Raw genomic sequence first — 54,713 nt, forward strand, 5'->3', positions numbered from 1 at the left:
GAGATACGCGCAATGTGCCTTATCCATCAGCTCACAGAATAGAGCGCTTTACAGGCGTTTTCCAGCTACAGCTAGAACCTGGGCAATACTTGGTAGCCACCATGCTCACCGAGGCACCACAAGGCCGCTACAGCTACACAACAGTAGCAGTAGAAGCAGGCCAGCAAACCACAGTAACCAAAGTGTTTACCGGAGTTGAAGATTACAGCTATGAAAACTGGTAACCTCGAAGTAGATAAAGACATGTTCCAGGAACTTTTTGACCACATGCATGATGAACATGGATTAACTCTATTATCCTCGGAACTGATGGCAATTGTAAGAATTGTTCAAGATACCCCTCAGCCTTCGGCAGCCTGCCTACCGGACAGGCAGGCTCCCCTCAAGGGGAGCACAGACAACTCCAACGGCAGCATGTCCCCCGCTGGCGGGGTTAAGGGGGTGGAGGTTCCTATATGCCATTGTGTACTACCGGGCCATTATGGTAGAAACGATCTATGTCACATTTGCCATCTCAGAGAACAAATTACCGATGAGGAAGAAATACCCAACCTCATCCCCAACAAAATACTATTCGGGTTAGCTGGCTTAGTGGTTGGCTTACTTATCATTCTGGCTATTCAAATTCTATAGTTATGAGCGAAGCGCAAGACAGAATACCGCTTTCTTATGCCAGAGGTTTGGCAGAGAAGATAAAGCAAGAGCTGGCATCACATTGCGAGCGCATTGAGATTGCCGGAAGCATTCGCAGGCAAAAGCCAATGGTGAAAGACATAGAGATAGTAGCCATCCCTAAACCTTTCGATACAGGCATCTTTAGCACAGGCATAGCCACCGTAGTGAACCAATGGAGATGCATTAAGGGAGAACTTACCCCTAATAGCAAGTACACCCAGCGCATGCTGCCGGAAGCCGTAAGGCTCGATCTGTTTTTATGCACCCCTCAGAACTGGGGTTGGATTTTCGCCCTGCGCACTGGCAGCGATGACTTTAACCAGTTTATTCTTCTTAGAAAGATTAGAGAGGCGGGCTACACTGCCGAAGACGGCTACATCTGCATGAACGGCAGCCCAATATGGGTGAAGGAAGAAACCGACTTCTTTGAGCGCATTAAAATGGACTTTGTGCCACCAGAACAACGGAACTACACTCACCCCTACAGATAATGGACAAATACGCCTCATGGGCAAACTCTTGCCTTCGCAAAAAGAAGCTCACAGTGCAGCAGTGCGAGGGCATCATTAAAAAAGCCAAGGGCTATTTGAGAATGTATTACTGCCGTCACTGTGGCAGCTACCACCTCACCAGTAAGCCAATAAAACCCCAAAAACCAATGACAGATATAATACAAGACCTAGACCCTAAGCAAGTAATAACCACTCAGTGGTTAGCCAATATTGCCATGAATGACTATGAAACACTAGAGGCACTATTAGAGCTTACGGGTACAATAATGCCATCAGATATTCTAGTAGAGCACGAAGGTAAAACCATAGGCCAGCTACTAGAAGACTTTAACGATAACACTTTTTGAGATGACCTTACTAGATATAAAGTTGAAGTTGGAAGATCTGAATTCCATAGCTAAAGAAATACATAAGATTGAAGCAGCTGCTGAGGCACTGGCAGAAGGAAACGGCAAAGTAAAACTTGCCATGACTTTCACAAATACGATTAAACCAGAACCAACTGATAAGCCAAATTCCTCTAATGATTACACAGATGCATTGGATGCTGCATTCCATGCTTTATGGACACAATTTCCACCACGAAAAGCAGAATTTACAGGTATTGGGTTTGGACTTGACCCTGCTTATCCAGGAAGAGAACAGAAGTTTGAGGCTAAGTCAAGCACCAATTCATTCTCATCGAAAGTGAGCGATGTAATAGCGCTGGAAGTATTAGGCCACATAATCAGAGAAAAGCGAGAAGAAGCCAAAGCAATAATCAAGCAGCTCGAAGCTATTGGGCTGAAACCTGAACTTATCAATTCACTAATGACTAATTCACCATCATGCAAAGAGACCTGAAGAAACTGATAAAAGACCTGCGCAAAACATTCGAGAAGCACGGCATTGAAGAGCCTGCTTTTGTGATTGCCTTCACCGAGAAAGGCACAGGACATAAAAAGGCCTTTTGGGCTTCTAACATTAACCGGATGGATTCAATCAAAATCACCGGAATGGTTCATGAAAGACTTAAAAGAGAACTTAACTAATCCACCAATGACCATGAAGCAGCATATAATGATAGACATTGAAACGCTTGGCGATCAGTCTAACTCAGTAATCACCAGCATTGCAGCAGTGCCATTCAAGCCCAATGAAGAAGGCTTTCCAGCTGCGAGGTTCTACCAGAAAGTAAGCATTCAAAGCTGTTTAGACCTCGGCCTTCGCGTTAGCGGAGATACACTTGTCTGGTGGCTTAACCAAGACCAAAAGGCTGTTATGGAGATGCTAGAAAATGCCAGACCATTGCAACAGGTAATGCTAGAGCTGTGGGCTTTTATAATGCAGATGAGCAAGCCCGATGTTATTGTATGGTGCAAAGGTGCCCGCTTCGACTTTGGCTTACTCAGAGATGCCTTTAAGGCCTGCTCTCTGGAGGTACCCTGGAAGTTCTGGAACGAGCGCGACCTGCGCACACTGCTAAGTCTTTACCCAGAAGTAAAAAAGCTCGATAGAAGCAACAACTTAGCCCACTCCGCACATCACGATTGCCTGCACCAAATCAAGCAACTGCAATCAATCGCCAAAGAACTTAAGAAAGTAGGATTAGAGATATGAAGCGGCCAGTAAGTTGCGTAGACAATACCTGTGACAGAAGACACGAATGCGGAAGATTTCTAGCAAAAGGACCAGTCAAAAATATATGGCATGCCCAGATTAATAACTACCACGTTTGCAACTACTTCATCACAACCACACAGCATACTCAGATCACATCGGCCCTTAACGGTAAAGGAGTTTACCCAATTGAAGAAATAGATAAATAAGATGTCAGAAATAAGAAATAAGAAGTCAGAGGCTTATAGTTCAGTTTATGATTGGGACAATGTGAAGGAGACTAAACAAGACTGGCAATTTACCAAGTATTGCAGTAAGGAAAGGAAGTGGCTTATGAGGCCTGTTTTTTCAGTGAAATTCAAATGGTCTAATAGGTTTGAAAGAATATCAATAACTGAAGCAATGGAGAATATTTTCTGCGCTGAACATCCAATATTCTCAGTAAGTGATGACCTAAGAAAGTGGATAGCTACTAGTAAGAGGTTCAGCCATTATCTCAATACTTAATACCCAATACTCAATACCCATAACATGAACCACAAACAATTCTTCGCAGTAATAAAGCAGCACGGTATAGACAAGGCCGATATAGTGGAGTTCTATACCGAAGGCCGAACCTCCAGCATCAGGGAAATGAAACCAGCTGAGCAAGCGGCCATGATGGAGCACATTAAAAGCCTGAACGGTACCCAACCCGACTATTGGAAACCGGGACCCGGAGACAAGCAGCGCAAGGCCCTTATGGGTATGGCTTACAAAATGCGATGGGCAAAGCCCGGAGATCACAAAGCTTGTATTGCAGCTATCGATACATGGGCACTTCAGCAGAAATATAAGAAAGCACTCGCAGAGCACACAGAAGACGAGCTTAACACCCTCGTAACCATTATGAGACATAAAGTACTGCCAAGCTTTTTGGCCGGATTGAATAAGTAAGCCCTCCCCTTTAGGGGTCGGGGGGTAATCAGTAATCAGAAAACAGTAAGAAGATGTCAGAAGTCAGATGATTAAAGTTAATAGCTACTTTTCAGGCGCTGGCCTTCTCGATATAGGTTTATGTCAGGCTGGCTTAGAAATTCAAGGGTCTTATGAGATTGATTCACATTGTTGCTCTGTTCAGAGAGCTAACCTTAATCATAAAGTTTATCAATTAGATATTAGTCAAAAGTTGGTTAATGATGAACAGGATTGTGATGTAATGGCTTTCACTTACCCCTGCACCAAGTATAGCACTATTGCTGATATTCATGGTGCCAGAACAGGAGATGAACTCTACTTACATGCCTTTCGCCACATGGCCATTAAAAGGCCTGAAATATACATTGCTGAGAATGTACCAGGTATGAGAGCTTTCCCTATAGTAATGGAAGCCATGACACAATTGCCCGACTATTGGGTAACTACCTTTTGCCCTGTGAAATCTGAAACATGGCTACCTCAGAGAAGACACAGGTTAATTATAATAGGCAGTAGAAAGCCATTCAATTGGAGGGAACCCGTGGCTAAGAAAAGAACTGAGCTTAAGGATATTTTGGAAGAAAACCCACAGGTAAAGATCACTCAGGCCATCATTAATAGAATGAATGGTAAATACAGAGACCTTCCGATTATATCAGACCCTTCTAAAAACGATTTAGCCCCGACCTGTGTAGCTCATTATGCCAAAGACAAAAGCACTAGGTTAGTGAAAGACAAGCGCTTTACTATGGGAGTTAGACCCTATTCAGTGCGTGAGTATGCCCGTTTGCAGGGAGTGCCAGATTGGTACCAGTTCAATTGCAGCGAAACAGCTGCCTATAGAATGATAGGTAATGGTGTTTCCGTTCATGTTGGTGAGTGGCTTGGTAGAGAGATAAAAAGATACTTTAAATAATCAACCTTTTTGATTCACCCATTTAGCTGGGGTTAGGGTTTCTTCAAAAGTGGGGATCGGTTTGCACTTGTAGCTTTTCAGAAAGGTAATTTTAAGAAATTTCTCATTCTTTCCCTGCTCAATTTCCATAGCCAAAGCAGGCGTACCATAAAGCCCAGCTAACCAATACAGATAGTCAGCTAAATGCTCTCTCTTAATTTCCTGGGTTTCGCCTTCTATAATGTCATTCATAATTAGGAGATTCCCGCGCAGGCGGGAATGACATACAAACTTAGTGGTTATTTAACCACCCTTACTCTTTTGTCTTGTAGATCGTTTATTACCGCTTGCACAACGTTAGGGCTTTCAAAGTTATCGGTTTCGCTAAGGGCTTTGCGCAATGTGGTGTAGCTGTGTTTAAAGTCTGGGCGGCTATCAATGTAGAATTTAAGAGTGCTGCGGTGGCCAGCGCTAAACTGCTCAATGGCTTGCACGGCCATAACTCTAGCCTCATCGTACTTCATAATCACAGGTCTGTTTCTTCTTCTGTAAAGTAGGTAAATACCTCCACATAAAAGCACCGCGGCAAAGGGAATAAGTGCCACTAGCCTCCCTTTTCTTTCCTGTTTCTTTCTTACCAGCATTTTCTGGCGTTCCACATCGGCCTCAAACAGCCTGAGCTTCTCTTCGTTCATAATTTCGGTTTGGGCTTTGGTGTAGGCCTGCATCAGGCTATCGTAAGTATCGCCCCAGGCGCGATAGTTGGGGTGGTCTAGCTCATCGCCTGCCTTTTCCATCCACCGGTAAATTGCAAAGAGCTGTTCATCTTGCTCAATGTCGTTAAAGTAGCTCAGGGCACTTTCAAAGCTGGCCAGAGCCAGTTTAGGCTGCTTCATTAGGTACTGGCATTCGCCCATAGCCAGCAGGTCATCAAACAAATACCGGTTTCGCTTTAACTCCGTGTTCATGGCAATGGCCTTTTGGTAGTTCTCCAGTGCGGTTGTGTATTTGCCAAGTTTCATGTAGCAGACGCCAATATTGTGATGGGCCGTGGCATACTTTTTTTCAGGCAAGTTTGGCAGGTCTATAATGCGCTCAAAGTGTGCCTTTGCCTCATTGTATTGGTTAAACTCAAGGTAAGTCATGCCCAGCTCGTGGTGAGCATCTGAATATACCGCCCAGTTTTTCTCAATGGTTTTGTCTAGCAGTTTAGAGAGAATAAGATGAGACTCTTTTGTTTGCCCTGCCTTTCTCAAATATCTAGCCTGAAAAAGGTCTATTTTATCGAGCTGTTCAAAATCGTTATTCTCTGCGGCTCTCTCTGGAAATTCTTCTAAATACTTCTGAAAATAGATTCTCGCAGAATCCATATGCGTTACAGCATCCTTAAAGGCATTCATCCTATTCAGTAATAGACCTAAATTTCTGTGAGCACTGTATTGGTTCCAATAGTCGGCAGTATCTGCCTCCGCAAACAAAGATAATGCCTCAATGTTATGGACATAAGCGCTGGCATTTTTTCGCTGGGTGCTGTATATATGAGCGGCAATCTTTTTGCTTATGGCCATGCTATAAATATCGTTCTCTGCTTTGGCCAGAGCAAAGGCCTTGTCTAGCAAAATGAACGCGGAATCTGGATTAGTTTCTGTGAGTTGATTGGCGTAGTAGTTGAACCATTCTATTGACTGACCTTGAAGTGTGCTGCTTACTAAAAGGAATACAGCAATCAGCCTGACCGATATTGTGCGATTACCCATAGTTGTTTTTCTTAGACCAATACAAAATAGCATAAAAAAAGGCATAGTGAAAAATATCACATGCCTTTTTTAGTTTAAGCGGTTTTTAACGCCTATCAGGTGCCTGCCGGAGGCGTTGGTGGTGGTGGTGGCACGTTTGTGCCCTGCTCTTCATCTTCTTCTTCAGAGCCATCGCCACTATCTGAGCGAACGTTATCTTTAAGCTCTACCGATGGTTCAAGTACCTCCATTGGAGTTATATCGACATCTTCTGAGCAGCCAGTGTTAAACAAAGTAGCCCAGGCAAAGAGTGCTACGGCAAAAAGGGTCTTTAAGTACTTTTTCATTGTTGAAATTTTATAATGATTAATTGAGTAGCAATATACTCAAAAAAACTCACCTAATGAATAAGCGGTATTAAAGCGGTAATCTGCGTTTAAGCATCGTTTAGCCGATATTTTAGAGGTAGTAAAACGGTACAAAAAATTACTTGAAAAAGCCTTTTGAAAGGTCGTTTATAGGTGACATCTTCACCCTAGAGAGACGTCATAGGAGATTAACTTTCAGACTTGTGTTTTACTCAAGCGTGCAAGATTAGAGGGTATTTCACAATTAAAAATCAGCTTTTATGACAACTACAGATCAAACGGGTTTGGTGATAAAAATTCCGTGCGGTAAAGGGGCAGAGCAGTACAGACAGCGAATGGTTATTAGTCTGATCGAGCTGCTGAAGCTGCAAAGCCCTGATACCCTACAGGAAGCCAAGGAGCACAACGACAATGTTTTAGAACTTATTCAGCACCTTACAAGGGCAGAATAAGGGATAAAAAACACATATGTTGAAAGGATTGGACTAAAAATATCCCTTACACCTAGGAAATAACCGCTAAATGCGGTTATTTTTGTTTGTGGCTTATACCAGGGACAATCACTTAAAACGGGTAGCGCACATAATTTCGGTCTATAAGGAGGTTAAGGAAGATGATATACCGGATAGCCGAATAGTGCGGCATATCTTTCCCCAGTACAAAATATTCATCAGTTACAGGCAATGGATGAATATAAAAAACATGCGCCCTTCAGAGTACAAGAACCAGCTTCAACTTTTTTGACAAATAGGTGAAAATAATTCCCTATTTATTTCGTCATTATGACGAATTTATTTATCTTTATATCATAATCAATTAACCAAATCTGGAACAGCCAACCAGCATAAAAAAGAGGCGACAAACACAATGACTAAATTAATAATCGATGTTCAGAAAGTAGAAAAAATCGCTTTCGACAATCCACTAGGTTTCACTATCAATCTTGTAGACCTATCACCCCTCAAAACCGGTATAGTTAGCGCATACGCTGCCACTCAAAATGCTTTTGGCAAGGCTGGCCTTATGAGGGCTTTAAGCCACGCCTACCACCACGAACGAATACTTGGCGGCTGGATGGATAAGAAAAGCGGACATTACTTCTACGATAGCTGCAAGGTGTTCGAGAGTCTGGAAGAGGCTCTAAAGTTCGGAAGAGAGCAGCGGCAAATAGCCATCTACGATCTGGACAATGACAAAGTGATCTTCTGCTAAGGTACGGGGCGAAAGCCCCACCTCTTTGGTTAATTGGTTTAGGTATGAATGTTTAATGATAAATTTTGAATGATGAATAAGATTGAAAAGTTACGAGGCCAGTTGTGGTTTCATACTAAAATGGGTAATACAGGAATGGTGGCCATAGTTAAGGCTAGGTTAGAAAAAGCAATGTTGAATTTTAAAGGTTGAATGATGAATAGGATTAGAAGAAAGGAGTTAGCGGAAATCTGCGCAGCTCTCACTGAATTGGCCGAACGCTTACAGGTAGTCAGAGATGAGGAAGAAGAGGCTTTTGATAATATGCCAGAATCTATGCAATACACCGATAGAGGTGAGCGCATGCAGGAAAATGTAAGTACTATTGATGAATCTATTTCTGAGATAGAAGATAAGGTGTCTGAATTACAGGAACTATAAAGGAGGTAATATGAAAAACTTAGATAAAATACTGCCACATCTTCCTGCGGAGGGAGTGGCCAAACTAGAGGCTGCTGTGCAGCAATACAGCCGCCATGCGAGCATATCTTTTAAAGTGCTAACTATAGTTGGTGTGGAGACAAATGAGCCAGCGGCCACTATACGCGTAACGCAAGAGCGTAATGCCCGCGGCAAGTACCTGACGGCCGATGAGCTGCGCGACAGGGCTAAAGACCTTTTTGCAGAGCTGCTGCCGGGCTGGACCATTCACACCCGCCCGATCATCTATACCCCCTCACCCGCTGAGGCGGTAACGGTAGAATGGATTGAAAAGCAGATTAAGAAGCACCAAATTAACCTAAAGATACTGAGCCAGGAGCTGGGGGTAAACTACAAAAGTCTGAGTAAGCTATTGAATGGCTATGACGGTCGGCAACTTACTGAGTTTCAGAAAGCGGCTTTTTATTTTTATTTTGAGTGTCGGAAAAACAAATAAACATGGAACAACAAACATACGACCTCATTTTGGTTGGCGGAGCTGTGGTGCAGCTAATCGCCCTTATTGTATTCTTCGTAATGGCTTATAATGTGTCAAAAATTGCAAAGAGTAAAGCCTCTAGCGAAGAAGGTTGGAAAAATATATACAGGAAAGAAATTACTCTTGGAAGAAATGATAAAGCTTTGAATGCGCTGCACGAAGCTTTATGGATAAGGTATAAGGAGTTTGTTAGTGGAATGGGAAATCACCAAATAAGAGTAGAGAATGTTAAGAGCATGAGAGATGAGTACGAGCCCAAACTTAAAGAGCTTGGAGCAGAATGGCCAGAGAGGTTGGTTTGATGGCTGGCAGATTTTAGAAGTGTACTATGACCACCCCTAACCCCTCCTTAACAAGGAGGGGAATAGGCGTAAAATGATTAAATTAGTTTGTTAAGACTCCTAGCCCCTCCTTAGTAAGGAGGGGAATTGGCTTGTGCAAGCCTCTGAATGAAGGCAATTATAACTTTTAACTAAAATAAATATGCAATGGAAGAAGAAGAAAAAAGATCAATCTATGACTTACAGCTTCATGAGGCTCAGTTGTTTGGTCATCTAATGGTGCAGCGTGTTCCTGGCGGGTGGGTTTACTTTAGCAATGATAGTTCTGGTTTAAGCACCTTTGTGCCTTACAGTGGTGAGTTCAAGGAGAAAAAGCCTTTTAAAATTAAACAAAGATAAAGTTGAAAAGCCCCAATTAAGGGGCTTTTTCTTTTAGAGCTTTTTGAGTCTGCGGTAGCCTATGAGTTGGGTTTTTGGGTAGGCCATGGCGCAGGCCATATTTCCCTGATTGCCGCCAAACATGTAGACGTATTCTTTGTCATCGTTGAGGTAAAAGCCAACGTGGCCTTTCTTTAGTTTCGTGCCGGGTATCAGTTCATCTTTATGAGCACCACGCCAGAGAATTACAATATCGCCTGGTGTGGGTTTCTTTGGCTCCCAGCCTTTGCTTTCGTACTCCCGGGCGTTAACTCCTCCGGTGCCTTCATAGCCCATTTGCTTACAGCAGTAGCTTACCATTGCCGCACACCATGCGGTTTCATCGTTAGTGGCCCAGCTGTGGCCGAGGTCTTTGAAGTATTTCATTATCTCCGGGTTGTTCTTGTCTGCTCCCGGGTGCTCCTTAATGCCGTACTGGCTCAGGGCGAAGGTTAATAGGTCTTGCATATTTGAAGTATTTAGTACAGAGTATTGAGAGTTTTGAGTTATCGGTTATCAGTAATTGAGTTTCACTCATACACTATTCCCCTTCCGGTTCATACATGTAGCTGGTTTCGAAGTAGAGGTTGGTGACCATTAGGCCATCTTGGCGAAGTTCCTCTTCGTTGCCTACTTGTGCCCACTCGTTGAAGGTGGCGGTTTCCCATAGGTTAAAGGTGGCTTCTACTTTCTCCACCACATCGAAGTAAGCGAGTGACTGATCTAGTGCCTCATCGCTTTGCCCTTTGTAGTTTTCTCCCATAAAGTCGAACACCAGGCGAAGGGTAATGCGGAGGTCGCGCTTTTGCTTGCCATCTCCACGTTCGAAAATACCGGTGGTGTCGAACCTGATGAGGCAAGAGTGAGATGGTACCTGTGGCCTGATGTCGTACTGGTCGAGCTGGCCTTTGTCTTTGTCTACCCAAACCAATTCGGGTACCTCGTTAAACTTGGTGAGAATGTCTTTGAAAATCTGCTTCATACCTGTTTTTTAAATTCGTGTTTCAGTCTGGTTAAGTATCGTTGATAGATTCCATTGGAGTGCCCAATAAATTGGCGTTGCGGCATTCTAATGCTGTAGGCCTTAAATGTGAAGCCTTGCCCGGCAGTGGTACCACGGCTAAACCTTCCTTTTTTCAGCCCGCTTTTGAACCGGTTGCGCCTGAAGGTTTCCGATCGGGCGGCTCTTTGAATTACACCGCCTTCATTGTGAATTCTGGCGTAGGGTGTTTTGCTGTCTCCTGCGGTGATCACCACGCGGTGAGGGCTAATTTCACCTTCCTGAATGGAGTTAACCAGGTTAGAGCTGCGCACCATTTGCGAGCCTTTCTTTGGCTTGTATTTAGGGCTATTGGCTGGCCATGGTTTACCGTCCCACGCCTTTTTAGTAAAAGCTCCTTTAGATTCTTCCTGAACGGTTTCACTGAGTAGAATAGGCGCTTTCTCCCTAAAGAACTGCCTTTGGTTGCTGAAGTGCTTTACTATGTACTGACGGCCTTTCATTTGATCAACAGTCCCTTTCTGTAGGCTTCCACATCGGCAGCGTTTTTCAGGCTGAACCATTTATTGAGCTTGCGCACTTTACCTTTCAGGGTTCCTACGGCCACGAGCGTACTGCCATTGAAGTAGCGGATATAGACCAGCCTGTTCGGCTGATCTGCCAACTCTGCGGCATTGAGCCAAACCTCATCCGGGCTTTGCAGTGCTTGCTCCAGAGCCAGTGTAAGAGCCAAACGTACTTTGCTCATGCTGCTTACATGGTGCTGTCGCTGGTTGTAGTCTTCAATTACCCGCCTATCGTTTATCAGATCGAGGCCAGCATAGAACTCTTCTTCTGTGCCCTCATAGGTTGGAGCTTCTTCTTTGGCTTTACTGCTCAGGTCTTCGGCTGTAGCTAGTTTGTAGTTCTCATGGTTGAGTGCGTTGAACTTCTTGTAAGCCTCAGTGAGCACTTTCGGGTATTGTTGCTCAGCGGTGAACACTTCGCCCAGATCGGCACGGTTTACGCCAAAGCCCTGATTCTTTGCCCGCTCGAAAGCTTTGGTTCGCATGTAGGCTTCCACTCGTTCCTCCATCTTCTTAAAGTCGATGTCGGCTACTTCAGCCGCTTGGCGTGGTACCAGATAGCAGCGGCAATTCCAATCGTTTGGCGGGAATATGATTTTCCAGAACTTATGGTTAGCTGGGAGTATAATACCATCCATTGCGGCATGTTCATCCCTTACCTTATCATCACCAATAGTCTTATACTCCCAGTAAGGGAATAGATCGGTTCTACCCATTAGGCGGTGATAGGTGGCCGAGGCCTTACCAATGAGGTTGGCGGTATTGTATTCGGTTTCCAGCCACTGGCGGTTAAAGGTTTTGGTGAGCTGCAATGCGGCCACTTCAAACTCTCTAAAGCTTTTCGCTTTGCGGAAGAGTTTGTTTAGCTCTTGCAACTGCACTGAGGTTTTGCCTGCACTAAAGTGGAAAAGGTTCAGTTCAAAAGCCGTGAGTAGCATAGGGTTATCTATGCCATAGGCCACGCCCACACGAAGCTCTGCTTTCTGCTGTTCAATGCCCTCGGCAAAGCTCTGCTGAAGAATGGAGGCCGTGCGCTGAAATAGCTTAGCATCCCACTCTAGTTTGCCCTCAGCATCCCAAACCCGTTTAATGAGCGGTTTATCTGCAATGCGCCCCTTTTTGGGTAGGTTCAAAGCCAAGTGCTGGCAACAGCTATGCGCTTTGTGGGGGTCTCCAGCTGAGTTCCCCGCCTGACTCGCGGGGTTCGTTCGAAAAAAGTTCTGGATCTTCTTTTTGAATGTTGATTAAAGCCTGTTTAAAGAGCTTATAAACTGGGGTGAAATCGTCTTCAATTTTGCCGCTCTCTGCCAGTTTTACGATGATGGCGCGAAGGTCTTCTTCGGTCATCTTTTTGCCTTCCTCCGGAGGAGTGCCATCGGCTTTCTTCTCGATCACCTCGACACCGAATTTCTGTTTAATCCATTCAGGGTCTATGTTGTAGTGCGAGAGTAGGCCTTGAACATATTTCCAAAGCGCATCCAAGTCTTCCGCTTCCTGGTACTCCAGTGTGAGCTCTCCTTTGAGCAGGCCGTGTTTTACAAGTGCCGGAATAATGGTGTTATTCCATTCTTCTTCCAGTAATGCCAAATCTGACTTCACTAGTTGCCAAAGAATATCCATGGCCACTTTGTCTTTGGCTTCGCTGCCGTTGTCTGTATTCTGGCCTAGAATGGCCCCGGAGATTACCAGACAGATTTCATCTCTACAGAGTTCAATCAGCTCTTTGTAAACGTCTCCGCTGGCGTTGCCCGGCTTGGCAAACTCAAAGCTTTCGGTATCATCTATAATGAACCAGGCAGCGGCTCCCATGTCGCGCATCATCTTTTCAGCTCTGCGGAGCATAGAAGGGTTTTGGGTGTTCGTCTTCAATACCCTTGGCGGTATGCCGTAGATTTCGCAAAGTTCACTCCAGCAGCTTTGGGCAAAGCGCTTAAAGAGTACGTGACTCACTACCTTATTCAGCAGGCCGTCACCTTCCTGAACAAACTCTAAAATGTAGGTACCGTACTCAGGCAGCTCTCTGTATAGGGTATAATTCACCAGATCGCCATAGTCTGGGTAGAATTTGCCTGTTTGTGGTACCACGTTCTCGCGTGGTATTAGTTCGGGAACCAACACCATCTTATCGTTCACCTTAGCCATTGCTAGCTGGACTAAAGAATACTTATGGTAAATGCTTTCGAGCACCTTCTTAGTGAGGTATCGGTAAATTGGCATTTTAGCCAATGCCTTGGTTTGCTCTTCGTCTACATCGCCATTGGCATTCTTTAAAGAGAACTCGGTGCTAAATACCTGGTTGGTTCGGTTCTCGATCTGACTGCTGAGCAATGCATCTTTGAGAATATCGGTATAAAGCTTTTGAATGGCATAGTTCTGTGGGTCCTCTGCTAAGTGCATTAGGTTCTGGGCAGAGTTCCACATGCGAATATCTTGCTTGGTTTGAGTTACCGACTTTGGCACCCAATCCATTACCCTTTTCATTTCGCCATATTTGCCTACGCGGTATTGTCCGCCTACTTTGGAGTTTGTTGCCATAAGTTTATGTTGTAAATGGGTCGTCTGGGTCTACTACCTCAGAAAACCCGTAATGATCGAATTTTAATCTGCTGCCTGCTCTCATGATCTTATCTGCCTCTTCTTCTTCAGCTACAGGCCATGCATCTTGCAGCTGCTGGCCATAGCGTTCTAATGCTTTGAGGGCATCTTTATAGTTCATGTGTGCCAGCTCCATGTCTATGCCTGCATTGCTGTTCTGAATGAACTTCCATTTGGCTACGTGCTTAATCTGGTCTATCAGATCGCTGTAGATGGTGTCTTTGTCTTCGGTGTCAGCGGCAAAGATTGTTTCTGTGTCGTATCTACCCAGATAGCTGGCGGCCAATACCTGAGCTGAGGTAATTGCCTTGGTGAGCTTGGTGGTATCTCCGGCCTTAATGGCTGCAATACTCTGCGCGGAGATGTGGGTGGTCATGTCTGATTCGGTGATGAAGGCCATGGGGGTTGGGTTATCAGTTATCAGTTAATCGGGAATTAGTATTTCTTGCCATGATCAAATGGTATTTTCCTTCCATCTCCTTTAATTCCATTGGTTCTAAATGGTGGAATAATCCCCCGGTCTTCGACCACCCCCTTTTCTAAAGGGGGAATGTTGGTGCTCTTGATAGATATTAGATATTTAATAACGGGGTATGGCATTTGATTTAATGTGAACTCTCGGAGAGTTCTAGGCAGATCATTGCTGTTTACTACTCTGATTTGTGCCCATATTTTTGACCATTGAGCATTTGGTATATTGAATACTCTTGCCCATTCAGCCTTTAATTGTTCTCCATTGATCGGATAGAATTCTTCAAGATTTAATAGTTCGATTTCCATTATTCCTAGTTGTTAAAAGTGACGGTCTACTTGTTGTGCGACTACGTAGTTTGAGCTGGCGCGCCTTGTGGCTACGTTTACATTACTGAATGCTCCATGGAAGGCATCGGGACCATCGTCATGGGCTTTGCTACCTTTTTCGAATGCCAGAAACTGCTCAATGAGTGTTTGCTGATCGGGCGTTTTGTTGTCTGCATTGAAAAATACCTTGTGCGTTTCGAAGAAACCGGAGAGTGATTCTATCCGGTTAAACTTGTCTTCTTTTGGCCGCTTGTCTGCTACCATGGGAATGTAGTAGCCCCGCTGATCGCCTATAAGGTCGAAGTCGTGCGTGAACTGGTCCATGGCAAAGAGGCCTTCAATTTTGTACTGTATGTTGAACCTGTTTAGGCCAAACATCTCATACATATCATAGAGCCAAATGGCGCAATCTCTTCGGCTGCTCTGGCGTAGGTAGGTCATTAGCTCGTGGAACTCGCGGCCATGCTTGCCGAGCAGTATAAGGGCTTTGTAGTCGCCCTGGTCTTTGTAAGACATATCGCCATAGAAACAGAGGGAATCGTAAGTTTTGAGGCGGTAGGGGCTTTTAAAGTGTATCTGCTCGTTTTTGAATATGGCACCGTCTTGAATATGCACGTGCATATACTCCCTCATAAATGAGCGATACTTGGTATTGAACAGTTCGCGCCAATATTCTGGACTGGCTTTCTCTGGCCACTCTGGTTCAAAGGTTGTGAGGTTCTTAACAGCACATACTGTGAGCACTTTGAAGACTACATTAGGCGCATGGCCACTGAGCTTTTGTTTTTCAATGGCCTTTAGGAAGAAGTTCTTAAGCCTGTTGGTGATACTGTTATTATGGAAGTTGTTATTGGCATAAATGAACCTTCTTCGGGCATTGTCGGCAGAATCGAACAGACCCCAAATGTCTTCTGTAATTTTGTCTTCAGCCAAGCGCATGAGCCTATCATTTTCTACATGCTCTTTGCTATCTACATCATCTACCACAATGTAGTCTGGTCGCTCTGACTGATCTCGCGCACCTCTTGGGTTTTGCGTGAAACCCATTGCGCGAAATCTTACCCCGTCAGTAGTCGAGAAATTGCCCGTAGCCCAAGAGCCATGTTGGAATTTTTCGCCATAATCATTTTTAAGGCTTTTGTTGTGGGTGAGCTGCACCTGAATACCAGCTAAAAGCTCAGCGGCTTTGGGGTCTGTTTCGCCAATAATCATGAGGTATTTGATCTCATGTTTTACGAGGTATAGATAGAGCGGAATGCCCATATCTAAGTGAACAGACTTGGCTCCGCTTCTATAGATTTCTGCGAGGAAGTTGATGCGCTTATGGTTAATGATGTCATTAGCCATTTCACGGTGAAACCATGCACTTTTAACCTTAGCAAAAGAGTCAACGCCACCAAAATGATACTCGAACCACTTGATGTAGTCTTTCTCTAACTCAATAATGCGCTTCTGCTTCGCTTGAGGAGACTCATGTATATTGATGGCAGTGGCCTTGGCAATGTGAGCACAGTGCCTTTCATAGTCAGCCAGCAGCTTAAGATATTTCTTCTCTTCTATATACATTTAGCCGTCTATTTTTATTCTATGCTGCAAAAAGCGCAGGTGTAGCGGAAGCATTTTACTGGCCAATAAGGGGTCTATTTCGGCAGTGAATGAGTCGAGGTCTTCAAGTACCTTCTTCACTACAAATGGGTCTATCTTCTTATCGAGCCTATCGAGCGCAGCATTGAGTTTACTAATGGCATCGGCCTTTAACTGTGGTTCATTGCCCTGGGCTACGCTTAGGAGTTCTTGCTGTAGCAGCTGTTTGATCTTAACCGGGCTGGCGTGGTAGTTCTGGCGTTTGTCATCCCAATTATATAGGCGTCTCCAGCGGCTTACTGTCTTGGGCTCTATACCATATAGTACAGCAACCTCTTCGCCAGTTGCATCATAGTTTTCTATGAACCAATCTTCTGCCTGCTGACATACTTTAGATTTCTTCTTAGCCATCTGTGGGATTTGATTTGAGAATCAAATCTGGCTCAAAACGATACGGGAGAAAAATAACAGCGCAAGGATTGCACAACTATTTCTGGGGGTTGATAATAGGTGAAATATTTGTCCTATACAATTACGAACAGAAGCGCAGCACCCTATGCCAACCTTTGTCTTTAATAATGAGAAACAGACTAACAGCTACGGATTCAGAATAAAGAATTCGGGTGGAAAGTTTGAGCGCTTTGATGCCAACTCGGTGATGCTTGACACTCACAGAGATTGGGACTTGGGCGCAGTAATAGGTGGCTGGACTAACCGCAGGGTTGAAGGCGATGAATTGCTGGGTGACAGCAAAATATTCACCAAGAATGAGCGCGGAAGGGAGATCAACGATAAGGTTAATGATGGCTTTATAAAAGGTTGCTCAATGGGCATAACCTTTAGTAAGGACAAACTGGTGTTGATGGCTGATGGTGTTTATGAACTCACTGAATGGGAGTTGATGGAATGCTCATTGGTGCCGGTTCCTTCTAACTCCAAATCTGTGGTGAGGCTCTACGACCCTGTGACTGAAGAGCTAATGACCGAAGATGAGGTGAAGCTGGCTCTTAGTGCGGTTTCTGGTGCACCTGTTCCGCAACCCAACCCGACACAAATTTCAAAAGAAGATACGATGGAAAAATTTCAATTGAGCATGACCGCTCGCACTTCACTAATGAAGCATGGTAATCTTGGAGACCCTTCAGATGCGGCACAAATAAACCTCGCTATTGAGGCTATGGCTGGTGAGCTGTCTAAGGCTCAATCCGATTTTGATGCCGAGAGAAAAGCTCATGAAGCCCTAAAGGCTAAATGGGAAAAGCACCTGAAGGCTGAGGCTACCAGTATGGTGGAAACTGCCATTCTGGAAGGCAAGCTAACTGCTGGAGATAAAGAGGCATGGATTACAGATGCCCAGCAAAACCCTGAAATGGTGAAGCGTATGCTTTCGGTAATTCCTGCAAAGAAAAAGTTGAGCGCAGAATCTAGTAATACCGGTTACGCTCACCCTAAAACTGTGGATGATTTCGAGAAGCTGGACATAAAGGCCCAATTGGCTTTTAAAGCCGACTTCCCTGATGAGTACGCCAACCTTTTTAAGTAGGCGTAACCCCTTTCACCTAATACCTGAATACGAAACGAATTAAGGACTTAAAACACAGATAAAATGCCTACTAATTTTCCCGAAATGTGGCTGAGAAGGGTTGAAACCAACCTGACACAAGAAGATATGGCTCCCTGGCTTGAAGGGATTGAAGAAATTGACACTGAGATACTGGAGGTTGGCTCCGGTGCTGCTTCTGAACAGAACGTGATTCACTTGCCTGTTTCAGAGTTTGAGCCAGATGTGTTGATTAACAATAGCTCTTACCCAATTGCCTTGCAGGCTTACTCAGATGATGAGGTAACTATTCAGCTGGACAAATACCAGACTAAAGTAGTGACTCTCTCTGATGACCAGGCAATGGGTGCCAGCTACCGAAGAATAGACCAGGCCACTAACGCCACCACTCAGGCTATTCTTAAGAAGAAGTATGGCCGCGCTATTCACTCTATTGCTCCGGCAGATGACTCAGCCAATACTCCAGTATTATTGACCACGGGTGGACCTAATGAGTTAAGAGTTGGTACCAGGTTAAGGTTAGTTTATGAGGACCTTGTGGCTTTCGCTAAGGAATGTGATGACTTGCAGATTCCTATGGAAGGTAGAAGGTTGGTGCTTTGTAATGATCACTGGAATGACCTTTTGCTTGACAGAGAGAACTTTGGCGACCAATTGGTGAACTACAAAAAAGGTACTCCGGCACCCGAAATTTGTGGTTTCCAGATTATGAAGTACGTGAATAACCCGTACTACACCGGAACTGAGAAAAACGCTTATGGTGCTGTGCCAGAGGCTGGTGACTATAGAGCTTCAGTTTTCTTCTATGTGCCTAACATAGCTAAGAAAACAGGTTTGACTAAGCAGTACTTCACACCGTCTGCTCAGGACCCACAAAACCAGACAAACAAACTCGCTTACCGTCACTACTACATAGTAGTGCCTAAGAGAGATATGTATATAGGTGCAATTGTATCGGGTACTTACGTAGCCCCATAAGATAGATAATAAGCAGGGCGAAAGCCCTGCTCACACCTATGATTAACCTCATTGCAATAGCGCAAGACAAGATGGTTCAGGGTATTGCCCTGATGTTGACGGGTGTTTTTAACGCCTGGTGGACTGAGAAAATACCTGAAACCAATGCTTTTGAGTACTGGCAGGAACTAGGTAAAACGGTGGCTATCTGGTTGCCTATTGCCTTCGCCATGGTGCGGATATGGCACTACTTCAGGGATAGGGAAAAGAAGAGATTAAAGGAACAAACTGATGCAACTAAGTAACTCACTCATCAACGATTTCAGCAAAGCGCTGGATGATAGAATTAAGCTGAAAGGCCTTCTTGAATTGATTGACGGGCTAGTGATTAAAGCCGCGCTGAAGCTTATGAGAAAGAGCTTCTGGGACAAACTTAATGAGGATGCCCAACGCCTGATTATAGCCTTAATGGAGGCTTTTGTAAGTGGAGATTATAGTGCATTGCCAGCGCTTACCGCTGCTGAGCTAAACGCTAAGATTGATATACCTCGCATAAGTGAGGGCACTGAAGGTAAACTGATGGGAGCCATTTTAGAGGCTGCTTTTGAGATTGCCCTTGACCATAAGAAAGCTGCTTAAGTGGCATTTAAACCGATTTTAAACCATTTCTAGGATATTATGAAAGACAATTCATTCGAGGCAAAGGTAAGATTGACCTTCGCCAACAACCCAGCCCTAAAACAGGCCAGTTTTACCGCAGACGGTAAAGCCTTCTATGAAGAGGCGGATGCTATGATTCACACCAAAAAGCTTTCTAATAAGGCCATTGTAACCTTGACCCGCGACCAGGTGAAAGGAATGGACTTTAGCGACTCAAACGCTTTGCAGGAGCAGCTAGAAGCAAGTGTCAAGGCAGCTGCCAAAAAGAAGGAAGTGCCAGAAGATGGCAATGAGTTTACTGATGTGACGGGACAGAAGCCTGCTAGCAGCCAGAAGCCAGAAGACGGAAGTCGGAATTCGGAAGAGAAAAAGGCTGAAGCTGGTAAAACAGAGAATAAAAAGTCAGAGGAGCCAGCTGAAATAAGTGCAGAGCAACTGGACAAGTTAAAGGATGAATATAAAGAGCTTTCAGGTTCTGCACCTGGTAAGTGGAAACCTGAAACTATTGCAAAAAAAGTGGCAGAGTTGAAGGCTAAGAAAGCCGAAGATAACAAGGGGAAAGAAGAGCAGTAGACCGACTCCTCTTCATTCCTAGACCGGGTGCCGGTCTGACCAACCGGCACTTTTTTAAGAATATGTTTTACCTAACCCAATAAAAATGAAGAATCTATTTACAAGGCTTTTGCTGATGAGCCTGATGATCATTGGCCTAGTGACCACTTCTTATTCTGCGCACTTCTACAAGGGAGATAACCCAACAGAACAGAGCGCCCTGATGGCGGGAGTTGCCACTGCTGAACTGCATGTACATTTTGAAACTATAAATCGATTTACAATGGCTGAATATCCTTACGGAATCAAAAAAGTTGAGGTTGGAGATTTCAACCCCACAACAGGCCTCGGTGAAAACTACGAAGATATTGGTAAGATTCTCCGAGATAGTATTACAACGAATGTGACAGCTCCGACTAAAACTAAAATTCTTGAGGAACTGACCAATACACCGGTGCATGTAATTGAGAATAATGATGGAGAAGAGACTTATTCATTAAGTTTATTAGATGCAAGTGCTGCTAATCTAGCGAAGTATCTTGGTGGCACTACCACTGGTGTGGCACCCGATCCACTGAGCTGGAATAAACCACTTGTTAACCCCACTATCATACACTCTTTTAAGTTTACACTTAAGACAGATACAGTGATTGAAATCCGAAAAGGATTGGTGACTGGAGTCAGACAGTGGGACGGTAGAGCTGGTGCTTTTGTTATCGCTCTGACAATTGAGCCACTTGATACAGGGGTGGCCGATGTGCTACCAGTGAAGATAACTGATTACACCGCACAGGTTTAATATGGAAGAAATCCCGCAATTAGAAAGGCTTGCGGCAGAGAGGCTTTTAGAAAGGGGCGTAAGTATGCAAATGCGAGCGCCCTTTTTTCTTAGATGGTTCGGTAAAAAAACGGTTGCCCTCACAGTTACCAGTCCTATGCAGGGCACTATGCTCGAAGTGAGCAGACTCTACCTCTCTACCGGCATAACAAGCCAACAACTTAAAGGTGTAAGCCATGAACAGGCTTTGGCACTGATGCACAGCAGTGGAAAAGTGATAACCAGAGCTGTAGCAACAGCCTGGTTAAATAGCAAATGGAAAATTAAGATGTTTGCCCGTCCGCTTGCTCATTATATGCTCTGGCATTGCAGGCCGGTGGAAATACTAACCATTATGAATATGATACTGCTCTTTGGCGGTACCCAATCTTTTATGAATACTACCAGATCGGCAAGATTGATACAGATAATGACAACGAAGCCGAAACTGGGTCAGACACCCGAGGAGAGTCAATAAAAGGAATGAATAGCCCTTGGGGCTACCTGGGGCAGGTAGCAATGAAAACCGGTTGGAGCCTAGACTATATACTATGGAAGGTTAACCGGGTGAATATAGACCTGATGCTTTCTGATCAGCCTTACCTGAGCAAGAAGAAAGACCAGGACATGAGCAAAGAGGGAGTTTTAGACTTCTTAAAGGACAAATACAAAAATGGCCGATAACAAAATAGGACCTATACTGCTGGAATACTTGATTAATAATCCTGAGCTTGAGGCAGCATCGCGTAAGGCTGAGGCAGATATTAATGGTACGGCAGATACAGCTGAGAAGGCTGAGCAGAGAGTGCTTCAGGCTTCATCTGCTTTGGCTAAGCAAACGGCTGATATAGGTAATATTGTTAACTCGGTTGGGAATGAATACCGTGGTCTGCTGGAGGGTGGAGCAAATGCTTTTGGTAAGCTTGATAAGAAGACCCAGAACCATGTCATTCAGTTGGTAGATATGCAGCAGGAGCTTCGCTTGGTGAGTGCTGCACAGAAAGACCTAGACACCCGTCTTAAGGAAGGCACTATTTCCGCACTCAATCACAGTAAAGCGATTGCCTCACTGGCTCTTAAAGAGCAGGAACTGCGGGGCAACATTAAGAAAACCACTGCCGATTTACATGGCCAGTCAGTTGCATTGGGGGGGCATAAAGTTCAGTTTAATGGGCTTTCAAATTCTATTAATCAAATAAGCAGAGAGCTGCCGGCTTTTACCTATTCAGCCCAAACTGGTTTGCTAGCCATCTCAAACAACATTCCTATTCTGGTAGATGAGATTGCAAGACTACAGGCACAAAACAAAGCTTTGTTGGCGAGTGGGCAAAAAGGTATTCCTGTTTTACAGCAAATAGGGAAAGCATTCTTTAGCTGGCAGACACTCCTGAGCGGGTTAATCGCAGTAGTTACCATTGCGGGGCCTAGATTATTTGAGTTTTTTAGAGAGTTGTTTAAAGGCAGTGAGTCACTCGATGCAGTGGCTAAAAGTCAGGAGGCAGTAAATAAAGCATTCGAGTCTACAGATTATAAAAAAGCGGTAACCAGTATTGAAGAATTAAGATCGGTACTATCATTAGCAAAGGATGATGTTGAGGCAAAACAAAAAGCGATTGATCTATACAATGAAAGTATAGGGGCCGTATCTGGCGAAGTAACTACCCTAAATGAAGTTGAGTTAGGTCTGCAAAAGAATGCGGACACTTTCATTCTAATGACTCTTAAAAAGGCCGCTGCTTATAAGCTTTTGGAAGATGCTGCCAGTAATGCTATTGAATTACAAAAAGCCTATGACAGAGATGCGGCTGAGTTTGCAAATGTTGGTGATAAACTGAGTGATGCTACAAGGTCTGTAGGTATAGGTCCTGGGGCACAAGTAGACTATGATGCTATTTTTAAAGCTGAAGCTGAAAGAAATGAGAGGAGAAAGAAAGAAGTCATAGATAAACTAGAGGCCAATCAGCAAGACATTAGAAACCTTGCTAATAAGTTTCTTAAGGAAGCTAATGATTTAGCACAACAATTGGGAGGCGGGTTATTTACTGATGAGAATGGTAAGATAAATGCTTCCAGTATTGTTAAGTCACGCCAGCGCCTGCTAGACCGTATTGCTGATCTTGATAAAGAGTATGCCCGCAAGCGACTCTCTGACGATGCGGCAGAGGTGCAGGCATTGAAAGACAAGTTTGCGAAGATCAGGGAGGAGATTGAGCGCTTTAATGCCGATAAAAAGAACAAGGTAAAGATTGATGTCAGCCAGCTAGACAACATTGAGGAGAAAGCCACTGACGATCTGCTGAAGCGCCAAGCCGAGGCCAGAGCTGAGGCTAGACAGAAGAAGATAGATGCGGAGCTGAAGGCTGAACAGGAGCAATACAAAAAGCTGCTAGAGCAGCTAATGACCTACCAAGATAAGAGGGTAGATATTGAAAACGACTATGCCGATAAGCTTGTATTGCTCGCTGAAAAATACCAGGGCGAAGACTTTGAAAGGAGGTTAGCCGAGCTTACCCGACAAAAAGACGAAGAGCTGAAGGTGCTCGATGATGCTGCATTTAAAAGCAGTAAGATATACCGCGACCTTAACGAGAAGGTGCTGGGCATGACCCGCCAGCAAATTGAGCGTCATTTGGGTTTGCTGAAGCGTGCCCTTACGGATGGGTTCTACACGGCAGCCGATGGCACTTTGATGAAGCTTACTGCTGAGCAGATTAAACAGCTTGAGCAGGTAATTGGCCAGTATGAAGAATTGCTTTCGAATGAGACAGCAGAAAAAGCCACAGACCTTGCCAAGAAGTTTGCCACTATAGGCGCAGCCTTTGCAGACCTCTCTGCCTCGCTGGAGGACGTGAACCCCTCGCTAAGTGCTACCCTGGAAACTATGTCTGACCTTGCTAAGGTTGGCGAAGATGCCGCTGCTTCTGTGGCTAAATTTGCGTCTGGCGATGTGGTTGGCGGGGTGGCTTCTGCTATTCAAGCCATTGCCGGCATCTTTAATATCGCGAAAAAGAGCCGGGAAAGTGCCCGTAAAGCCCGTGAGGAGCTAAAGAAAATACAGGCTGAGGCAGAAGACGGTGAACGAAGGCTAAACGCCCTGCAACGCGAGCGAAACTTATTGAAGGCTAAGGAGCTGGAACTTACCCTTAGCAGCCTGAGTGCCCAACGGCAGGCTTTGCTTGTGGCACAAAAGCAGATTAATAGTGAAGCCGCAGAACTATTTCAGCAGCTACAAGCGCAGAGCTTTATTTCTGGCAGCAGCACCGAAAAGTATGGTGGCTTTCTGGGTATTGGCCGCAAGACCCGTGTGGTTAATGAATACTCTAGCCTACTGGGTAAAACCTTTGAGGAGATTGAAGCGCTCTATGAGCGTGGCAAACTGGAAGGCCGAGCTAAGGAACTCTTTGAAGAGCTGCGTAGGCTGAAGGAGGAAGGTGTAGACGTGCAGCGCCAGCTTCAGGAACTACAAAACCAGGCTAACCAGATATTTACCGGCACCACCAGCGAGGCTATTTCTGACGGAATAATAAACGGCTTTAAGAACGCCTACCGCACGGTGGAAGATTTTGCCGGTGATCTGGAAACCATGCTGCGCGATGCGATGCTGAACGGTTTGAAGTTTAAGCTGCTTGAGCCTGCCATAGAAGAGTTTTACAAGCAGTTTGCGGCCTTTGCTGAAAGTGGTGGCGGGTTGGATGCTTCTGAGCTGGACCAGCTGCGCGAACAGTACCAGGGTATTGTGGGCGACTTCTTAGAGCAGGCTAAGCAGATAGACCAGCTGACGGGTGGTGGCCAGAGCCAGCAGCGTGGTTTGGTTGGCAGCATTCGCAGAGATTTAACGGAAGAGACAGGTGCTGAGCTGGCGGGGCTTTTCCGCGCTCAATATGATATTACCAAACGCCACTACGAACTGGATGAAAAGTGGTTTGCTGCTGAGCTGGCTGTGAGAACTGAAATTCTTCAGCTTACTGTAGCAATAGAATTTAACACTCGCATGACTCACCTTACGCTGGTAGATGTAAAAGATGAGCTGAGCGAGATAAAAAAGAACACTAAACCAAGCAGTAGTGCTAGGGATTATGGGGGCTAACCACCCCCAGCCTCCCGAGTACTCGGGAAGGGGAGTTAGTTACTGCCAGTAGATGCTAATAGAAAATGGCTTACACGCTAAACGATATTGACCTAACCGATTACGGTATTATACCTGCTAAGGGTAGCAGGGGCAATATTGCTTTGGCTGGGTTTCTCGATCTGCCGCAGCGTATGGGTAAGTCTTACCATGTTTGGGCTGAAGATGATGGCCCCGAAGCTTGGGCAGATGCTTCGCTCATTGGTTATGAAGGTAGAGACTTAACGTTATCGGTGATTATAAGAGGTTCTGATCTCACAGAAGCACAAGAGAACATACACGCCTTATATGATGCCATGACTAGCTTTACTGATCTGGTGGAGCTAGGTACACCATACGGTACTTTCAATGTGCTAGTAAAAGATGCTCAGGCATTAGACTATATTGGCCATAACTACTTTAGAGGTGAGCTTAGATTTAGGGAGCCTCAACCCGTACTAAGCGGCATCATTCCTACTGAACCTAACCCCTCAGCGCTAGAGAATAGCCTCGATGGCATATTGTTGAGCACGCTTTCGCTTACTTATTTGGAGTGGAAAAATGAAAACAACAGGTCAGCTGTTCAACCTTACGAACTGCCCACTTACTTAAAGGAAGGTTATAAAACCACTTTGCCCGCCCCTCATCAATATGAGCTTAAATGCTTACTGCTGTCCGAAAATATTGCCTCACTGATTACAAAGGCAAAGGCCATTAATGCCATTTGGCTACAGGCAGGTACTCGTGATTTGGTAATCAATGAAGTATCCATTGCCTCATGCATTGCTCCAGAGGGAATAAGCTATAGTGATATTACAGTAGAAGACAGTCGCGCGAGTGCTATCGTAACCATGCAGATCACTCAAATGGATGAGCAGTTTACTACACTGCTCGCGGATGGTGATGGATTTGCTCTGGCCGATGAGCTAGGTACATTAATAGCATTAGGTAATAAACCAGCCCCTGTGGTGACTAACCCCATTATTCAGAAGACATATATAGGTACTTACACTGCTGCGGTAGCGGTAAGTACTGAAGATATTACCCTTAGCGGTGAGCAGACAGTAAATGGTGTAGAGCTAGTAGAAGACCAAGTGGTTTATGTTCGTGCCCAAACCGACCCGACAGAAAACAAACTTTACCGTGTAAAGCTTGGTGCATGGGAGGCTCTAGCGGTGAGCTACGATGGCTTAATAGTGTTTGCGTTCGATGGCCTCATTTATGTAACCAATGGCGACACTTATGCTACGAGTGATGAAGAGATAACGGATAATTTGGCCGCTGGCAGCGTGATAGTGATCAGCTACCCAGCTGAAAATTTAGTACAAGTGCAAATAAGACAGCAATGAAAATAAAGAGATTTTGGAGCGGAATGGCCCAGCGTGTTGGTCTTAAAACCACCGATAAGCTGATAGTAGGTAATGTTGATACTGGCAGTGCCGAGTTTGTAGATATTTCTGCTCTACTGGACTTACTGGAGCTTTCTGGCGGTGGCTATTCTACGCCAGAAGCTGTACGTGATGCCCTTTCCTCGCTTAGTGGGGTAAATAGATTAGCAGTAACTGCTATTCTGAACGCAGTTAGCCAAACTGAATTGAATGATGGATTGGCGGCGAGAGTACCCAAATCAGCAATAGTTGCTCTTACTTCAGCCAGCACGGTTACCTGGGATGTTGCCGGAGTTGATAACAAACAGGCGACTTTGGCACTATCTCACACCACCTGCACATTTGATGTAGACAACCTAGCGGATGGCGATACTGAGCTGGTGAGAATTACGCCACAGTCGGTGGCTGATTATACCATTACTTTCACTGCTTCAGATACGGAAGGGGGAGCGCTTACCTGTACTGTTGGTGGTGAGGCCAGCGCAGAGCTTGTACTGAGCACAGATGATAGCTACCGAATTTATATTAGTCGAATGGGTAGCGCAGTAGATATTATACCAGATTCAAGAGCTTATTAATAACCCTTTAAAGACTTCTAAAATGACACTTACAGAACAAAATTTAGTTGCAGGCCATGCGAGCTTTCATAACAAGTGTCGCCCTGCATTGAGCAATAAGAGAACTGCTGAGCTTACGGTACTTGGCACTAAACCAGTGCTTAATGATGAGCAAACTAACCAAGCAGATATTGATGCATGGAACGCTAAGCAAGCCAGAATTAACCGGGCTACTTCTATAATGAAGAATGCTGGCAGAATGGAAGCTAATGACTTCTATGCTTCTGTTATGAGTGAGCTCGTGAATACCAATGCCATAAGCTTGACAGGCGTAACTGATGAAAATTTAGCGGACAAAGTAGCTACTATTTCAGATCAGGTAATTACCGCAGCAGTAGAGGCAGTTTATAACAGATTCTAAGATGAATAGAGCGGAGAGTGCTTTTGAGGGAGAATATAAATTTCTTGACAAGATAACAAATACCTTATCTGGTTTCTGCTTTTCATTTTTTTTACTCTACAAAAATTTTACAGGTAATTGTTGCATTGTTCAGCGTGCTAGCGATATGACTACAATTACCATCGGTTATGTGGATGGGTTTATAGATTACGATAGTATAATAACATTCTGTCAAGGCACAGAGGGGCGCATTATAACTCGATTTAACCAGATGCCAAATTGGCCGTCAGGGCATTCGGGTAGTATTTCCGTTACGTGGGCAAAAGCTCCTGTAATCTATCGTTCAGGAACGTTGCAGACAGACCCCTCACTTTCTATTGCTGCTCCATTGTTTGAAAACTCTCGGCAGTGTGAACTTTTCGATAACTACAACCTAACGAACATAACAGATGCAAAAGCTATTTTTGTTTCTACAGCTAGACTTTTGAGCTATAGAAATTCCAGCATAATGGGGTTGATTTACGGTGCTGGTGGTTTCGATCTATCGTTGCTTCAAACAACGTCTTCTAACACAATTTCGTTTTACTTACGAGACACGAGTCAAACCCCGAACCTAGATGCAGTTTCAATAGGTTATAACCTCAACACTACATACTTAGTGTCAGCATATCATTCGAATGAAACTAGAAACTTGCGATTGAACGGGGTTAAAGTTGCTGAATCTTCAACTCAACTAAACCTGAGCCCACGACATGACAATTTTAGACAAGGCCGGACCCGAACGCTCGACAATTACTATCAGCACGGGTATTTAGACACTTCAATAGCCGTGCTGGGAGGTAGTGAAAAGATGCAGGTTTCTATTGAAAAGGTAGTGAACAAGAAGTATCAGATTTTCTAATAAAAGACATGCCAACCCTCCCAATATATCGCCCTGGTTCACCTGCCACTTTGCAGGCCACTGTACAAATTGATGAAGACACTATTTACCGAAATGAGTTAATGGGTCAGCATTTTATTGAGGTGCGCACTGTTGTGGCTTCGCCCTTGAGTATTCGCGTGGGTGATTACATTGAATATAATGGTGAGCGATACACTTTGAACCGTGAGAGTGACTTAACCCGCCAAAGCAGTACCAGGCTTATCTATACAATTCGCTTTGAGGGCGAAGTTTATGAGTTGCTCAATAAGGTGCTCAGGCATTTAGATGCTATTGGCTTCGACTATTATGGCACCGCTGAGGACTTTATAGACCTCATTGTCGATAACATGAATGTGATTGATGCCGATTGGTCTACCGGAACGGTGAGTAGCTCTGACCCTCAGAACCTACGCTTTGACGATCTCAGTTGTAGAGAGGCATTGACTCAGGTGGCCGATGCCTTTAAGATGGAGTTCAGCATAGTAAATAAGACCATCAATCTAAGAGATGCCGAGGGCAGCGATACAGCGCTAAGCTTCTCTTATGGTCGTGGTAATGGGCTTTACAGCCTCACCCAGCTGAGTGTAGAAGAGAGTAGAATCATTACCCGTGTGTATGGCTATGGTGCAGCTAAGAACCTGAACTATGACTATAGATCGGGTGCAAAACGCCTAATGTTCGATGATCTGAAGCTGGAGAATAATATAGCGCTCTATGGTGAGCGTGAAGGAATTTATAAGGACGAAACTATTTACCCGAAGCGCACAGGCAGTGCCACAGCGGTCAGTAATAACCACACCACCAAGGTCTATAAGATCACAGACAGCACCATCGATTTCGATATTAATGATTACCTGCTCGAAGGTGTAGAGGCTAAAATAGTATTCAAGAATGGAGAGCTGGGCGGCAATGAGTTTGTAATTACTCATTACGATCACGCTACTAAAACCATCACTTACGCCTTCAACCAAGAGGAGAACGACTACACTATTCCAAACGCCACGTTTGAAGCCGCTGTAAGTGATGAATACACTCTAGTGGACATCTACCTTCCGCAAAGCTACATTGATGCAGCAGAGGCAGCGCTAGAGGCAGCTACGCAAGAATATTTAGATAGGGTCAGTGTACCGCGTGTTACTTATGACTTGACTATCGACCCGCTGTATGTAAAACAGAACGAGATAGTGTTAGAACCAGGCGACCGTGTAACGGTTGTAGATGCTGGTTTAGGCATAAACTCACTAATCAGAATCAACGTGATTGAGTTTCCGATCGTATTCCCTGAGAAGATCACCTGCCAAATAGGTAATGAGCTTACACTGGCTACTACAACGCTCACAGAGATTCGCACCCGCCAGAATAAGACAAACATTCAGGTGGTCAACCGTACCAGCGTAGAGCTAGCGAGACAGAACACAGCCCGCATGCGTACCCTTCAAGATTTGATCTTCGACCCCGATGGTTACTTCGACCCTGCGAACATTAAACCCGTCAGTATAGAAACGTTCATGCTGGCGGTTGGTGCTAAGTCTCAGAACTTCCTGCTGAATGGTGTAGAGATTGAGGCGAATTTTGAAGCGGACCCGGACAAGCTGCGCATGAGTGCCGGTGTGCTCTCTCACCTGGAGATAGAAATAGATGGCCAGGGCAGCGACTGGGTGATGGATGCAAATACGTTTACAGGGCTTACAACAGGCTCGGCCTATTACTTGTATGCCCGATGCTCTAAAAGTGCGCTCACGGGCACGTGGATAGCCTCTACGGCTCAGATCACTGTGGAGCAAGAAACTGGCTACTACCACTTTCTGCTGGGCATACTATTCGCTGTAGATAGTGGTAAGCGCTTCTTTCAGATTACTAAGGGTATGACCTTCATCAACGGTGAAACTATCACCACGGGCAAAATACAGAGCCAGGACGGGCTTTCTTACTTAGACTTGAGCAATAACACCTTTAAGGTTGGGGATGCCACCAGCAGCATAGACTGGGGCGTAACCACCCCCAACACGCTAACCATTAAGGGCGTTACCTCCACTAACTTTTTAATGGCAGATTTGGCTTTTATAACAGACCTTGGAGTTCGCTTTGTACAGACTTCTGCCAGCGGTAAGCGGGTTGAAATAGATGGTGATGATAACAACATCAAGATATATGATGCTGGTGGTAACCTGATTGTAGTCGTAGATGATGATGTCTATGAGAATGGTGATATGGAAGATATACCCGGTGTTCTTGTTCAGAATGCGGCAGGTACAAAACGCACCTATGTAACGAGTGAGGGAGTATTTAGTAATGGTCAGAGTGCAAGTGATGCCACAAGGGTGCTGAAAGCTTCTTTGGAGGGTTCAATAGATGCCGACCCTGGAGCTAGTGGAACTACTGCCGGTGTAATGGGGATAATAGAAACCGGCACTACTATAAGCGGTAAAGCGTTTGGAGGGTATTTCACCACTGCATTTTTAGGCGCGTTGACATTGGGTGTGGCAAGAATTACCACAAGTATAACATTAACTAATCAGACGAGAATATGCTCCTATATGTGTTTTAACACCACCAGTATAAACTTCACGTTTCCTGCGAGTCCTTATGACGGCATGATAGTTCTGATTAAGAGGTGTGGTGCAGCCGTTGTAGTAAAGGGGAATGGCAAGAACATATATGGACTAGGCTCTGAGCATTCTATTGGCACTGTATGGCACTTTTTCCAGTACGATGGTGTGGAGTGGCATCAAGGGTATTTTAACTAATTAAGCGGGGTTTAAACAGTTATTAAATTTGCTATCCTGTTGTTTTTTTCGGTAGGTTTGGAATTGCAGTTACTGATATTTCGAATTGCGGATTATACATACCTGCCGAGTCTTTCTTCTATTTTTTTTGTGAGGTTTTTAAGAGTATAGAACGTCCTTTGGCAATGGCTCTGCTTCGCTGCTCGTTCCAGAGAACACATTGGGCGTGAATAAGCTAATTACCTTTCTTGTCTATAATGGCTTCTGCAATAATGTGGTCATTCACTGCGGCCGCACTCATATATTCAATAGTGTTGCTGAGTGTATTGTAAAACTCCGGCTCGCCCAGTGAGAATACAGCACAGCCGATTACATCGTCTATAATGGCGGCCGACATGCCTCCGTGCAATATGCCCATTGGGTTGGTCATTTCGGCTCTTATCTGGTACTGAAAATGGGCTTCTCCTTCTGCCACATGCAATAGGGTAGGGTTGAACCACCGCATTAACGGTGATGGTGAGTTTTTGGCTTTCTGGCCCACCTGCTGGCGCAAAAATTCAAGTGCTTTGTTCATATTTATCTATAGGGTTTCTATTAAAATGGCTGAGGCACCGCCTCCACCGTTGCAAATGGCGGCTATGCCCCGGTGGCCGGCCTCTTGCTTTAAAACCGAGAGGAGGGTGGTGGCTATTCGGGCCCCTGAGGCTCCCAATGGATGGCCGAGAGCTATCGCTCCTCCATACCGGTTAATTTTACGCTCCGGGATGTCTAGAATTTGGGCGTTAGCCAAAACAACAGAAGCATAAGCTTCATTAATCTCAAAAAAGTCGATATCGCCAATGGAGAGTTGTTTTTGTGTCAGTATCTGTTGAATGGCCAAGGCAGGGCTTGTGGAAAAATCTTCAGGTGCTTGCTCGGCATCGGCATAAGCCACGAGTTTACCAATAGGTTTTAGTCCATACTCCTCTACCACTTGGGCAGAAGCCAGAAGCAAAGCTGCAGCACCATCATTAAGGTTACTGGCATTGGCAGCGGTAATGGTGCCATTTTCTTCGAACGTAGCTCGCAATTGAGCTACTTTTTCTTCTTTAAGTTTAAAGATATCTTCATCGCTGGTCACAGGGTCTTTACCCTTGCCGGGAATTGGATCAATAGCTATAATTTCCCGGTTGAACTTTCCCGACTTTGTAGCACTTAGAGCTTTTTGGTATGATGCTATGGCGTATCTATCCTGAGCAGAACGGCTAATGCCATACTTTCTTACTGTTGTTTCTGCCGCATTCCCCATGTGGTAGCCATGGTAGGCGTCTGTCAACCCATCTTTTAAAAGACCGTCAGTAAAAGAGAAGTGGCCAAACTTGTGGCCGGAGCGTAAGGGAGCATAGAACGGTACATTGCTCATGCTTTCGGCCCCAACTGCCACCACGAGTTGACTTATGCCCAACTGAATTTCCTGGGCTGCCAGGTGTATGGCCTTCATGCCGGAAGCACATACCTTATTGATGGTTGTAGAGCGGGTAGTTTGTGGCAATCCGGAAGCCAATGCTACTTGCCGTGCAGGAGCCTGCCCCAGATTGGCAGAGAGTACATTGCCCATAAAAAGGCTTTGTACCTGTTGTTTGAGTTCGGCCTGTGAGTGGAATAACGAGTTGGTCACTTCAGCCCCTAAATCTATAGCTGTCATTGCCGACAAAGCCCCCAGAAAACCCCCAATGGGTGTTCGCTTGGCTTCTATGATGAATACTTCCGGTAGCATATATGACTTATTTTGACCTGGTGAGTTTTCTGAGAATGGCCAGATGACCAAAAATTACTATTGGAACTACAATGCCCGGAAGCAGCACATAGGGAAAGTAAAGTACTGCCAGGTTGGGTTGATCGAACGAGAGTTGTTGTATGGGGGAAGGGATAGAAAGTATTCCGGTAGTTACTACCTGTATGACCAACAAAAGGGCTACAATATTCCATGCCATCAGTGCTTTTGTGCCTATCCGTTTTTTGCGGAAACCATAATAAGCAATGAAAGGCGCAGATAGACCTGACAGTATATCAAAATTTCGACCTTCGAACGACATAGACTCCGGCATGGCCTTGTGTATGACCAGGCCCAGAATTACAAACTCAACGGCTACCCGTATGGTAAAGAGGTAGGTATAGGTTTCCGGATTTACAGCGTCTAACACGGTTTTACCCCGCTGGGTAGTAAAGGCCAGAATTACGGCTATAACGCTGGGTAGTAGCACCGCCAGAAACCGAGGTGGCAGAGAGTCGGTTGCCAGAAAGAAACCGGATAGTGAAAGAATTGACTGCACCGCAAGGAGTACTAAAACTATAAGGATTGCAGGACGCTTAAAAGCTACGGATTTGAGAAATAGGAATACCGTTACTAAGGTAATTAGAACAAATCCGATTTGGAGGTAAGTTGGCGTTTCCATAGATGTATATACAAGTATTTATATAAAAATTTAAGAATTGAATTTCTTTACAGATTCAATGATTCCGTCTAGTGCCTGAATTTGATAGTTGCCCAAGTGGGCTGCCATCTTTTCATGCACTTTAGACCAGACCGGTGCTATTTTTTCCAGTAGAGTCAGGCCCGATTCGCTGATAGAGAGCTCGCTGGCTCGTGGATCGTCCTCACTTTTTTGCAGGCTAATCCATCCGTTACCAAGGAGTTTCTTAATGTCTCTGCTTATAGTTGACTGGTCTAAGACCAGATAATCTGCAATTTGGCGCTGACTGATGCCCGGTTTTTTTCCAATGACAAACAGAATAGAGAGCATACTGCCTTTAAGACCAAACTGCGCCAACTCCTGTTGATAGATAGCATCCATAAGCTTGTGAAGTCTCCTTACTTTGGAATTCAGGCAAAGGTGGGGCTGTATGGTTTCAAAATTTGGTAATGCCGAATTGCTCATGGCGCAAAGTTATAATAAATAGTTGTATATGCATGTATATTGTAATAGAAATCTCTGATTATTAAGTCAGAATAGATGGGGGTGTTTCACCAGGTTTATGCCCGGCTTATGAGCAGAGCAAGGGTGCAGAAACCAAAAGCACGAGTCGTGCTCTTGAGTTTTCCGTACCCTTTTGGATTAGACAACAACAAGTTTCCTGTTTGTGCCTTGGCTGCTCAGGTTTTCTTGATGAGCTCTATTCGACATTCTATGCGCACCTCTCTGCCAATCGAAAGTCCTCCTGCCTCAAGAAATGAATTGTATTTTAGTCCGTAATCGTATCGGTCAATTTCGCCCCATAGCTTAAGTCCTGCACGTGTGCCTCCCCATGGGTCGGCCACAATACCACCAAACTGTCCTTCAAAGACTACTTTTTTGGTAATGCCATGCATAGTGAGCCATCCACTAACCTTGTATTTATTTTGATTTACTTTCTCAAACTTTTCGCCTTTAAAGGTTATGGTAGGGAATTGTGCGGCATTGAAGAAGTCTTCGCTTCTCAGGTGGTTGTCGCGCTCTTCGTTGGCCGTATTAATACTCTTCGTTTGAATGACCACCTCAAATTTGGCATCTGTAAAATCTTCTTTGTCGGCCCTTATCGATGCGGTATAGCTATCGAACTGGCCCACAGTTTCTGATATTACCAGATGGTCAATGGAAAAGCCAATGGAAGAATGGGTAGGGTCTATTTGCCATTCCGTAGTTTGTGCCTGGGTATATTGAATCGCTACAAGGCACTGTGCAATCAAAAGTAGTTTTATTCTTCTTTTCATAAGTAGCGGGTTTAGTTGGCGTAATAGAATTTTTCTCTAATAATCAGTCCATCTTTCCACTCCTGAACAGAAACCTGGGTATAGTTTCTTAAGCCCCATTCTTTGTGGGTATAGTCGTAGTGCCATTCTACCATGCTCACTCCTTCACCCACCGTTACCTTAAGGGGGTTAGCCCCTCTAAACTCAGTAATGTTGGCAAAGAACTCTTCTTCTCTTGTTCTGTTGGCTGCTTTGCCCACAGTGGGAGGAAGGTCGTTTTCTTGCATTACCACGTCTTCGTGGTAGTATTTCTCAAAGGCTTCCATGGCTTTGCCTTGGAGTACCAGGTCGTTTAAATCGCTGATTTTATCTAGTAATGTTGCCATAATTTTATTGATTTTGTTAGGCAACAAAGTTCTGCCCGGGGGCATGACAAGGCATTAAACTAGATTAGAAAAGAAGGTTAAACTAGTTTAATCTAAGTCTTACTGTTCCAGAATGAGCTGATTCCTGATTTTACTCAAAAATTCTTTGGTAATGCCCAGGTAACTGGCAATCATGTATTGAGGTACACGCTGCTCAATGAGGGGGTAGTCTTGTCTGAATTTGAGGTAACGCTCTTTGGCCGTGAGACTATAGCTCCTTACTAAGCGCCTTTCGGAGGCCACATAGGCACGCTGCAAGATGATTCGAAAGAAACGTTCCATTTTAGGAACCTGCAAGTATAGGTTTTCGAGGTTGGTATGGGAAAATTGAATAACCTTTGTGTTTTCAAGGCATTGCACGTTATAGTGTGCGGGAGTTTGTGTGAGAAAGCTCCCGAGGTCGGCTGTCCACCAGTTTTCAATGGCAAACATAACGGTATGCTCCTGGCCTTTTTCATCAACATAGAATGTGCGCAGACAGCCTTCAACCACAAAACTTTCGTGTCGGCATACATCGCCTTGTTGCACTACAAACTGTCCTTTGAGGTAATTTCTTAAGGAGGTGTGTTTTTGAATGATTTCTACCTCTTGCGGCTCTAGTTCTACAAACTTTTGCATGTAATCTATCAATGGGACAATATCCATTTGCTTGTCGATTATTCTGTTTTCATTACAGGGTTACCCACTTAAGTCTCAAGAAGTGGATTTCTGAACCTTGCTTCTATTTGTGTCTTCACAAATGGTTGTTAAAAGACACTGTGAGGACACAGCTTGTGGCTTGTATACGGGATCTAACAAATGCGATCTAAATGAGTAACCCTATAAAATTATAACTTGTCTTGTGCTATTTACTCTCGTTACATGTATCCCTCAAAGATGTATATAAAGTAATTGTCGACTTTGTGTCAACTTATCAGGATGGGACAGATAAAACGAAAAAGCCCCGGCAATTGTACCGAGGCTTTTATCTATTTATTCTATGTATTAATATCTAAGTACTAACAGGCGATTACATCATGCCGCCCATTCCTCCGCCACCCATTGGAGGCATTGGAGCAGCCCCTTCTTTTTCTGGCTCCTCGGCTACCACACACTCGGTAGTCAATAGGAGAGAAGCAATAGAAGCAGCGTTCTCAAGGGCCAGGCGGGTAACTTTTGTAGGATCGATTACACCGGCAGCAATAAGGTTTTCGTACTTATCTTCTCTGGCGTTGTAACCGTAGTCAGCCTTACCATTTTTCACTTCGTTTACTACTACAGAGCCTTCGCCACCAGCGTTGGCCACGATAGTTCTCAACGGAGCTTCTACAGCCATTCTGATGATGTTTACACCAGTAGCTTGATCTTCGTTATCCACTTTCACTTTATCCAAAGCAGCAGCAGCTCTAATCAAAGCTACACCACCACCGGCAACCACACCTTCTTGTACGGCAGCTCTGGTAGCGTGCAATGCATCGTCTACTCTGTCTTTCTTCTCCTTCATTTCTACCTCAGTAGCGGCACCAATGTAAAGGATAGCCACACCACCAGAAAGCTTAGCAAGTCTTTCTTGCAATTTCTCTCTGTCGTAGTCAGAAGTAGTGTTTTCGATCTGAGTCTGGATTTCTTTAACTCTGGCTTCGATGTGAGCAGGATCGCCAGCACCATTTACAATAGTGGTGTTGTCTTTGTCGATGTTCACTTTTTCTGCAGTACCAAGGTACTCAATGGTAGCGTTTTCCAGCTTGTAACCTCTTTCTTCAGAAATTACAGTACCACCGGTTAGAACGGCAATGTCTTCCAACATCGCTTTTCTTCTGTCGCCAAAGCCTGGAGCTTTCACGGCAGCAATTTTCAGCGAACCTCTGATTTTGTTTACAACAAGGGTAGCAAGAGCTTCACCGTCTACATCTTCTGCAATGATCAACAATGGCTTGCCTGACTGGGCTACGGGCTCAAGCACAGGAAGCAATTCTTTCATTGAAGAAATCTTCTTGTCGTAGATCAAGATGTATGGGTTCTCCAACTCAGCTTCCATTTTCTCTGTGTTAGTCACAAAGTATGGAGAAAGATAACCTCTGTCGAATTGCATACCTTCCACTGTTTTTACTTCAGTTTCAGTACCTCTTGCTTCTTCAACAGTGATTACACCATCTTTACCAACTTTTTCCATGGCATCGGCAATCATTTGACCGATTTCCTCATCGTTGTTGGCAGAGATAGTACCTACTTGTTTGATCTCTTTAGAGTCTTTTATTTCTTTAGACTGGGCTTTTAGCTCAGATACTACAGTAGCAACGGCTTTGTCGATACCTCTTTTAAGATCCATTGGATTGGCACCGGCAGCCACGTTTTTAATACCTGCACCAAAAATGGCCTGAGCCAATACAGTAGCAGTGGTAGTACCGTCTCCTGCGCTGTCGGCAGTTTTTGAAGCTACTTCTTTTACCAATTGTGCACCCATGTTTTCGATTGGCTCTGAAAGCTCAATTTCTTTAGCTACAGAAACACCATCTTTAGTTACAGTTGGGGCACCGAATTTTTTGTCGATTATTACATTTCTACCTTTAGGACCTAAGGTTACTTTCACAGCGTCTGCCAAAGTATCAACACCTTTTTTCAAACGATCTCTGGCATCATTACGAAAGAATAAATCTTTAGCCATGTCTTTATAATTTTTGGGTTTTCAGTTTTAAGATTAAGAATTGATGATTGCAAAAATGTCAGACTCCTTCATGATCAAGTAGTCTTTTCCTTCAACAGTGATTTCAGTACCGGCATACTTGCCATAAAGCACGGTGTCACCTGTTTTCACTGTAAGAGGCTCATCCTTCTTGCCGTTACCGGCTGCTACAATAACACCTCTTTGAGGCTTCTCTTTTGCAGTGTCAGGAATGATGATACCTGAAGCAGTTTTTTCTTCAGCAGCAGCAGGCTCAACCAGAACTCTATCTGCTAGTGGAGTAATGTTAACTTTAGACATTTTTCTTATTGGTTTAAGAGTTTGATTCAAAAATTTACAGTCGCCCTTATTGCACTTTGTGTGCCAATTGCAGATTGTGAACTTTTGGCAGACAAGCAGCGTCAGCCCTGTCAGTATCTGTGTCTGCTCATTGCCTGTTGTCAGTTATTATATGACAGATTTTCACGCTTTGCTCGTTTATTCTCTTTGAAGGCTGCTCAGAAGGTGTTATCTTCTGTGTCAAATAAATCGTATTAATCTGTCAGATTAATGGTTTACGAACATTCCAATTGGCACGTCATCCCCGGGTTTATTTCTGGGGGAGAATTAAGTGGCCAGGTCTGCTACCTAAACAGGTTTGTCTGTTGGCCGACCAGCTGAGCATAACGTACAGGATGTTCATTAGTAATGGTATTAAACTTTTCATCTATGACACAATTAAAAAAAGACTGGATCACCGATGGGCTAATAGATTTTGAGTACAAGAAGTATGTGCTATTAGCCTATCTCAAGCATGTGGAACAAAATTTTGACAAAACCAGACTCTTTCCTTTTCTAACCGAGCTTATTGAGCATTATAAGGATGCCAAAATGCTAAAGGATAAAAAGAAAACCATACGCTCCGAAATGCCTAAAGAAATTTCACGGTTAGACCTTAGCAAGCTGGAAATCATTTATAAGGAATTGGATGAAGAAAAAGATTTGCTGAAAGACATTGAGGAGATTGTGGATTATGCCATTCCTACCATGGAGCGTACCCTTGGTAAGGGTAAGGAGCTGCATGAGTGGGTGGAGTCTGAGCTCAAAATAGACCCAATTGGTATAATACCCATGTACAAAGATGAGGGCTATGTAATGCTCGAAGTAGGAGACTCTAAACTCACCAGTGTGTTTCAGTATCAGGTAAAGAAGTTCATTATGTTCAATGAACAGATGAGAGGAGTATACTTTAAGTTTATCGACAATATTGCCAGAGGGGTGGGAGATACGTTTGAACAAATAAAACTTAGACTCATTAAAACCTACAAAACCTTACCCAATCCGGCTACATTCCTTATTCATGGAGGGCTTCCTTTGCCGCTGGAAGAAACGCTGATACCCATGAGTAAGAAATTGGTACTGAAAACCATACATCAGCTCTGATTTGCACGGTCAGAACCGTTCGGGCATAGAGTTCTCGGTTTATAACGAGTAATTTTTTAGATTAAGAATCAATTTTTTCAACTAAAACTAATCCTGCGAACACTATGCCCGCACTCAGACATCTCCTGACTATTTTTTTGTTGTGTCTTGTGGCCGCTAGCTGCCAAACCCATAACACTACCATTGAGCTTTTTAACGGAGAAAACCTGGATGGTTGGACCAATAATGGCGAAGAGTTATGGTATGTGGAAAATGGAGAGCTGGTTTGTGAGAGCGGCCCTCAAGCTCAGTATGGTTACCTGACCACCAACGAATACTACAATGATTTTGAACTGACGCTTGACTTCAAACAAGAAGCCAATGGTAACAGTGGAGTTTTTATTCGCTCTACTGTAGAAGGAACTAAAGTGAGTGGATGGCAGGTAGAAGTGGCTCCTCCAGGCAATAATACGGGTGGAATTTACGAGTCTTATGGTAGGGGCTGGCTCATTCAGCCGGAGCCCGAAAAAGATAGCGCCCTGAAAATGGGAGAGTGGAATACCATGAAAATAAGGGTGGTTGGCGATGAAGTTACCTCATGGCTCAATGGTACTGAAATGGTTCACCTGAAAGACGAGAAAATCGGGGCTGGTAAAGGCTCTATTGCCCTGCAAATTCATGATGGAGGAGGAATTAAGGTTAGGTGGAAGAATATAAAATTGAAAAAACTAAGTGAATAACTCTATCCCCAATGTTTCGGAGCCTAAAGGGATTTTTTGGATATCAAAAACTTAATCCTGCACTGCTGCTTCTGCCGGCAGGCAGGCTTCAGGGCCAGAGCAAAGTTTAACCCTCAATTGATCAGCACCAAACACTAAGACTCATTAACTATCAACGAATAACCATTAACGAATAATCAAGAATCAACCCAAACATGAAACGAAATTACCTATTCGTACTACTAGCTGCAGGTGTCTTTTCCTGTGGTTCCGGCTCCAAAACAGAGAATGCGGAAACATCAAATGCACAGGATGATGGCTGGATTTACCTTTTCGATGGAACAACTACAGACGGTTGGAGAGCTTATAATGGAGAGGAGCTTCCGCCACAATGGACAATTGATGAAGAGGGTGCTCTAACCTTTGATACAGAAAAACGACTAGAAGAAGATTGGCAGGGAGGAAAAGACATCATTTATGCTGCTGAAGAGTTCGATAATTTTGAGCTTTACCTGGAATGGAAGCTACCCGAGGGTGGCAACAGCGGTATCTTTTATCATCTCAAAGAAAACGAACCGGGAGGCCCTCCGGAAATATCTCCAGAGTACCAGCTTTTAGACGATTTAGGTTGGGAAAGAATTAATAATGCCACCTTAGAAGAATGGCAGAAAACCGGTGCCGACTATGCCATGTACCCACCCGATACTACTCAAAAAATTGTGAAGCCGGCAGGGGAGTGGAACACATCCAGAATACTGTTTACCCCCCAAAAAGTAGAACATTGGCTCAACGGAAAGAAGATTGTTGAGTTTGTGCCCTGGTCAGACGATTGGTATGAGCGTAAAGCAGCCGGTAAATGGAAAAGTTCTCCCAAATACGGATCGTTTAAGTCAGGCTATATCGGCCTTCAGGACCACGATAGCCCCCTATGGTTCAAGAATATTAAGATCAGAAAATTGTAATACACTGCTTTAGGACTTTTGATTCCAAGGTAACCAAGGGTAGGTCAGATTCTTCGACTCTGCTCAGAATGGAAAACAATTGTTGCCTACAACTCAAAGAAAGAATTATGAATAAAAGAGATTTTATAAAGAGTGCTGCGTTGCTTACAACCGCATCGGTTTTACCCACTTCTGTATGGGCTATGGGCCAAACAGATAAACTAAGGACTGCCCATATTGGAGTAGGAGGAATGGGCTTGGAAGACCTCAAAGCCATTTCTTCACACTCATCGGTAGAAGTGGTAGCTCTTTGCGATGTAGACGCGAATAATCTGGCAGCGGCCAAGGCGCTTCATCCAAATGCCAGAACTTTCAGCGACTATAGAACGATGCTTAACGAAATGAGCAGTGGAATTGATGCAGTAGTGGTTTCAACTCCTGACCACACTCATGCACCCGCTTCTATGATGGCTATGAATATGAACAAGCCCGTGTATTGTCAGAAACCACTTACCCACCATGTAACTGAAGCCAGGGCAATGAACAAACTAGCTGCCGAAAAAGGGTTGGTTACGCAAATGGGCATTCAAGTGCACTCGTTTTACGACTACAAGCTGGCCACGGAGTTGATTCGCTCAGGAATAATAGGAAAAGTTAAAACTGTAAGAGCCTGGTCTCCCAAAAACTGGGGCTATGATGGCCCTGTTCCTGAAGGTAGTGATCCTGTTCCTTCAACACTCGATTGGAACCTATGGCTGGGAACCTCTGCCGAAAGGCCTTATAAGGAGGGCTTTTATCATCCCGGAAACTGGCGTAAACTGGTAGACTATGGTTGTGGAACATTGGGCGATATGGGCGTTCATATATTCGATACACCATACAATGCGCTGGCATTGGATATTCCTAAAACCATTAAAACGAAATGTAGAAAGCCCAATGGCTTTGGTTTTCCAGAGCACAATACAGTAACCTATGAGTTTCCCGGAACGGCCTATACTACCAAGAAATTTAAATGGATTTGGTACGATGGGGAAGGGGCACCAAAAGCGCACAAAGACCTGAGACTTCCTAATAATGATCAGCTTCCCGATCAGGGAGCCATGTTTATAGGCGAAAAAGGAAAGCTTCTATTACCTCATTTTATGCAGTTGCCACGGCATATTGTAGATGGACAATACGTAGATCTGGACCTTGAAAAGTTTAAGTATGTGGGAGAACCGGTGAGAAACTATGAGCAGGAAGGTAAGAAGCATTACCATCAGTTTGTAGATGCCTGCCTGGGTAAAGGACAAACCACGGCTCCTTTTTCTTATGCTGCCCGACTCACAGAAACCATACTTTTAGGAGTGATAGCCGGAAGATTCCCTAATAAAAAACTGCATTGGGATAGTAAGAAGGCGCGTTTTAGAGAAACTGCTGCCAATGCCTTTCTCGACTCTCCGTATCGCAATTTTTAAGAAGCCCTTTCTGGTTAAAATAAAGAAGCCCGAACATAACTGCTCGGGCTTCGCTGTATTTTAAGCTATAAGTTACTGCTGCTCAGTGGTATCGGTAGGGATAGTGCCAATGGTAGAAGAAACAGTATCAGGAGCTATAGTCTCAGACTGTACACTACCACCTCCCTGGCTCTGCTGGGCGGCATCAATGTTAGGGCTGGTAAAGCCACTGGCTCCCCGGTCGATCATTAAACTCGATGAGAGGCTAAAAACAATAAGTGCAACAATAAACACCCAGGTTGCTTTCTCCAAAATGTCGGTGGTTTTCTTGACACCGATGATCTGTTGGGCTCCTCCGCCACCAAACTGGCTTGACAATCCACCGCCTTTTGAGTTTTGCATCAGGACGATGAGTATTAGCAATACTGCTACTATGATTGCCAAGATGATGAATAACTTAAACATTCTATTCCGACTTTAATTTTTCAATTTGGGTGGCAAAGTAAGTGCTTTTTTCAGGAAACTTCAAACGCAGCTTTTCATAAATGTCAATTGCTCGTTTTCGCTTGCCTTGTTTCACCATTAGTTTTGCCAAAGTTTCTGTTTCAAAGTCCTCATTGTGCCTTATAGACTTACTGGCCAAATCTTCCAGGCCATTGGCACCTTCAGAATCCGCAAGTTTTTGCCGATCTATCTGAGGTTCGTTTTGAATGAACTTTTCGATTAGCTCAATCTGGTTTTTTCGTTTGCTTTTCGATTGTTTGGGCGCTTTCTCAGTGGCGCCATTTTCTTCATCGATGGGGCGGCCCGAAAGCAAGGCTTCAATGCGTCTTTTGGCTTCCTCTATTTCTTTAATGTCTCGCTCAATGGTTTCGGGAGCCACAACAGGAGAGGGCTGCTTCTTTGTGGTTTCAGGCACAGGAGCTGGTGCTGCCTTTTGTTCTTTGCCGGTGGAATGGCTCTCAGCTTTTGCAGGAGTAGAAGCTGAGGGCGCAGCCTGCGTGGTTTGGGCAGCGATCTCTTGTTCAACTACCTCTTTTTCTTTAAAAGCATAGTCGCCTTCAATAATTTCTTTTAAATGGGCTCTGTTGGCAGAGTAGATGGCAGCCTTTTTTATGAAAGCTTCGGTTTTAGGGTGTTGCCTGTCTCTGAGTGCTTTGGCCACTACCACATATAGACTCTGAAAATACGGGTATTTCTTCCGGTATTCATTCAGTGCTTTAATGTCGGCATTGGTGACCTTTGAGGGGTCTTTTAGCAAGGTATTGAAGCGCTCTCGATCCACTTTACACGCAGTTGAATGACGAAAATAGAAGGAAATTTACCATTGGGCAACCGAGGCTTGGAAAATGTCGAAATATAAAGCTTCAAATATTTCTTCAACTAAGTCGTCTTCAACAGCATTCAGGGTAGTAGAGGCCGGATCATAATCGGCATAAAAAGTAAAGAGACGCTGAAAGCTTTCTTCTTCTTTCTTGGTGTTGTTGAAAACTACCTGTACACCTATAGATAATCGCATGAGGCCGGTACCATCGGCCCTCGTATTACTACCGGAAGAGCTTATGGCCTGAGGAGCCACCCGATAGTCAGAAATACTGCCTTCGAACTGCAGGTCGCCCTGGCTATTGACTACTTCGAGTTTGGTTCTGCGCTGAAAGTAGTCTTTGAGACCTTCTGTAAAGGTTTGCGCCATGTTGGGAGGGCCTTGTCCTACTTCGTTAATAAAGTTGGCTATGCTTACGGTTTTGGTAGTGCTATAATCAATAGAGGCACCATCGAACGAGTATATGCCGCAACCTATAAACAACAGGCATAGGGGCAGGAGAAGCCACTTAGTCAATTTCATATTGCTTAATCTTTCGGTAGAGAGTACGCTCAGAAATGCCCAAATCTTGTGCCGCGTATTTTCGCTTATTGTTATTTTTTCTTAAAGCCTTAATAATCAGTTCCTTTTCTTTTTCCTCAATGCTCAACGATTCGTCCTCTTCATGGGTAATGTCGTGTACGTTTTCATAGTCATAGGTGTCATCGTCATTGTCGGTAGACTTAATGAAGATCGGTTCACTGAAGTCCTTTTGGGCAACTTCCTGAGGCAGTGAGGGAGTGTTTTCCAGGTTGCCAAAAAGATTGGGATTTTCTTTAATTACACTCGTGTCTACATGTCCGTTTTCAATCAGGTCATGAACGAGCTTTTTCAGGTCGTTCATATCTTTTTTCATATCGAACAGCACTTTATACAGCAGGTCTCTCTCATTGAGATTTTCCGATTTTTCTGAAAAACCTCCCTTGTAAATGGCTGGAAGACTAGAGCCTTGCTGGGGAATGTATTTGAGCAGTGTTTCGGCCGTAATGATTCGGTCCATTTCTAAAGCCGACATTTGTTCAACCAGATTCTTGAGCTGACGAATGTTTCCGGGAAAGCGATACCTTAGTAATACCTGCTTGGCATCTTCAGTAAGCTTTATGCTTTCTACTCGGTATTTTTCTGCAAAATCTGAAGCAAATTTTCTAAACAGCAGGTCTACATCGTTGCCTCTTTCTCGCAAAGGCGGAACGTAAATGGGTACTGTGCTTAGGCGATAGTAGAGGTCTTCTCTGAATTTTCCTTTTTCAACAGCCTCTAACAGATTCACGTTGGTTGCAGCCACCACACGCACATCGGTTTTTTGAGTTTTGGAAGACCCTACCTTAATAAACTCTCCGTTTTCCAGCACCCGTAAAAGCCTTGCCTGGGTTTGCAAAGGCATTTCGCCAATTTCATCGAGAAAAATGGTTCCTCCATTGGTTACCTCAAAATAGCCTTTTCTCGATTCGTAGGCTCCCGTAAAAGAGCCTTTTTCATGACCAAAGAGTTCAGAGTCTATGGTGCCTTCCGGAATTGCTCCGCAGTTTATGGCAATAAATTTTCCGTGTTTTCGGGCACTGAGCTGATGTATGATTTTGGAGAAGGATTCTTTACCACTACCACTTTCGCCAGTAATGAGCACGGTCATGTCGGTAGGTGCCACCTGTGCTGCCACCTGTATGGCATGGTTGAGCTTGGGGCTGTTACCTATTATTCCAAACCGTTGTTTTATACTCAAGTATTCGTTGCTACTCAATGTTAGTTGTGTTTAGGCTACTACTTCACCAAAGAGTGTTGCAGCAGTACAGTCGTTCACCAATACGTTCACGTATTCGCCTTTTTTGTGGTTTCCTTTAGGAAAGATTACCACTTTGTTGGCGGTGTTTCTTCCTTGCAATTGCTCTTCAGAACGCTTCGAAGTTCCCTCGATCAACACTTTGTGTACTTTGCCCAAATCCAATTGGTTACGTTCCAAAGAGTGCTCTTGTTGTTTGGCAATAATTTCCTGAAGCCTTCTTTTTTTAGTTTCCAGCGGAATATCGTCTGCATATTTTTTGGCGGCTAGAGTGCCTGGCCGCTCTGAGTAAAAGAACATATAGGAGAAGTCGTACTTCACGTAGTCCATTAGCGAAAGTGTGTCCTGATGTTCTTCTTCAGTTTCTGAGCAGAACCCGGCAATCATATCGGATGAAATGCCACATTCTTGCCCCAATATGCTTCGAATAGCATCCACCCGATTGATGTACCACTCTCGGGTGTAAGTTCGGTTCATCAGTTCCAGAACTCTTGTATTGCCGCTTTGAGCGGGCAGGTGAATATATTTACAGATGTTCTCGTACTTTTTCATGGTGTAGAGAACTTCGTCTGTTATGTCTTTGGGGTGAGAGGTTGAGAATCGAACCCTCAGGTCGGGAGAAACCTTGGCTACCATTTCCAAAAGGTTGGCAAAGTTAATAACCTCTACTTTCTCACCTTTTTTCTCTTTCTTTTCTAACCAGGCTTTGTTGTTTTCATTGGGCGACCATTTGTAGCTATCTACATTTTGCCCCAAAAGAGTTACTTCGCGATAGCCTTGGTTGAAGAGGTCTTGCGCTTCTTGCACAATAGAATGAGGATCGCGACTTCTTTCTCTTCCGCGGGTGAAGGGAACTACGCAAAATGAACACATGTTGTCGCAACCTCTCATAATAGAGATGAAGGCCGTAACGCCATTTGAATTGAGACGAACAGGGGAGATGTCGGCATAGGTTTCTTCTCTCGAAAGAAAAGTATTCACTGCCTTAAGGCCGTCTTCGGCCGATTCTACAAGCTTTGGCAAGTCGCGATAGGCATCGGGTCCCACCACTACATCTACTATTTTTTCTTCCTCAAGCAGTTTGTCTTTCAATCGTTCGGCCATGCAACCCAATACTCCAATGGTCATGTTGGGCTTGCTTTTCTTTACAGCATTGAAGTGATTGAGCCTGTTACGAACGGTTTGTTCGGCCTTCTCACGTATGGAACAGGTATTGAGAAAGACCACATCGGCATTCTCAAAGTCAGAAGTAGTATCATACCCATTCTCCTTCATAATGGAGGTAACGATTTCACTATCTGCAAAATTCATCTGACAGCCATAGCTCTCTATATAGAGCTTCTTTGCTTTGCCGGTATTCTCCTCTTTAGAGGTTTTTACCGTTTCCATGGCTTCCTGACTGTTTCTGTCGACTATATCAATGTCTTGAATGATATTGCTCATACCTTTCCCTGCTCAGTTTTGAGGCGCAAATATAATCCTTTTCGGTGGGAATTGTGACAGATTGGCAGGAAACTCTGAGGCTCATTTAAGTAGGGCAGGGTAGAGCTCCGCTTGGCCGACCACGTATTTCTACGCGGCAGCATAACGCGTATTTTGTATCCTGTGTGGGGTATTTATTCTCTCTAATTTCGCATAGAACAAATTAACCTTAACATGAAAAACAAATTATTTGGCGGCATTTCGTGGGTGTTCTTTGCCCTGGTATGTCTTGCCTATTCATCTTGTGAAAAGAAAGTGGAGTTGCCAAAGTACACTTACTCGCTAAGCCTGGCTTTGAAACCTCAGCAAAATGCTCCGGCTTTGCAATCATTTGTACATGGAGTAGATGGTGACAATTGGTTGCTTTTTGCCGGACGTACCAATCAGGACTTAGATGATGGAGGTCTTCACGATCTCAATGGCAATTACACTTCTACCTCATTTGTGCCTTGGTCTTTCAATGAAAACATTCTGGTTTATAATGTGGCCACCGATGAGCTTCAGGGAATGTCTTTCGATGATATGGTAGCAAAAATTCAAGGATACAAAGCCAAAACCGGCTTACTGGCGGCTTTAAAGGCAAACGAAACCATTTTCAGAAATTCTAACCCTTTGGTAACACAGCAAGGCGAATATGTATATGTGTTAGGAGGCTATGGCACGCCCATAAGCGATACGCAGAGTTCTGGTGCCTATGAAACCTTTAACCAATTGGCTCGGGTGCATGTGCCTTCTCTCATTAACCTGATAACCACCGATTCGCAAGAGGGCATTGACTGGAAGAACATATTTGCTTTTGGAGTGCCGGATACGCTGAGAAGTACCGGAGGAGAAATGCTAATGATTGGAGATTCGCTCTACGTAGCCGGAGGGCATAATTTTGGAAATAAGGCTTCTAATTTTCAGAAGTACCTGGACGGTGTTTTTCCTATGAAAATCACTAAAACGGACTCTTTCTCTTTAAAAGCAGCCTTGGGTGCTCCAATCTCCGACTTACCGGCAGCATCTATAAGCAAGAGTTTTGCAGACAATAAGTCCACTTTTCGCAGACGAGATGGCCCAATAGTACCTGCATTGTTTAAGAACGGCAATGAACTAAATGCCGGCCTCACTTTTTACGGTGGTGTTTTTAAACCGGATAGTGTAGTCATAAAAGATAAGGATACCACGAGCTATTTATTGGCCTGGAACGATGCCATTTATGTGCACCCGGGTATTAAAGCCAATAATGCGGATACTTCGAGTGCTTATTATACTGTAGATTCAAAGTACTATCAGGCCAATCTTAATGTGTATTCCTGTGTAGATATAGAACTGTACGATCCAAACACCAATACTGTAATTACCTTCTTGGTAGGGGGAATTGGGAACGGTAGCTATCAAGGGCCGGAAACTCTCTCGGAGTTTACCAACTCTTTGCTAAGCATTAGTTACGATGTAAATGGTAATTCTAGTACAAAGACTCAACTGAGTACCAACATATTTGGGACCACCAATTTTTATGGAGCTGAGTCGGCCTTTTTCTTTAAGAATGGGATCAATATTCCTACTGTAGAAGCTCTGCAGGGCGAAACAGAAGTGATTAATGCCGGTGCCCTGGAGTTTTCGAATAATGAAATTGAATTAGGTTACCTTTTTGGTGGCATTGAAGCTTTTGAAGGTGGCCCCGGTACTTATGGTCCGGGCAAGTCTTCTGCTTCTAATAAAATCTGGAAAGTGACACTTTCCAGATCCAATAATTAATAGGGGTGAAACGAAAAGAGGCCTTGCTACAAAACAATGTGGCGGCCTCTTTTTTTATTCTCCTTTCAGTATTCTGTGTAAGGCACTGGCTTTCAACAGGCATTCCTCATATTCGCTGGCCGAATCGGCATCATAAGTAATGGCACTACCTACCTGAAAAGAATAGACCCCACTTTGTGCATTAACAAACAGACTTCTGATAAGTACATTAAAATCAAAGTCTCCGTTGGGCTCAATATAGCCTGCTGCTCCTGAAAATGCACCCCTCTTAGTGTTTTCGTATTGCTCTATGAGTTGCATTACTTTAACCTTGGGAGCTCCCGTCATACTGCCCATGGGAAAGGCGTGCTTAATGGCATCTATGGAATCGACATCGGATCTCAGTTCAGCGACTACCGTACTAATCATTTGATGTACCTGCTCAAAAGAGTAGAGGCCAAAAAGTTCTTCGACCTTAACCGTACCCGGTTTGGAGGTTCTGGCCAAATCATTCCGCACCAGGTCTACAATCATCATGTTTTCAGCAATTTCTTTTTCACTTGTGCGCAGTTGTTCTTTCAGTAGTTGATCTTCGGTTGTATTGGCCGAACGCGGCCGGGTGCCTTTGATGGGTTGCGAAATTATCTTTGTGCCTTCTTTTTTGAGGAAACGCTCCGGAGAAGCACAAACTATAAACTGATGATTGAACTTTTGAAGGCAGGAAAAGGGCTTGGGCGATATGGTGTTTAGCCTAAGGTAAGTGTCAACCGGATTCCAGTTCTGAACCGTTCCGTGAAACTCCTGGCAGAAATTAATTTCATAACAATCGCCCTCTTCAATGTGCTGTCTCAGTCGGTCTACTGTGTCTATGTATTGCTCTTTGGTAATGGAAGCTTGTGGTGAAGTAAAAATGCTGGCCGAATCGATTTTGTCGGTTAGTGCAATTTCTTCAGTTAAAGAAGGCTTCTCGGAGACAATGCGCAATCCGTCATCTTCAAAAAAAATGAGGTGCTCCGGCTCAAAGAAGGCTAATGGTTCAAATGCCAGCCGGTCGGTATTGTGGCTTTGCAGGTCTTCGATCTCATTCTTTAAATCATAACCAATAAAACCAAAAAGCCATCGGCCGGGAGCCAAATGCCTGAGTTGCTCAAAGTAATTGTTTTTGGTGCCGAAAACCGACTTGCTACCCACAGCAAGTACATGCCTGAATCCGTCATGGGGATAGGCAATGCCATTGTTTTGGTGGTAAGAGAAATAAGCAAATTGGTTGGCCCAGCGCAGGCAATCTTCAGTCCATTGCTGCCGGTTTCTGTCTCTATATGGAATAAAGTAGGTCAAGCCAAAGTTTTGGCAAAAATGCGCAAAGCTGGGAGTATAAAAAAAGAGACACTCTTAAAAGTGAGCCTACCGTAAGTCTACTTGTCGTAGAAGAAGGCCTCTTCAAGAGTGTCTCCGGTCATGAATGTAGTAATACCTTATTCCATAGTATTGTTACCTGAACCGGCTTCTAGTTCAAAGCCCACGTTTACGGTATTGTAAATAAAATCGTCTTTTAGCTTTTCGGCCAGTGAAGCTCTTTCCTTAAACTTGAGCCCCCATTCGGTGCGGTCAATGTTAAAGTTGGCAACGGCTTTTACAACACCATTTTCAATCTTTACTGAGGCCGGGAAAGAAATGTTTTTGGTAGTCCCTCTCATGGTAAGGTTTCCGGAAATGATATGCGTTGGGTTTTCAACCATAATCTCGCTCAATGATGCCGGAGTATATTCTGTTTCGGGCTCATCAAGATCGGCCTGCAAAGCGTTGGCATCGTATGCTCTGGCTCCGGTAATCTCAAAGGTTGCCGTGGGGTGATTAGCAGCATCAAAAAAGTCGTCAGACATTAGGTGACCCTTCAACTTGGCATTCCACTCAGAGTCGGACGGCAAGTCCAATACCTCTAAAGAATTAATGTCTATGGTAAAAGAACCGCCAACAACTTCCTGACCTTTCAGCAAAACCTCACCTTCGGTAACAGCAATGGTGCCATTGTGTTTGCCGGCAGGCTTGCTGCCAATCCACGTAATCACACTTTTTTCGGTATTTACAGGTACCACGGTAGCATCAGTAGATGAAGCTACTTCCTTCGCTTCAGAGGTTTCTACCGTGTCGCTGCTTTTTGAGCCACAGGCTACGGTAAAAGCAGCCAAAATAGCTAGTGCAAGTGTTGATTTGAAAATCTTCATTTTAGTCTTTAATTATCAGTTTAACTTTGTTTCTGTTTTGCGATTATCATAACCGATAATCTCATGGTTTGTTTTGAATCTGATTGCAAAACTGATAAGAGTCTCTGAAAGTTCAATGTATATACATATAAATTTTTTATGGCACTAATAAAAGGAGTTAAAGGCAAGCGACCGGAAATAGATAATAGCTGTTGGATGGCGGATAATGCCACTGTGGTGGGTGATGTTAAAATGGCAGCCCATTGCAATGTTTGGTTCAATGCGGTGATCAGGGGAGACGTGTGCTCAGTAGAAATGGGAGAGAATTGCAATGTGCAGGATGGAGCCGTTATTCACGGAACTCTAAATCTTTCGAAGACTGTAATGGGTAAAAATGTGTCCATAGGTCACAATGCTATTGTACACGGATGCACCATTGAAGACAATGTGCTTATTGGTATGGGAGCCATTGTTATGGACAATGCCGTGATAAAGTCTGGAGCTATGGTAGCAGCCGGAGCAGTGGTATTGGCCAATACGGTGGTAGAAGCTAATTCTGTTTATGCGGGTACCCCGGCAAAAAAAGTGAAAGAGGTAGACGAGCGATTGAGAAAGGTAATAGAGAATACTCCTGAGAATTATAAAATGTATACCACCTGGATAGAAGACTAGGGCGGGTATCTTCGAAAATTCTTCTATCTTCAAACATGATTCGTAAACCCCAGGTGGGTGAGTATAATGAGTTTTATGCTACCTACATCAGTAAGATAGAAGGCGATAATATGATGAAGTTGCTCAGAGAGCAGCTTACGGGTTTTTCTTCATTCTTAAGTGCCATTTCCGAAGAAACTTCGGAGTACGCCTATGCTCCGGGAAAGTGGAGCATTAAAGGGGTGTTGGCGCATATCAATGATGTAGAACGAATTTTTGCATACAGGGCTCTATGTATAGCCAGAGGAGAAAAGACACCCTTGCCGGGTATGGATGAAAACGAGTATCAGGCCGCCAGCCCTTATAAGATTAGAACTTTTTCAAGCCTTACCGATGAGTTCGTAGCCATACGTACGGCCACGCTCTATTTGTTCGAAGATATGCCGGAGTCCGATACCCTGAAAGTAGGAACAGCCTCCGGTCATCCTGTTAGTGTAAGAGCACTGGCAGCCATGATTTACGGACATTGCGAGCATCATCGGGGCATCATCCAAAACAGATACCTCTAATGTTTATTGTCGATCCTCACAAAGAATATCAGAAACAAACCGAATCGAGAATGATTATTCGGTTTCAAGATTGCGATCCGCTTCGGCATCTCAACAACGCAAAGTATTTCGATTATTTTTTCAACGCCCGCGAAGATCAGGTACCTAAACTCTACGGAGTGGAAATAATGGATCTGATCAAGTCATACGAAGCTTTTTGGGTGGTGTACAATCATCATATTGCCTACCTTAAGCCGGCCAATTTGGGCGAGTGGGTGCGTATAATCACGCGTCTTATCCATTTCGATGACAATACCATTGTAGTAGAATACCTGATGACAGACGATTACAAAAGTCATCTGAAAACACTCATGTGGACCACCTTTAAATACGTGGGAATGAATACAAGCCGCACAACGGTGCATTCCGATGAAGTAAAAGCCTATCTTAGGGCCATGCTTTATGGGCAAATCGATTATCATCCGGCACATTTCGATGACCGCGTGAAAAACATCAAGTCGGCCCTACAAAGTAATCTTTGATTTTCAAGAAAAAACATTTACATTATTTCTATAACTATTAATAAACAATTTAGATTTTATGCATTCCAATCAAGGTTTTGACCCTCAGGAAATTGAAGAGCTAAAGAAGGAAATGGCTGAACTGGGGCAATCCTATGTGGTGATCGATTCCGAAGACAATTCCGATGACTTCATGAACTTTTATTTTGTGGGTAAATACGAAGGCAAAGAAGTGATTTACGATGCCGTTATCTACACCCTCAAGCTTCAGCACAGCAGTGAAATATACGAGTTGGCAGAACACAAGGTGGCTCAAAAATTCCCGAACTATAAAAGCATAGTTTACGAAGAAGATGAGAATGGAGACATTGAGCCATTGAATGATGAAGAGGAGGAGATTGGCTTATACATGACCGAAGTAATGGACGAGCTGGAAGAAGACGAAGCTGTTAAAGTTCAGGAGCATGTAGATGTAGACCCAAACATTGACTATGGCATTGGCCTGGATGTGGGGCTACATGTAGATAAAATTACCCCTCAGGTAATAGAGAAATTCATCAAAGAATTTAATGATGATACGCTCAAGCTCGATCCGACTCACTACTCCTTTCAGTTCGATGATGAAGCCTAATGAATAATTAGCAAAAACGGCAGGAGAGTAGCTTCGTATTTTTCGCCAAAGATTGAAAATGAGAAAGCTTACTATTGTAATCATAGCATTGCTCTGTGTGACCTTGGGGTACGCGCAGAGCAATTTTAATGTAAAGGAACTCCGAAATAATTTACAGAAAGAACTGGATAGCCTGATCGCTCAACACGAAACACCCGGTGTTACTTATGCTGTGGTGTTGCCCAACAATGAGCTCATTTCGCTGGCAGCAGGCTGGGCCGATAGAGAAAATGGTGTTGCCATGACGCCCACCCACAAAATGCTTGGTGGCAGTACGGGTAAAGTATTCTATTCAGTGGTGGTAATGCAGCTGGTGAGCGAAGGTAAAATACAGCTCGATGTTCCCATTCAGCAGTACTTGGCCGGGTACGATTGGTTCCAACGCTTGCCCAATGCCCAAAATCTTACCATGAGAAGTTTGTTGAGGCATGAAAGTGGAATTCCCCGCTACGTGTTTAAGGAGCAGTTTCAGGCCGATGTGCTCAAAGATGCCGATAAGGTTTGGGAACCCAAAGAACTGCTGGCCTATGTGTTTGACGATGAGCCTTTATTTTCCGTTGGTGAAGGTTTTGCGTATTCCGATACCAATTACATCATTGCTGCCATGGTGGTAGAATCCGTTACCGGTAGAACCCTTTACCAGGAAACCATGGATCGAGTGGTGAAGAAGGCAGGGCTTAAATTTGTTGAACCGCAAGACAAGCGAACGTACAATGGACTGGCACAAGGATACAACGAAGACGATCCGTTTTTTCCCGGCCTTGCCTTAGATGAACAAGGCCGAAGCCGATATAACTGGCAATTCGAATGGGCCGGAGGTGGCTTGGTAATTACCTCTCAAGACCTGGCCATTTTGGCAAAGCAGATATACGAAGGTAAAATGTTCAATCCGGACTTACTACCAGAGTATTTCAACGGAAGAGATGCTGCGGAATTGGGTGGTCAATGGGGCCTTGGTGTGCACATAAGAAACAGCCCCTATGGAAAGATTTATGGGCATAGTGGATTTATGCCGGGCTATATAACCAACATGTTCTACTTTGTGGAAGACGGTTTTGCCATTTGCTATCAAATTAATGGTTCGGCTGCCAAATACAGAAGTATTATGCGCGACTTACCGCGATTAACGGCAATTGTTAAGGAAAGTATTCAGAACTAAAAACAACTGGGCGTACTTTTGACTTTTAAGTGATGTGTATGCTTAAAATTGCCTGGTCAGAAGTTTACGCCCATTCGTTGCCTCCCAACCATCGGTTTCCGATGGAAAAGTACAACCTGTTGCCCGAGCAGCTGATCTATGAAGGCACCATCAAAGAAGAGAATCTCTTTGCTCCTCAGCCTTTGCAGGAAGCCCAGATACTTCGCACCCACGAAGCCGACTATTGGAAAAAGCTCAAAACCCTGAGCCTTTCCCGAAAAGAAGAGCGCAAAACGGGCTTTCCTCTCTCTGAGGCCTTGGTAAAAAGAGAAGTAACCATTATGAATGGTACGGTACAGGCGGCTCTTTTTGCCCTCCAACATGGGGTGGCCATGAATATTGCAGGTGGTACTCACCATGCCTTTACCAATAGGGGCGAAGGGTTCTGTCTGCTCAATGATATAGCCATTGCAGCCCATTACCTCTTAGACCAGCAACTGGCACGGCAGGTTTTAGTAGTAGATCTGGATGTACACCAAGGCA

68 protein-coding genes (2 of these 68 only partly in view) are annotated in these 54,713 nt (G+C 44.3%); 40 read left to right on the forward strand and 28 right to left on the reverse strand.

Annotation, left to right across the window (positions count from 1 at the left end):
• The 9 genes from B3O12_RS04725 to B3O12_RS04765 form a co-directional block, all read left to right on the forward strand.
• A protein-coding gene (locus B3O12_RS04725; protein WP_286755477.1) for a hypothetical protein crosses the window boundary here: on the forward strand, positions 1-224 show its 3' end. It extends 229 nt beyond the left edge of the window; only the last 224 of its 453 coding nucleotides appear in the window; its start codon lies beyond the left edge, outside the window; the stop codon is at positions 222-224.
• Entirely contained in the window at positions 211-633 is a 423-nt protein-coding gene (locus B3O12_RS04730) for a hypothetical protein (RefSeq protein WP_286755478.1), read from the forward strand. Before B3O12_RS04725 ends, B3O12_RS04730 begins: the two co-directional genes overlap by 14 nt.
• Before the next feature lie 2 nt (positions 634-635).
• Complete coding sequence (locus B3O12_RS04735; RefSeq protein WP_286755479.1) at positions 636-1,166, forward strand: hypothetical protein; 531 nt, start codon at positions 636-638, stop codon at positions 1,164-1,166.
• A gap of 167 nt (positions 1,167-1,333) precedes the next feature.
• A complete protein-coding gene (locus B3O12_RS04740) occupies positions 1,334-1,534 on the forward strand; it encodes a hypothetical protein (RefSeq protein ID WP_286755480.1) in 201 nt (66 codons plus the stop codon).
• 1 nt (position 1,535) lies between these two features.
• Positions 1,536-2,030, forward strand: a complete 495-nt coding sequence (locus B3O12_RS04745) for a hypothetical protein (RefSeq protein WP_286755481.1) — start codon at positions 1,536-1,538, stop codon at positions 2,028-2,030.
• Positions 2,015-2,218 (forward strand): hypothetical protein, encoded by a 204-nt coding sequence (locus tag B3O12_RS04750; RefSeq protein WP_286755482.1) that lies wholly within the window; start codon positions 2,015-2,017, stop codon positions 2,216-2,218. The genes B3O12_RS04745 and B3O12_RS04750 overlap by 16 nt, the downstream gene beginning before the upstream one ends.
• Positions 2,190-2,786 carry a 3'-5' exonuclease gene (locus B3O12_RS04755; RefSeq protein ID WP_286755483.1) on the forward strand — a complete coding sequence of 199 codons (597 nt, stop codon included), beginning with the start codon at positions 2,190-2,192 and terminating at the stop codon, positions 2,784-2,786. Before B3O12_RS04750 ends, B3O12_RS04755 begins: the two co-directional genes overlap by 29 nt.
• 531 nt (positions 2,787-3,317) lie before the next feature.
• Positions 3,318-3,722, forward strand: coding sequence for a hypothetical protein (locus B3O12_RS04760; protein WP_286755484.1), 405 nt, complete (start codon positions 3,318-3,320; stop codon positions 3,720-3,722).
• 67 nt (positions 3,723-3,789) lie between these two features.
• Positions 3,790-4,659: a DNA cytosine methyltransferase gene (locus B3O12_RS04765; RefSeq protein WP_286755485.1), complete on the forward strand. Its 870-nt coding sequence runs from the start codon at positions 3,790-3,792 to the stop codon at positions 4,657-4,659.
• Here the strand turns inward: B3O12_RS04765 and B3O12_RS04770 are convergent, their stop codons facing one another.
• The 3 genes from B3O12_RS04770 to B3O12_RS04780 all read right to left on the reverse strand — a co-directional run bounded on the left by B3O12_RS04770 (position 4,660) and on the right by B3O12_RS04780 (position 6,721).
• A complete protein-coding gene (locus tag B3O12_RS04770) occupies positions 4,660-4,890 on the reverse strand; it encodes a hypothetical protein (protein WP_286755486.1) in 231 nt (76 codons plus the stop codon).
• A gap of 47 nt (positions 4,891-4,937) precedes the next feature.
• A complete protein-coding gene (locus tag B3O12_RS04775) occupies positions 4,938-6,395 on the reverse strand; it encodes a tetratricopeptide repeat protein (RefSeq protein WP_286755487.1) in 1,458 nt (485 codons plus the stop codon).
• 95 nt (positions 6,396-6,490) lie between these two features.
• A complete protein-coding gene (locus tag B3O12_RS04780) occupies positions 6,491-6,721 on the reverse strand; it encodes a hypothetical protein (RefSeq protein ID WP_286755488.1) in 231 nt (76 codons plus the stop codon).
• Positions 6,722-7,002: 281 nt separating this feature from the next.
• Between B3O12_RS04780 and B3O12_RS04785 the strand changes: the two genes are divergently transcribed.
• The 6 genes from B3O12_RS04785 (at position 7,003) to B3O12_RS04810 (ending at position 9,592) form a co-directional block, all read left to right on the forward strand.
• Positions 7,003-7,194, forward strand: coding sequence for a hypothetical protein (locus B3O12_RS04785; RefSeq protein WP_286755489.1), 192 nt, complete (start codon positions 7,003-7,005; stop codon positions 7,192-7,194).
• Positions 7,195-7,609: 415 nt separating this feature from the next.
• Entirely contained in the window at positions 7,610-7,954 is a 345-nt protein-coding gene (locus B3O12_RS04790; protein WP_286755490.1) for a hypothetical protein, read from the forward strand.
• A 195-nt stretch (positions 7,955-8,149) separates the two neighbouring features.
• The gene (locus B3O12_RS04795) at positions 8,150-8,374 is read left to right on the forward strand and encodes a hypothetical protein (protein WP_286755491.1); all 225 of its coding nucleotides are present in this window, start codon (positions 8,150-8,152) and stop codon (positions 8,372-8,374) included.
• A 10-nt stretch (positions 8,375-8,384) separates the two neighbouring features.
• Entirely contained in the window at positions 8,385-8,870 is a 486-nt protein-coding gene (locus B3O12_RS04800; protein WP_286755492.1) for a hypothetical protein, read from the forward strand.
• A 2-nt stretch (positions 8,871-8,872) separates the two neighbouring features.
• Positions 8,873-9,214 carry a hypothetical protein gene (locus tag B3O12_RS04805; protein WP_286755493.1) on the forward strand — a complete coding sequence of 114 codons (342 nt, stop codon included), beginning with the start codon at positions 8,873-8,875 and terminating at the stop codon, positions 9,212-9,214.
• A gap of 186 nt (positions 9,215-9,400) precedes the next feature.
• The gene (locus B3O12_RS04810) at positions 9,401-9,592 is read left to right on the forward strand and encodes a hypothetical protein (protein WP_286755494.1); all 192 of its coding nucleotides are present in this window, start codon (positions 9,401-9,403) and stop codon (positions 9,590-9,592) included.
• 33 nt (positions 9,593-9,625) lie between these two features.
• Here B3O12_RS04810 and B3O12_RS04815 read toward each other — a convergent pair whose 3' ends face one another.
• The 9 genes from B3O12_RS04815 to B3O12_RS04855 form a co-directional block, all read right to left on the reverse strand.
• A complete protein-coding gene (locus B3O12_RS04815; RefSeq protein ID WP_286755495.1) occupies positions 9,626-10,078 on the reverse strand; it encodes a TIGR02594 family protein in 453 nt (150 codons plus the stop codon).
• Positions 10,079-10,151: 73 nt separating this feature from the next.
• On the reverse strand, positions 10,152-10,592 hold the full coding sequence (locus B3O12_RS04820; RefSeq protein ID WP_286755496.1) for a hypothetical protein: 441 nt from the start codon (positions 10,590-10,592) through the stop codon (positions 10,152-10,154).
• Positions 10,589-11,113: a phage virion morphogenesis protein gene (locus B3O12_RS04825; RefSeq protein WP_286755497.1), complete on the reverse strand. Its 525-nt coding sequence runs from the start codon at positions 11,111-11,113 to the stop codon at positions 10,589-10,591. The genes B3O12_RS04820 and B3O12_RS04825 overlap by 4 nt, the downstream gene beginning before the upstream one ends.
• A complete protein-coding gene (locus B3O12_RS04830; RefSeq protein ID WP_286755498.1) occupies positions 11,110-12,309 on the reverse strand; it encodes a phage minor head protein in 1,200 nt (399 codons plus the stop codon). Before B3O12_RS04830 ends, B3O12_RS04825 begins: the two co-directional genes overlap by 4 nt.
• Positions 12,310-12,328: 19 nt before the next feature.
• Complete coding sequence (locus B3O12_RS04835; protein WP_286755499.1) at positions 12,329-13,711, reverse strand: phage portal protein family protein; 1,383 nt, start codon at positions 13,709-13,711, stop codon at positions 12,329-12,331.
• Between the two features lie 4 nt (positions 13,712-13,715).
• On the reverse strand, positions 13,716-14,171 hold the full coding sequence (locus B3O12_RS04840; protein ID WP_286755500.1) for a hypothetical protein: 456 nt from the start codon (positions 14,169-14,171) through the stop codon (positions 13,716-13,718).
• Between the two features lie 35 nt (positions 14,172-14,206).
• On the reverse strand, positions 14,207-14,551 hold the full coding sequence (locus B3O12_RS04845; protein WP_286755501.1) for a hypothetical protein: 345 nt from the start codon (positions 14,549-14,551) through the stop codon (positions 14,207-14,209).
• Positions 14,552-14,563: 12 nt separating this feature from the next.
• Positions 14,564-16,138, reverse strand: coding sequence for a phage terminase large subunit (terL, locus tag B3O12_RS04850; protein WP_286755502.1), 1,575 nt, complete (start codon positions 16,136-16,138; stop codon positions 14,564-14,566).
• Positions 16,139-16,567: a hypothetical protein gene (locus tag B3O12_RS04855; RefSeq protein ID WP_286755503.1), complete on the reverse strand. Its 429-nt coding sequence runs from the start codon at positions 16,565-16,567 to the stop codon at positions 16,139-16,141. It lies immediately after the preceding gene.
• Positions 16,568-16,712: 145 nt separating this feature from the next.
• On the opposite strand from B3O12_RS04855, the gene B3O12_RS04860 reads away from it, so the two are divergent.
• From B3O12_RS04860 to B3O12_RS04925, 14 genes are all read left to right on the forward strand, one after another.
• On the forward strand, positions 16,713-17,699 hold the full coding sequence (locus tag B3O12_RS04860) for an HK97 family phage prohead protease (protein ID WP_286755504.1): 987 nt from the start codon (positions 16,713-16,715) through the stop codon (positions 17,697-17,699).
• Positions 17,700-17,762: 63 nt separating this feature from the next.
• Positions 17,763-18,695, forward strand: a complete 933-nt coding sequence (locus B3O12_RS04865; RefSeq protein WP_286755505.1) for a hypothetical protein — start codon at positions 17,763-17,765, stop codon at positions 18,693-18,695.
• Positions 18,696-18,733: 38 nt separating this feature from the next.
• On the forward strand, positions 18,734-18,979 hold the full coding sequence (locus B3O12_RS04870; protein WP_286755506.1) for a hypothetical protein: 246 nt from the start codon (positions 18,734-18,736) through the stop codon (positions 18,977-18,979).
• Entirely contained in the window at positions 18,966-19,313 is a 348-nt protein-coding gene (locus tag B3O12_RS04875; RefSeq protein ID WP_286755507.1) for a hypothetical protein, read from the forward strand. Before B3O12_RS04870 ends, B3O12_RS04875 begins: the two co-directional genes overlap by 14 nt.
• Positions 19,314-19,352: 39 nt before the next feature.
• Positions 19,353-19,907 carry a hypothetical protein gene (locus B3O12_RS04880; RefSeq protein WP_286755508.1) on the forward strand — a complete coding sequence of 185 codons (555 nt, stop codon included), beginning with the start codon at positions 19,353-19,355 and terminating at the stop codon, positions 19,905-19,907.
• 85 nt (positions 19,908-19,992) lie between these two features.
• Complete coding sequence (locus B3O12_RS04885; RefSeq protein WP_286755509.1) at positions 19,993-20,685, forward strand: hypothetical protein; 693 nt, start codon at positions 19,993-19,995, stop codon at positions 20,683-20,685.
• Position 20,686: 1 nt separating this feature from the next.
• Positions 20,687-21,181: a hypothetical protein gene (locus tag B3O12_RS04890; RefSeq protein WP_286755510.1), complete on the forward strand. Its 495-nt coding sequence runs from the start codon at positions 20,687-20,689 to the stop codon at positions 21,179-21,181.
• Between the two features lie 5 nt (positions 21,182-21,186).
• Complete coding sequence (locus B3O12_RS04895) at positions 21,187-21,387, forward strand: hypothetical protein (protein ID WP_286755511.1); 201 nt, start codon at positions 21,187-21,189, stop codon at positions 21,385-21,387.
• Positions 21,377-24,790 (forward strand): hypothetical protein, encoded by a 3,414-nt coding sequence (locus B3O12_RS04900; RefSeq protein WP_286755512.1) that lies wholly within the window; start codon positions 21,377-21,379, stop codon positions 24,788-24,790. Before B3O12_RS04895 ends, B3O12_RS04900 begins: the two co-directional genes overlap by 11 nt.
• 65 nt (positions 24,791-24,855) lie before the next feature.
• Complete coding sequence (locus tag B3O12_RS04905) at positions 24,856-26,157, forward strand: hypothetical protein (protein ID WP_286755513.1); 1,302 nt, start codon at positions 24,856-24,858, stop codon at positions 26,155-26,157.
• The gene (locus B3O12_RS04910; RefSeq protein WP_286755514.1) at positions 26,154-26,774 is read left to right on the forward strand and encodes a hypothetical protein; all 621 of its coding nucleotides are present in this window, start codon (positions 26,154-26,156) and stop codon (positions 26,772-26,774) included. Before B3O12_RS04905 ends, B3O12_RS04910 begins: the two co-directional genes overlap by 4 nt.
• Before the next feature lie 22 nt (positions 26,775-26,796).
• Positions 26,797-27,174 (forward strand): hypothetical protein, encoded by a 378-nt coding sequence (locus B3O12_RS04915; RefSeq protein WP_286755515.1) that lies wholly within the window; start codon positions 26,797-26,799, stop codon positions 27,172-27,174.
• Between the two features lies 1 nt (position 27,175).
• Positions 27,176-28,054 (forward strand): hypothetical protein, encoded by an 879-nt coding sequence (locus B3O12_RS04920; protein WP_286755516.1) that lies wholly within the window; start codon positions 27,176-27,178, stop codon positions 28,052-28,054.
• Between the two features lie 8 nt (positions 28,055-28,062).
• A complete protein-coding gene (locus B3O12_RS04925; protein WP_286755517.1) occupies positions 28,063-30,822 on the forward strand; it encodes a phage tail protein in 2,760 nt (919 codons plus the stop codon).
• Between the two features lie 214 nt (positions 30,823-31,036).
• Here B3O12_RS04925 and B3O12_RS04930 read toward each other — a convergent pair whose 3' ends face one another.
• From B3O12_RS04930 to B3O12_RS04970, 9 genes are all read right to left on the reverse strand, one after another.
• Positions 31,037-31,375: a PaaI family thioesterase gene (locus B3O12_RS04930; RefSeq protein ID WP_286755518.1), complete on the reverse strand. Its 339-nt coding sequence runs from the start codon at positions 31,373-31,375 to the stop codon at positions 31,037-31,039.
• Positions 31,376-31,381: 6 nt separating this feature from the next.
• A complete protein-coding gene (locus tag B3O12_RS04935; RefSeq protein WP_286755519.1) occupies positions 31,382-32,557 on the reverse strand; it encodes a thiolase family protein in 1,176 nt (391 codons plus the stop codon).
• 7 nt (positions 32,558-32,564) lie between these two features.
• Positions 32,565-33,236: a hypothetical protein gene (locus B3O12_RS04940; protein ID WP_286755520.1), complete on the reverse strand. Its 672-nt coding sequence runs from the start codon at positions 33,234-33,236 to the stop codon at positions 32,565-32,567.
• 30 nt (positions 33,237-33,266) lie between these two features.
• Positions 33,267-33,719 carry a MarR family winged helix-turn-helix transcriptional regulator gene (locus B3O12_RS04945; protein ID WP_189629897.1) on the reverse strand — a complete coding sequence of 151 codons (453 nt, stop codon included), beginning with the start codon at positions 33,717-33,719 and terminating at the stop codon, positions 33,267-33,269.
• 215 nt (positions 33,720-33,934) lie between these two features.
• Positions 33,935-34,531 carry a YceI family protein gene (locus B3O12_RS04950; protein WP_286748143.1) on the reverse strand — a complete coding sequence of 199 codons (597 nt, stop codon included), beginning with the start codon at positions 34,529-34,531 and terminating at the stop codon, positions 33,935-33,937.
• An 11-nt stretch (positions 34,532-34,542) separates the two neighbouring features.
• Positions 34,543-34,896: a nuclear transport factor 2 family protein gene (locus B3O12_RS04955; RefSeq protein WP_189629899.1), complete on the reverse strand. Its 354-nt coding sequence runs from the start codon at positions 34,894-34,896 to the stop codon at positions 34,543-34,545.
• Positions 34,897-34,995: 99 nt separating this feature from the next.
• Positions 34,996-35,580: a Crp/Fnr family transcriptional regulator gene (locus tag B3O12_RS04960; RefSeq protein WP_189629900.1), complete on the reverse strand. Its 585-nt coding sequence runs from the start codon at positions 35,578-35,580 to the stop codon at positions 34,996-34,998.
• Positions 35,581-35,944: 364 nt separating this feature from the next.
• On the reverse strand, positions 35,945-37,579 hold the full coding sequence (gene groL, locus B3O12_RS04965; RefSeq protein ID WP_189629901.1) for a chaperonin GroEL: 1,635 nt from the start codon (positions 37,577-37,579) through the stop codon (positions 35,945-35,947).
• A gap of 33 nt (positions 37,580-37,612) precedes the next feature.
• The gene (locus B3O12_RS04970) at positions 37,613-37,897 is read right to left on the reverse strand and encodes a co-chaperone GroES (RefSeq protein ID WP_189629902.1); all 285 of its coding nucleotides are present in this window, start codon (positions 37,895-37,897) and stop codon (positions 37,613-37,615) included.
• A 408-nt stretch (positions 37,898-38,305) separates the two neighbouring features.
• Here B3O12_RS04970 and B3O12_RS04975 point away from each other — a divergent pair, with 408 nt between their 5' ends.
• The 4 genes from B3O12_RS04975 to B3O12_RS04990 all read left to right on the forward strand — a co-directional run bounded on the left by B3O12_RS04975 (position 38,306) and on the right by B3O12_RS04990 (position 42,115).
• A complete protein-coding gene (locus B3O12_RS04975) occupies positions 38,306-39,019 on the forward strand; it encodes a hypothetical protein (protein WP_189629903.1) in 714 nt (237 codons plus the stop codon).
• Between the two features lie 104 nt (positions 39,020-39,123).
• Complete coding sequence (locus B3O12_RS04980; protein ID WP_286755521.1) at positions 39,124-39,738, forward strand: 3-keto-disaccharide hydrolase; 615 nt, start codon at positions 39,124-39,126, stop codon at positions 39,736-39,738.
• Between the two features lie 194 nt (positions 39,739-39,932).
• The gene (locus B3O12_RS04985) at positions 39,933-40,679 is read left to right on the forward strand and encodes a 3-keto-disaccharide hydrolase (RefSeq protein ID WP_286755523.1); all 747 of its coding nucleotides are present in this window, start codon (positions 39,933-39,935) and stop codon (positions 40,677-40,679) included.
• Between the two features lie 107 nt (positions 40,680-40,786).
• Entirely contained in the window at positions 40,787-42,115 is a 1,329-nt protein-coding gene (locus B3O12_RS04990) for a Gfo/Idh/MocA family protein (RefSeq protein ID WP_286755524.1), read from the forward strand.
• A gap of 72 nt (positions 42,116-42,187) precedes the next feature.
• On the opposite strand, the gene secG is transcribed toward B3O12_RS04990, so the two are convergent.
• The 5 genes from secG to miaB are packed head-to-tail and all read right to left on the reverse strand — an operon-like array spanning position 42,188 to position 46,677.
• Entirely contained in the window at positions 42,188-42,559 is a 372-nt protein-coding gene (secG, locus tag B3O12_RS04995) for a preprotein translocase subunit SecG (RefSeq protein ID WP_189629907.1), read from the reverse strand.
• A 1-nt stretch (position 42,560) separates the two neighbouring features.
• Complete coding sequence (locus tag B3O12_RS05000) at positions 42,561-43,379, reverse strand: hypothetical protein (protein WP_286755526.1); 819 nt, start codon at positions 43,377-43,379, stop codon at positions 42,561-42,563.
• 36 nt (positions 43,380-43,415) lie between these two features.
• Positions 43,416-43,940, reverse strand: a complete 525-nt coding sequence (lptE, locus tag B3O12_RS05005; RefSeq protein ID WP_189629909.1) for an LPS assembly lipoprotein LptE — start codon at positions 43,938-43,940, stop codon at positions 43,416-43,418.
• Positions 43,927-45,195 carry a sigma-54 interaction domain-containing protein gene (locus B3O12_RS05010; protein ID WP_286755529.1) on the reverse strand — a complete coding sequence of 423 codons (1,269 nt, stop codon included), beginning with the start codon at positions 45,193-45,195 and terminating at the stop codon, positions 43,927-43,929. Before B3O12_RS05010 ends, lptE begins: the two co-directional genes overlap by 14 nt.
• 12 nt (positions 45,196-45,207) lie before the next feature.
• Positions 45,208-46,677, reverse strand: a complete 1,470-nt coding sequence (miaB, locus tag B3O12_RS05015) for a tRNA (N6-isopentenyl adenosine(37)-C2)-methylthiotransferase MiaB (protein ID WP_286755531.1) — start codon at positions 46,675-46,677, stop codon at positions 45,208-45,210.
• A 213-nt stretch (positions 46,678-46,890) separates the two neighbouring features.
• On the opposite strand from miaB, the gene B3O12_RS05020 reads away from it, so the two are divergent.
• Positions 46,891-48,459, forward strand: coding sequence for a hypothetical protein (locus B3O12_RS05020; RefSeq protein WP_286755532.1), 1,569 nt, complete (start codon positions 46,891-46,893; stop codon positions 48,457-48,459).
• Positions 48,460-48,513: 54 nt separating this feature from the next.
• Here the strand turns inward: B3O12_RS05020 and B3O12_RS05025 are convergent, their stop codons facing one another.
• Together B3O12_RS05025 and B3O12_RS05030 are read right to left on the reverse strand one after the other, a co-directional pair.
• The gene (locus B3O12_RS05025; RefSeq protein ID WP_286755533.1) at positions 48,514-49,776 is read right to left on the reverse strand and encodes an anthranilate synthase component I family protein; all 1,263 of its coding nucleotides are present in this window, start codon (positions 49,774-49,776) and stop codon (positions 48,514-48,516) included.
• Positions 49,777-49,913: 137 nt separating this feature from the next.
• Positions 49,914-50,663 (reverse strand): YceI family protein, encoded by a 750-nt coding sequence (locus B3O12_RS05030; protein ID WP_189629913.1) that lies wholly within the window; start codon positions 50,661-50,663, stop codon positions 49,914-49,916.
• A gap of 138 nt (positions 50,664-50,801) precedes the next feature.
• On the opposite strand from B3O12_RS05030, the gene B3O12_RS05035 reads away from it, so the two are divergent.
• The 6 genes in view from B3O12_RS05035 to B3O12_RS05060 are tightly spaced (at most 58 nt apart) and all read left to right on the forward strand, a layout consistent with a single transcriptional unit that may run on beyond the window.
• Complete coding sequence (locus tag B3O12_RS05035) at positions 50,802-51,314, forward strand: gamma carbonic anhydrase family protein (RefSeq protein ID WP_189629914.1); 513 nt, start codon at positions 50,802-50,804, stop codon at positions 51,312-51,314.
• Positions 51,315-51,349: 35 nt separating this feature from the next.
• Complete coding sequence (locus tag B3O12_RS05040; RefSeq protein WP_189629915.1) at positions 51,350-51,862, forward strand: DinB family protein; 513 nt, start codon at positions 51,350-51,352, stop codon at positions 51,860-51,862.
• The gene (locus tag B3O12_RS05045) at positions 51,862-52,383 is read left to right on the forward strand and encodes an acyl-CoA thioesterase (protein ID WP_189629916.1); all 522 of its coding nucleotides are present in this window, start codon (positions 51,862-51,864) and stop codon (positions 52,381-52,383) included. The genes B3O12_RS05040 and B3O12_RS05045 overlap by 1 nt, the downstream gene beginning before the upstream one ends.
• A 58-nt stretch (positions 52,384-52,441) precedes the next feature.
• The gene (locus tag B3O12_RS05050) at positions 52,442-52,993 is read left to right on the forward strand and encodes a hypothetical protein (protein ID WP_189629917.1); all 552 of its coding nucleotides are present in this window, start codon (positions 52,442-52,444) and stop codon (positions 52,991-52,993) included.
• Between the two features lie 58 nt (positions 52,994-53,051).
• Positions 53,052-54,191, forward strand: coding sequence for a serine hydrolase domain-containing protein (locus B3O12_RS05055; protein WP_286755534.1), 1,140 nt, complete (start codon positions 53,052-53,054; stop codon positions 54,189-54,191).
• Between the two features lie 38 nt (positions 54,192-54,229).
• Positions 54,230-54,713: the 5' portion of a histone deacetylase family protein gene (locus B3O12_RS05060; protein WP_286755535.1), read on the forward strand. It continues 419 nt past the right edge of the window; only the first 484 of its 903 coding nucleotides appear in the window; its start codon is at positions 54,230-54,232; its stop codon lies beyond the right edge, outside the window.

It is taken from the genome of Roseivirga sp. UBA838, assembly GCF_002296035.1.
In the GTDB taxonomy this organism is placed as follows: Bacteria; Bacteroidota; Bacteroidia; order Cytophagales; family Cyclobacteriaceae; genus Roseivirga; species Roseivirga thermotolerans.

Excerpts from the sequence above, each read along its gene's own strand:
- B3O12_RS04730 (WP_286755478.1), top strand. The coding sequence starts at position 211 with ATGAAAACTGGTAACCTCGAAGTAGATAAAGACATGTTCCAGGAACTT.
- B3O12_RS04735 (WP_286755479.1), top strand. The coding sequence starts at position 636 with ATGAGCGAAGCGCAAGACAGAATACCGCTTTCTTATGCCAGAGGTTTG.
- B3O12_RS04740 (WP_286755480.1), top strand. The coding sequence starts at position 1,334 with ATGACAGATATAATACAAGACCTAGACCCTAAGCAAGTAATAACCACT.
- B3O12_RS04745 (WP_286755481.1), top strand. The coding sequence starts at position 1,536 with ATGACCTTACTAGATATAAAGTTGAAGTTGGAAGATCTGAATTCCATA.
- B3O12_RS04750 (WP_286755482.1), top strand. The coding sequence starts at position 2,015 with ATGCAAAGAGACCTGAAGAAACTGATAAAAGACCTGCGCAAAACATTC.
- B3O12_RS04755 (WP_286755483.1), top strand. The coding sequence starts at position 2,190 with ATGAAAGACTTAAAAGAGAACTTAACTAATCCACCAATGACCATGAAG.
- B3O12_RS04760 (WP_286755484.1), top strand. The coding sequence starts at position 3,318 with ATGAACCACAAACAATTCTTCGCAGTAATAAAGCAGCACGGTATAGAC.
- B3O12_RS04765 (WP_286755485.1), top strand. The coding sequence starts at position 3,790 with ATGATTAAAGTTAATAGCTACTTTTCAGGCGCTGGCCTTCTCGATATA.
- B3O12_RS04770 (WP_286755486.1), bottom strand. The coding sequence starts at position 4,890 with ATGAATGACATTATAGAAGGCGAAACCCAGGAAATTAAGAGAGAGCAT.
- B3O12_RS04775 (WP_286755487.1), bottom strand. The coding sequence starts at position 6,395 with ATGGGTAATCGCACAATATCGGTCAGGCTGATTGCTGTATTCCTTTTA.
- B3O12_RS04780 (WP_286755488.1), bottom strand. The coding sequence starts at position 6,721 with ATGAAAAAGTACTTAAAGACCCTTTTTGCCGTAGCACTCTTTGCCTGG.
- B3O12_RS04785 (WP_286755489.1), top strand. The coding sequence starts at position 7,003 with ATGACAACTACAGATCAAACGGGTTTGGTGATAAAAATTCCGTGCGGT.
- B3O12_RS04790 (WP_286755490.1), top strand. The coding sequence starts at position 7,610 with ATGACTAAATTAATAATCGATGTTCAGAAAGTAGAAAAAATCGCTTTC.
- B3O12_RS04795 (WP_286755491.1), top strand. The coding sequence starts at position 8,150 with ATGAATAGGATTAGAAGAAAGGAGTTAGCGGAAATCTGCGCAGCTCTC.
- B3O12_RS04800 (WP_286755492.1), top strand. The coding sequence starts at position 8,385 with ATGAAAAACTTAGATAAAATACTGCCACATCTTCCTGCGGAGGGAGTG.
- B3O12_RS04805 (WP_286755493.1), top strand. The coding sequence starts at position 8,873 with ATGGAACAACAAACATACGACCTCATTTTGGTTGGCGGAGCTGTGGTG.
- B3O12_RS04810 (WP_286755494.1), top strand. The coding sequence starts at position 9,401 with ATGGAAGAAGAAGAAAAAAGATCAATCTATGACTTACAGCTTCATGAG.
- B3O12_RS04815 (WP_286755495.1), bottom strand. The coding sequence starts at position 10,078 with ATGCAAGACCTATTAACCTTCGCCCTGAGCCAGTACGGCATTAAGGAG.
- B3O12_RS04820 (WP_286755496.1), bottom strand. The coding sequence starts at position 10,592 with ATGAAGCAGATTTTCAAAGACATTCTCACCAAGTTTAACGAGGTACCC.
- B3O12_RS04825 (WP_286755497.1), bottom strand. The coding sequence starts at position 11,113 with ATGAAAGGCCGTCAGTACATAGTAAAGCACTTCAGCAACCAAAGGCAG.
- B3O12_RS04835 (WP_286755499.1), bottom strand. The coding sequence starts at position 13,711 with ATGGCAACAAACTCCAAAGTAGGCGGACAATACCGCGTAGGCAAATAT.
- B3O12_RS04840 (WP_286755500.1), bottom strand. The coding sequence starts at position 14,171 with ATGGCCTTCATCACCGAATCAGACATGACCACCCACATCTCCGCGCAG.
- B3O12_RS04845 (WP_286755501.1), bottom strand. The coding sequence starts at position 14,551 with ATGGAAATCGAACTATTAAATCTTGAAGAATTCTATCCGATCAATGGA.
- terL (WP_286755502.1), bottom strand. The coding sequence starts at position 16,138 with ATGTATATAGAAGAGAAGAAATATCTTAAGCTGCTGGCTGACTATGAA.
- B3O12_RS04855 (WP_286755503.1), bottom strand. The coding sequence starts at position 16,567 with ATGGCTAAGAAGAAATCTAAAGTATGTCAGCAGGCAGAAGATTGGTTC.
- B3O12_RS04860 (WP_286755504.1), top strand. The coding sequence starts at position 16,713 with ATGCCAACCTTTGTCTTTAATAATGAGAAACAGACTAACAGCTACGGA.
- B3O12_RS04865 (WP_286755505.1), top strand. The coding sequence starts at position 17,763 with ATGCCTACTAATTTTCCCGAAATGTGGCTGAGAAGGGTTGAAACCAAC.
- B3O12_RS04870 (WP_286755506.1), top strand. The coding sequence starts at position 18,734 with ATGATTAACCTCATTGCAATAGCGCAAGACAAGATGGTTCAGGGTATT.
- B3O12_RS04875 (WP_286755507.1), top strand. The coding sequence starts at position 18,966 with ATGCAACTAAGTAACTCACTCATCAACGATTTCAGCAAAGCGCTGGAT.
- B3O12_RS04880 (WP_286755508.1), top strand. The coding sequence starts at position 19,353 with ATGAAAGACAATTCATTCGAGGCAAAGGTAAGATTGACCTTCGCCAAC.
- B3O12_RS04885 (WP_286755509.1), top strand. The coding sequence starts at position 19,993 with ATGAAGAATCTATTTACAAGGCTTTTGCTGATGAGCCTGATGATCATT.
- B3O12_RS04890 (WP_286755510.1), top strand. The coding sequence starts at position 20,687 with ATGGAAGAAATCCCGCAATTAGAAAGGCTTGCGGCAGAGAGGCTTTTA.
- B3O12_RS04895 (WP_286755511.1), top strand. The coding sequence starts at position 21,187 with ATGAATAGCCCTTGGGGCTACCTGGGGCAGGTAGCAATGAAAACCGGT.
- B3O12_RS04900 (WP_286755512.1), top strand. The coding sequence starts at position 21,377 with ATGGCCGATAACAAAATAGGACCTATACTGCTGGAATACTTGATTAAT.
- B3O12_RS04905 (WP_286755513.1), top strand. The coding sequence starts at position 24,856 with ATGGCTTACACGCTAAACGATATTGACCTAACCGATTACGGTATTATA.
- B3O12_RS04910 (WP_286755514.1), top strand. The coding sequence starts at position 26,154 with ATGAAAATAAAGAGATTTTGGAGCGGAATGGCCCAGCGTGTTGGTCTT.
- B3O12_RS04915 (WP_286755515.1), top strand. The coding sequence starts at position 26,797 with ATGACACTTACAGAACAAAATTTAGTTGCAGGCCATGCGAGCTTTCAT.
- B3O12_RS04920 (WP_286755516.1), top strand. The coding sequence starts at position 27,176 with ATGAATAGAGCGGAGAGTGCTTTTGAGGGAGAATATAAATTTCTTGAC.
- B3O12_RS04925 (WP_286755517.1), top strand. The coding sequence starts at position 28,063 with ATGCCAACCCTCCCAATATATCGCCCTGGTTCACCTGCCACTTTGCAG.
- B3O12_RS04930 (WP_286755518.1), bottom strand. The coding sequence starts at position 31,375 with ATGAACAAAGCACTTGAATTTTTGCGCCAGCAGGTGGGCCAGAAAGCC.
- B3O12_RS04935 (WP_286755519.1), bottom strand. The coding sequence starts at position 32,557 with ATGCTACCGGAAGTATTCATCATAGAAGCCAAGCGAACACCCATTGGG.
- B3O12_RS04940 (WP_286755520.1), bottom strand. The coding sequence starts at position 33,236 with ATGGAAACGCCAACTTACCTCCAAATCGGATTTGTTCTAATTACCTTA.
- B3O12_RS04945 (WP_189629897.1), bottom strand. The coding sequence starts at position 33,719 with ATGAGCAATTCGGCATTACCAAATTTTGAAACCATACAGCCCCACCTT.
- B3O12_RS04950 (WP_286748143.1), bottom strand. The coding sequence starts at position 34,531 with ATGAAAAGAAGAATAAAACTACTTTTGATTGCACAGTGCCTTGTAGCG.
- B3O12_RS04955 (WP_189629899.1), bottom strand. The coding sequence starts at position 34,896 with ATGGCAACATTACTAGATAAAATCAGCGATTTAAACGACCTGGTACTC.
- B3O12_RS04960 (WP_189629900.1), bottom strand. The coding sequence starts at position 35,580 with ATGGATATTGTCCCATTGATAGATTACATGCAAAAGTTTGTAGAACTA.
- groL (WP_189629901.1), bottom strand. The coding sequence starts at position 37,579 with ATGGCTAAAGATTTATTCTTTCGTAATGATGCCAGAGATCGTTTGAAA.
- B3O12_RS04970 (WP_189629902.1), bottom strand. The coding sequence starts at position 37,897 with ATGTCTAAAGTTAACATTACTCCACTAGCAGATAGAGTTCTGGTTGAG.
- B3O12_RS04975 (WP_189629903.1), top strand. The coding sequence starts at position 38,306 with ATGACACAATTAAAAAAAGACTGGATCACCGATGGGCTAATAGATTTT.
- B3O12_RS04980 (WP_286755521.1), top strand. The coding sequence starts at position 39,124 with ATGCCCGCACTCAGACATCTCCTGACTATTTTTTTGTTGTGTCTTGTG.
- B3O12_RS04985 (WP_286755523.1), top strand. The coding sequence starts at position 39,933 with ATGAAACGAAATTACCTATTCGTACTACTAGCTGCAGGTGTCTTTTCC.
- B3O12_RS04990 (WP_286755524.1), top strand. The coding sequence starts at position 40,787 with ATGAATAAAAGAGATTTTATAAAGAGTGCTGCGTTGCTTACAACCGCA.
- secG (WP_189629907.1), bottom strand. The coding sequence starts at position 42,559 with ATGTTTAAGTTATTCATCATCTTGGCAATCATAGTAGCAGTATTGCTA.
- lptE (WP_189629909.1), bottom strand. The coding sequence starts at position 43,940 with ATGAAATTGACTAAGTGGCTTCTCCTGCCCCTATGCCTGTTGTTTATA.
- miaB (WP_286755531.1), bottom strand. The coding sequence starts at position 46,677 with ATGAGCAATATCATTCAAGACATTGATATAGTCGACAGAAACAGTCAG.
- B3O12_RS05020 (WP_286755532.1), top strand. The coding sequence starts at position 46,891 with ATGAAAAACAAATTATTTGGCGGCATTTCGTGGGTGTTCTTTGCCCTG.
- B3O12_RS05030 (WP_189629913.1), bottom strand. The coding sequence starts at position 50,663 with ATGAAGATTTTCAAATCAACACTTGCACTAGCTATTTTGGCTGCTTTT.
- B3O12_RS05035 (WP_189629914.1), top strand. The coding sequence starts at position 50,802 with ATGGCACTAATAAAAGGAGTTAAAGGCAAGCGACCGGAAATAGATAAT.
- B3O12_RS05040 (WP_189629915.1), top strand. The coding sequence starts at position 51,350 with ATGATTCGTAAACCCCAGGTGGGTGAGTATAATGAGTTTTATGCTACC.
- B3O12_RS05045 (WP_189629916.1), top strand. The coding sequence starts at position 51,862 with ATGTTTATTGTCGATCCTCACAAAGAATATCAGAAACAAACCGAATCG.
- B3O12_RS05050 (WP_189629917.1), top strand. The coding sequence starts at position 52,442 with ATGCATTCCAATCAAGGTTTTGACCCTCAGGAAATTGAAGAGCTAAAG.
- B3O12_RS05055 (WP_286755534.1), top strand. The coding sequence starts at position 53,052 with ATGAGAAAGCTTACTATTGTAATCATAGCATTGCTCTGTGTGACCTTG.